This window comes from Streptomyces qinglanensis (assembly GCF_900111245.1).
GTDB lineage: Bacteria > Actinomycetota > Actinomycetes > Streptomycetales > Streptomycetaceae > Streptomyces > Streptomyces qinglanensis.
This window is the reverse complement of record NZ_FOGO01000008.1, coordinates 115,344-171,029: the sequence shown is the minus strand read 5'-3', so window position 1 is coordinate 171,029 and position 55,686 is coordinate 115,344. Positions and strand designations below refer to the sequence as shown.

At 74.3% G+C, this 55,686-nt stretch carries 53 protein-coding genes and 1 pseudogene (2 of these 54 running past the window's edge); 40 read left to right on the top strand and 14 right to left on the bottom strand.

Annotated elements, in window-relative coordinates:
- A protein-coding gene (locus BMX65_RS18515; RefSeq protein WP_075001440.1) for a CoA-acylating methylmalonate-semialdehyde dehydrogenase crosses the window boundary here: on the top strand, positions 1 to 48 show its 3' end. The gene continues 1,449 nt to the left of window position 1, outside the view; 48 of the gene's 1,497 nt are visible here — the last part of the coding sequence; its start codon lies beyond the left edge, outside the window; it ends in the stop codon at positions 46 to 48.
- Between the two features lie 218 nt (positions 49 to 266).
- A complete protein-coding gene (locus tag BMX65_RS18510; protein WP_075001439.1) occupies positions 267 to 2,579 on the top strand; it encodes an FUSC family protein in 2,313 nt (770 codons plus the stop codon).
- A 37-nt stretch (positions 2,580 to 2,616) separates the two neighbouring features.
- Here the strand turns inward: BMX65_RS18510 and BMX65_RS18505 are convergent, their stop codons facing one another.
- Positions 2,617 to 2,814, bottom strand: coding sequence for a hypothetical protein (locus BMX65_RS18505; RefSeq protein WP_019357127.1), 198 nt, complete (start codon positions 2,812 to 2,814; stop codon positions 2,617 to 2,619).
- Positions 2,811 to 3,011, bottom strand: coding sequence for a hypothetical protein (locus BMX65_RS18500; protein ID WP_075001438.1), 201 nt, complete (start codon positions 3,009 to 3,011; stop codon positions 2,811 to 2,813). The genes BMX65_RS18505 and BMX65_RS18500 overlap by 4 nt, the downstream gene beginning before the upstream one ends.
- A gap of 115 nt (positions 3,012 to 3,126) precedes the next feature.
- On the opposite strand from BMX65_RS18500, the gene BMX65_RS18495 reads away from it, so the two are divergent.
- From BMX65_RS18495 to BMX65_RS34160, 3 genes are read left to right on the top strand one after another with little or no spacing between them, the layout of a single operon-like run.
- Positions 3,127 to 4,053 (top strand): helix-turn-helix domain-containing protein, encoded by a 927-nt coding sequence (locus BMX65_RS18495; protein WP_239501827.1) that lies wholly within the window; start codon positions 3,127 to 3,129, stop codon positions 4,051 to 4,053.
- On the top strand, positions 4,016 to 4,132 hold the full coding sequence (locus BMX65_RS33595) for a DUF397 domain-containing protein (protein ID WP_075001436.1): 117 nt from the start codon (positions 4,016 to 4,018) through the stop codon (positions 4,130 to 4,132). Before BMX65_RS18495 ends, BMX65_RS33595 begins: the two co-directional genes overlap by 38 nt.
- Position 4,133: 1 nt before the next feature.
- Entirely contained in the window at positions 4,134 to 4,442 is a 309-nt protein-coding gene (locus tag BMX65_RS34160) for a DUF397 domain-containing protein (protein WP_079171963.1), read from the top strand.
- Here the strand turns inward: BMX65_RS34160 and BMX65_RS18480 are convergent.
- The 5 genes from BMX65_RS18480 to BMX65_RS18460 form a co-directional block, all read right to left on the bottom strand.
- Positions 4,340 to 5,143, bottom strand: a complete 804-nt coding sequence (locus BMX65_RS18480) for a MerR family transcriptional regulator (protein ID WP_177214291.1) — start codon at positions 5,141 to 5,143, stop codon at positions 4,340 to 4,342. The two genes, BMX65_RS34160 and BMX65_RS18480, sit on opposite strands and share 103 nt — an antisense overlap.
- A complete protein-coding gene (locus BMX65_RS18475) occupies positions 5,136 to 5,672 on the bottom strand; it encodes a VOC family protein (protein WP_075001434.1) in 537 nt (178 codons plus the stop codon). The genes BMX65_RS18480 and BMX65_RS18475 overlap by 8 nt, the downstream gene beginning before the upstream one ends.
- A gap of 140 nt (positions 5,673 to 5,812) precedes the next feature.
- On the bottom strand, positions 5,813 to 6,505 hold the full coding sequence (locus BMX65_RS18470) for a hypothetical protein (protein ID WP_075001433.1): 693 nt from the start codon (positions 6,503 to 6,505) through the stop codon (positions 5,813 to 5,815).
- A gap of 188 nt (positions 6,506 to 6,693) precedes the next feature.
- Positions 6,694 to 7,545: an SDR family NAD(P)-dependent oxidoreductase gene (locus BMX65_RS18465; RefSeq protein WP_079171962.1), complete on the bottom strand. Its 852-nt coding sequence runs from the start codon at positions 7,543 to 7,545 to the stop codon at positions 6,694 to 6,696.
- The gene (locus tag BMX65_RS18460) at positions 7,542 to 8,930 is read right to left on the bottom strand and encodes a hypothetical protein (protein ID WP_075001432.1); all 1,389 of its coding nucleotides are present in this window, start codon (positions 8,928 to 8,930) and stop codon (positions 7,542 to 7,544) included. Before BMX65_RS18460 ends, BMX65_RS18465 begins: the two co-directional genes overlap by 4 nt.
- Positions 8,931 to 9,151: 221 nt before the next feature.
- Here BMX65_RS18460 and BMX65_RS18455 point away from each other — a divergent pair, with 221 nt between their 5' ends.
- Entirely contained in the window at positions 9,152 to 9,664 is a 513-nt protein-coding gene (locus tag BMX65_RS18455; RefSeq protein WP_075001574.1) for a GNAT family N-acetyltransferase, read from the top strand.
- A gap of 84 nt (positions 9,665 to 9,748) precedes the next feature.
- Here the strand turns inward: BMX65_RS18455 and nhaA are convergent, their stop codons facing one another.
- Complete coding sequence (gene nhaA / locus BMX65_RS18450) at positions 9,749 to 11,173, bottom strand: Na+/H+ antiporter NhaA (protein WP_075001431.1); 1,425 nt, start codon at positions 11,171 to 11,173, stop codon at positions 9,749 to 9,751.
- 468 nt (positions 11,174 to 11,641) lie between these two features.
- Between nhaA and BMX65_RS18445 the strand changes: the two genes are divergently transcribed.
- The 11 genes from BMX65_RS18445 to BMX65_RS18395 all read left to right on the top strand — a co-directional run bounded on the left by BMX65_RS18445 (position 11,642) and on the right by BMX65_RS18395 (position 24,448).
- Complete coding sequence (locus tag BMX65_RS18445; RefSeq protein WP_075001430.1) at positions 11,642 to 12,391, top strand: hypothetical protein; 750 nt, start codon at positions 11,642 to 11,644, stop codon at positions 12,389 to 12,391.
- 181 nt (positions 12,392 to 12,572) lie between these two features.
- A complete protein-coding gene (locus BMX65_RS18440; RefSeq protein ID WP_075001429.1) occupies positions 12,573 to 14,027 on the top strand; it encodes a hypothetical protein in 1,455 nt (484 codons plus the stop codon).
- Positions 14,024 to 15,337 carry a TadA family conjugal transfer-associated ATPase gene (locus BMX65_RS18435; RefSeq protein ID WP_075001428.1) on the top strand — a complete coding sequence of 438 codons (1,314 nt, stop codon included), beginning with the start codon at positions 14,024 to 14,026 and terminating at the stop codon, positions 15,335 to 15,337. The genes BMX65_RS18440 and BMX65_RS18435 overlap by 4 nt, the downstream gene beginning before the upstream one ends.
- Positions 15,338 to 15,341: 4 nt before the next feature.
- Positions 15,342 to 16,361, top strand: coding sequence for a type II secretion system F family protein (locus BMX65_RS18430; protein ID WP_398758614.1), 1,020 nt, complete (start codon positions 15,342 to 15,344; stop codon positions 16,359 to 16,361).
- Positions 16,358 to 17,287 carry a type II secretion system F family protein gene (locus BMX65_RS18425; protein WP_075001426.1) on the top strand — a complete coding sequence of 310 codons (930 nt, stop codon included), beginning with the start codon at positions 16,358 to 16,360 and terminating at the stop codon, positions 17,285 to 17,287. The genes BMX65_RS18430 and BMX65_RS18425 overlap by 4 nt, the downstream gene beginning before the upstream one ends.
- Before the next feature lie 44 nt (positions 17,288 to 17,331).
- Positions 17,332 to 17,583, top strand: a complete 252-nt coding sequence (locus BMX65_RS18420; protein WP_075001425.1) for a hypothetical protein — start codon at positions 17,332 to 17,334, stop codon at positions 17,581 to 17,583.
- Positions 17,584 to 17,701: 118 nt separating this feature from the next.
- Positions 17,702 to 18,082, top strand: a complete 381-nt coding sequence (locus tag BMX65_RS18415) for a TadE family protein (RefSeq protein ID WP_239501826.1) — start codon at positions 17,702 to 17,704, stop codon at positions 18,080 to 18,082.
- A complete protein-coding gene (locus BMX65_RS18410; protein WP_075001423.1) occupies positions 18,082 to 18,504 on the top strand; it encodes a TadE/TadG family type IV pilus assembly protein in 423 nt (140 codons plus the stop codon). Before BMX65_RS18415 ends, BMX65_RS18410 begins: the two co-directional genes overlap by 1 nt.
- Positions 18,501 to 18,980 carry a pilus assembly protein TadG-related protein gene (locus tag BMX65_RS18405; RefSeq protein WP_075001422.1) on the top strand — a complete coding sequence of 160 codons (480 nt, stop codon included), beginning with the start codon at positions 18,501 to 18,503 and terminating at the stop codon, positions 18,978 to 18,980. Before BMX65_RS18410 ends, BMX65_RS18405 begins: the two co-directional genes overlap by 4 nt.
- A gap of 139 nt (positions 18,981 to 19,119) precedes the next feature.
- Positions 19,120 to 22,779: a hypothetical protein gene (locus BMX65_RS18400; RefSeq protein ID WP_075001421.1), complete on the top strand. Its 3,660-nt coding sequence runs from the start codon at positions 19,120 to 19,122 to the stop codon at positions 22,777 to 22,779.
- A gap of 121 nt (positions 22,780 to 22,900) precedes the next feature.
- Positions 22,901 to 24,448 carry a vWA domain-containing protein gene (locus tag BMX65_RS18395; protein WP_239501825.1) on the top strand — a complete coding sequence of 516 codons (1,548 nt, stop codon included), beginning with the start codon at positions 22,901 to 22,903 and terminating at the stop codon, positions 24,446 to 24,448.
- Positions 24,449 to 24,570: 122 nt separating this feature from the next.
- Here BMX65_RS18395 and BMX65_RS18390 read toward each other — a convergent pair whose 3' ends face one another.
- Positions 24,571 to 24,801 (bottom strand): LysM peptidoglycan-binding domain-containing protein, encoded by a 231-nt coding sequence (locus BMX65_RS18390; protein WP_239501824.1) that lies wholly within the window; start codon positions 24,799 to 24,801, stop codon positions 24,571 to 24,573.
- A gap of 324 nt (positions 24,802 to 25,125) precedes the next feature.
- Positions 25,126 to 25,947, bottom strand: coding sequence for an endonuclease I family protein (locus BMX65_RS18385; RefSeq protein ID WP_075001419.1), 822 nt, complete (start codon positions 25,945 to 25,947; stop codon positions 25,126 to 25,128).
- A gap of 455 nt (positions 25,948 to 26,402) precedes the next feature.
- On the opposite strand from BMX65_RS18385, the gene BMX65_RS18380 reads away from it, so the two are divergent.
- The 3 genes from BMX65_RS18380 to crcB are packed head-to-tail and all read left to right on the top strand — an operon-like array spanning position 26,403 to position 27,540.
- Entirely contained in the window at positions 26,403 to 26,783 is a 381-nt protein-coding gene (locus BMX65_RS18380) for a fluoride efflux transporter FluC (protein WP_420856797.1), read from the top strand.
- On the top strand, positions 26,780 to 27,160 hold the full coding sequence (locus tag BMX65_RS18375; protein WP_075001417.1) for a DUF190 domain-containing protein: 381 nt from the start codon (positions 26,780 to 26,782) through the stop codon (positions 27,158 to 27,160). Before BMX65_RS18380 ends, BMX65_RS18375 begins: the two co-directional genes overlap by 4 nt.
- Positions 27,157 to 27,540 (top strand): fluoride efflux transporter CrcB, encoded by a 384-nt coding sequence (gene crcB, locus BMX65_RS18370; RefSeq protein WP_075001416.1) that lies wholly within the window; start codon positions 27,157 to 27,159, stop codon positions 27,538 to 27,540. Before BMX65_RS18375 ends, crcB begins: the two co-directional genes overlap by 4 nt.
- Positions 27,541 to 27,558: 18 nt before the next feature.
- Here the strand turns inward: crcB and BMX65_RS18365 are convergent, their stop codons facing one another.
- Together BMX65_RS18365 and BMX65_RS18360 are read right to left on the bottom strand one after the other, a co-directional pair.
- Complete coding sequence (locus tag BMX65_RS18365) at positions 27,559 to 27,969, bottom strand: pyridoxamine 5'-phosphate oxidase family protein (protein WP_075001415.1); 411 nt, start codon at positions 27,967 to 27,969, stop codon at positions 27,559 to 27,561.
- A gap of 23 nt (positions 27,970 to 27,992) precedes the next feature.
- Positions 27,993 to 29,060 (bottom strand): PucR family transcriptional regulator, encoded by a 1,068-nt coding sequence (locus BMX65_RS18360; RefSeq protein ID WP_075001414.1) that lies wholly within the window; start codon positions 29,058 to 29,060, stop codon positions 27,993 to 27,995.
- 250 nt (positions 29,061 to 29,310) lie between these two features.
- On the opposite strand from BMX65_RS18360, the gene BMX65_RS18355 reads away from it, so the two are divergent.
- The 5 genes and pseudogenes from BMX65_RS18355 to BMX65_RS18335 form a co-directional block, all read left to right on the top strand.
- Complete coding sequence (locus BMX65_RS18355) at positions 29,311 to 29,925, top strand: hypothetical protein (RefSeq protein ID WP_075001413.1); 615 nt, start codon at positions 29,311 to 29,313, stop codon at positions 29,923 to 29,925.
- 182 nt (positions 29,926 to 30,107) lie between these two features.
- On the top strand, positions 30,108 to 32,180 hold the full coding sequence (locus BMX65_RS18350; protein WP_075001412.1) for a flotillin family protein: 2,073 nt from the start codon (positions 30,108 to 30,110) through the stop codon (positions 32,178 to 32,180).
- A 91-nt stretch (positions 32,181 to 32,271) separates the two neighbouring features.
- Positions 32,272 to 37,233, top strand: a complete 4,962-nt coding sequence (locus tag BMX65_RS18345; RefSeq protein WP_075001411.1) for a DNA repair ATPase — start codon at positions 32,272 to 32,274, stop codon at positions 37,231 to 37,233.
- 277 nt (positions 37,234 to 37,510) lie between these two features.
- Positions 37,511 to 38,593 (top strand): PP2C family protein-serine/threonine phosphatase, encoded by a 1,083-nt coding sequence (locus tag BMX65_RS18340; protein WP_075001410.1) that lies wholly within the window; start codon positions 37,511 to 37,513, stop codon positions 38,591 to 38,593.
- Positions 38,594 to 38,685: 92 nt separating this feature from the next.
- Positions 38,686 to 39,201: pseudogene (locus tag BMX65_RS18335) on the top strand (MarR family winged helix-turn-helix transcriptional regulator); the annotation flags it as partial.
- Between the two features lie 235 nt (positions 39,202 to 39,436).
- On the opposite strand, the gene BMX65_RS18330 reads toward BMX65_RS18335, so the two are convergent.
- Positions 39,437 to 41,146: a chloride channel protein gene (locus tag BMX65_RS18330; RefSeq protein ID WP_075001408.1), complete on the bottom strand. Its 1,710-nt coding sequence runs from the start codon at positions 41,144 to 41,146 to the stop codon at positions 39,437 to 39,439.
- A gap of 206 nt (positions 41,147 to 41,352) precedes the next feature.
- Between BMX65_RS18330 and BMX65_RS18325 the strand changes: the two genes are divergently transcribed.
- Positions 41,353 to 41,781, top strand: a complete 429-nt coding sequence (locus BMX65_RS18325; protein ID WP_075001407.1) for a hypothetical protein — start codon at positions 41,353 to 41,355, stop codon at positions 41,779 to 41,781.
- Positions 41,778 to 42,116 carry a winged helix-turn-helix domain-containing protein gene (locus tag BMX65_RS18320; protein ID WP_075001406.1) on the top strand — a complete coding sequence of 113 codons (339 nt, stop codon included), beginning with the start codon at positions 41,778 to 41,780 and terminating at the stop codon, positions 42,114 to 42,116. The genes BMX65_RS18325 and BMX65_RS18320 overlap by 4 nt, the downstream gene beginning before the upstream one ends.
- A gap of 339 nt (positions 42,117 to 42,455) precedes the next feature.
- Here the strand turns inward: BMX65_RS18320 and BMX65_RS18315 are convergent, their stop codons facing one another.
- Positions 42,456 to 42,773, bottom strand: a complete 318-nt coding sequence (locus tag BMX65_RS18315) for a helix-turn-helix domain-containing protein (RefSeq protein WP_075001405.1) — start codon at positions 42,771 to 42,773, stop codon at positions 42,456 to 42,458.
- A 479-nt stretch (positions 42,774 to 43,252) separates the two neighbouring features.
- On the opposite strand from BMX65_RS18315, the gene BMX65_RS18310 reads away from it, so the two are divergent.
- From BMX65_RS18310 to BMX65_RS18260, 13 genes are all read left to right on the top strand, one after another.
- The gene (locus BMX65_RS18310; protein ID WP_204357553.1) at positions 43,253 to 44,224 is read left to right on the top strand and encodes an ABC transporter ATP-binding protein; all 972 of its coding nucleotides are present in this window, start codon (positions 43,253 to 43,255) and stop codon (positions 44,222 to 44,224) included.
- Entirely contained in the window at positions 44,221 to 45,312 is a 1,092-nt protein-coding gene (locus BMX65_RS18305) for an ABC transporter permease (RefSeq protein WP_075001403.1), read from the top strand. Before BMX65_RS18310 ends, BMX65_RS18305 begins: the two co-directional genes overlap by 4 nt.
- Entirely contained in the window at positions 45,312 to 46,829 is a 1,518-nt protein-coding gene (locus BMX65_RS18300; protein WP_079171959.1) for a YcaO-like family protein, read from the top strand. Before BMX65_RS18305 ends, BMX65_RS18300 begins: the two co-directional genes overlap by 1 nt.
- A gap of 91 nt (positions 46,830 to 46,920) precedes the next feature.
- Positions 46,921 to 47,610: a TOMM precursor leader peptide-binding protein gene (locus BMX65_RS18295; protein WP_075001402.1), complete on the top strand. Its 690-nt coding sequence runs from the start codon at positions 46,921 to 46,923 to the stop codon at positions 47,608 to 47,610.
- A gap of 6 nt (positions 47,611 to 47,616) precedes the next feature.
- Positions 47,617 to 49,329, top strand: a complete 1,713-nt coding sequence (locus BMX65_RS18290) for a hypothetical protein (RefSeq protein ID WP_075001401.1) — start codon at positions 47,617 to 47,619, stop codon at positions 49,327 to 49,329.
- On the top strand, positions 49,326 to 50,090 hold the full coding sequence (locus BMX65_RS32970) for a nitroreductase family protein (protein WP_075001400.1): 765 nt from the start codon (positions 49,326 to 49,328) through the stop codon (positions 50,088 to 50,090). Before BMX65_RS18290 ends, BMX65_RS32970 begins: the two co-directional genes overlap by 4 nt.
- A 100-nt stretch (positions 50,091 to 50,190) precedes the next feature.
- A complete protein-coding gene (locus BMX65_RS32155; protein ID WP_019358890.1) occupies positions 50,191 to 50,358 on the top strand; it encodes a thiocillin family RiPP in 168 nt (55 codons plus the stop codon).
- A 40-nt stretch (positions 50,359 to 50,398) separates the two neighbouring features.
- Positions 50,399 to 50,578, top strand: coding sequence for a thiocillin family RiPP (locus tag BMX65_RS18280; protein WP_075001399.1), 180 nt, complete (start codon positions 50,399 to 50,401; stop codon positions 50,576 to 50,578).
- 60 nt (positions 50,579 to 50,638) lie between these two features.
- On the top strand, positions 50,639 to 50,821 hold the full coding sequence (locus BMX65_RS18275) for a thiocillin family RiPP (RefSeq protein WP_019358888.1): 183 nt from the start codon (positions 50,639 to 50,641) through the stop codon (positions 50,819 to 50,821).
- 73 nt (positions 50,822 to 50,894) lie between these two features.
- Positions 50,895 to 51,071 (top strand): thiocillin family RiPP, encoded by a 177-nt coding sequence (locus tag BMX65_RS32150; protein WP_107437515.1) that lies wholly within the window; start codon positions 50,895 to 50,897, stop codon positions 51,069 to 51,071.
- 184 nt (positions 51,072 to 51,255) lie between these two features.
- Entirely contained in the window at positions 51,256 to 52,365 is a 1,110-nt protein-coding gene (locus BMX65_RS18270; protein ID WP_075001398.1) for a PqqD family peptide modification chaperone, read from the top strand.
- Positions 52,362 to 55,061 carry a hypothetical protein gene (locus BMX65_RS18265; RefSeq protein WP_143081864.1) on the top strand — a complete coding sequence of 900 codons (2,700 nt, stop codon included), beginning with the start codon at positions 52,362 to 52,364 and terminating at the stop codon, positions 55,059 to 55,061. Before BMX65_RS18270 ends, BMX65_RS18265 begins: the two co-directional genes overlap by 4 nt.
- Positions 55,058 to 55,686: the 5' portion of a lantibiotic dehydratase C-terminal domain-containing protein gene (locus BMX65_RS18260; RefSeq protein ID WP_075001396.1), read on the top strand. Its footprint extends 295 nt past the window's final position; the window shows 629 of its 924 coding nt (coding positions 1-629); it begins with the start codon at positions 55,058 to 55,060; the stop codon falls past the right edge of the window. Before BMX65_RS18265 ends, BMX65_RS18260 begins: the two co-directional genes overlap by 4 nt.

Genomic DNA, 55,686 nt, shown 5'->3' with positions numbered 1-55,686 from the left:
CCCGCCGACAGCGGCGGCATCAACCTCGGCTTCCCCAGCAACCACTGACGCCTCCCCGGGCGACCGCTGGGCCCTCGGGCGACCGCTGACGCCCCGGGAGTCCACACAGCCCGCACAGTCCACACCCCCGCCGCACCGGCGGGAGCCCGCGGACACCGGTCCGGCCGCCGCCCGGCGGCCGGACCCGGCACCGCAGCGCCGCGGGCGGGCTTCCCGCCCCGTCCGGCTGCGTCACCAGGACGTTCGCCTTCGGTAGGGTCGATCGCATGCTCGGGTACTTGAAGGCCGCACCACTGCACTGGCTCCGGGCGCTGAAGGACACCGCGCGCTCCGGACTCAGCGTGGAGCGCGCCTCGCTGACACCGCTGACCGCGGTGCGCGGCGCGTGCGGCGTCGGACTGGTGGTCGGACTGGCGCTGCTGATCGGCACCCCGCAACTGGCCGTCTCCAGCGCGTTCGGCGCCTTCGCCTCCGGCATCGCCACCTTCCAGCGGAGCTGGCGGCCCCGGCCCGTACTGGCGCTGGCGGCCTCGACCGGCCTGGCCGTCTCCACCTTCCTCGGCTATCTGCTGATCGGCATGCCCTGGGCGTTCGTGCTGCTGCTGGCACTGTGGGCCTTCCTGGCCGGGATGGCCTGGGGCGTGGGCCCCACCTCCGGCGTGGTGGCCGCCTTCAACATCTCCGTGATGCTGATCACCGTCCACCTGCCCACCAGCACCCTGGGCGCGCTCAACCACGCCGCGCTCATCGCCATGGGCGGCGTGGTGCAGGCCGGACTCATCGTGCTGTTCCCCGTACGGCCCTGGGGCGCACACCGCGACACCCTCGCCGACGCGCTGGCCGCCGTAGCCGACTACGCACGGCGGCTCCGCCACGACCCGATGGCGCCCTTCGACCCCGAACCGCTCATCCAGGCCCGCACCGCTGCCGCCGTCACCCCGCGGCAGGCCCGCCGCAGACCGCGCCAGTTGCACGGCTACCGGGCCATGGCCGAACGCTTCCGCCCCGTGCTGGCCTCCCTCGCCGACCCGGTGGTCGGCGGCGCCCCGATGGTGGGGCCCGAACGGGACCGAGTACGCGAACTCCTGGCCGCCGCCGCGACCGTACTGGACGCCTCCGCGCGCGCCATCCGGCGCGGCGAACGCGTCCGGCTGCCCGACCAGGCCCTGGACGTCCTCCAGGTGCCCAAGAGCGGCCCCGTCCTCAGCGGCCCCGCACGACGCGCTGCCCTGCGCCTCATCGCCCTCACCGACGACGCGGTGGAGGCGGCCCAGGAGCCCGTGGAGGTCACCCGCGGCGGGGTGCTGGCCCGGGTCACCTGGCACGTGGCCGACCGCGAGGGCCGCCGCCGCGGCTTCCCCGACCAGCACCCCGAAGCGGACGCCAGCCTGGACGGCCCCTACGGCCCCGACCCGGACGAGGTGGCCGCCGAGGAGGCCGAGGCCCGGGAGTCCGAGAACGCCCGCCGCAAGGCCGCCGGCGGCAAGCACACCCCCGCCGCCGGGCACGCGCTCGCCCGCCACCGCCATCTGCACATGCCCACCCTCGCCGGGCTGGTGCCGGTCGCGCTGCGCGCCCTGCGCCGCGAATTCCACTGGAAGTCACTGATCCTGCGGCACGCGCTGCGCGTCAGCGCCGTCGTCTCGGTCGGCTTCCTGATCGGCAGAGCCCTGCCGCCCGCACACGGCTACTGGGTGCCGCTGACCGCCGTCATGGTGCTGCGACCGGACTTCTCCCGCACCTACGAACGCGGCATCGGCCGTGCCGTGGGCACCTTCGTCGGCGTCGCCATCGCGGGCACCGTGATGGCGCTGGCCGGACCCGGCCCCTACCTCAGCGCCGGGCTCGCCGTGCTCAGCGTCGGCTTCCTCTACCTGCTGCTGAGCACCGGATACGTCATCGCCTCCGTCTGCACCGGCGCCTACGTGATCTTCCTGCTCGGCATCCTGGGCACCGACTGGTACCAGACCGCCTACGAGCGCGCCGGACTCACCGCGCTCGGCGGGCTGCTCGCCATGCTCAGCTACGCGCTCTTCCCCGCCTGGCACACCCCGCTGCTGCGCGACCGGCTCGCCGACTGGCTGGCCGCCACCGGCCGGTACGCCATCGCCGTGCTCGACGCCTTCGCACAGCCCGCCGCACACGCCCCCCGCCAAGTGCGCGAAGCGCTGCTGGACACCCGGGCGGCCCGGCAGGACTGGGAGCAGACCCTCAGCCGCGCCGAGGCCGAACCCGTCCGCCACCGCGGCCGCCTCTCCCGCCGCTCCGCCAGCGACGCCCAGTCCGCACTGGTCACCATGGGCCGCGCCTGCATGCTGCTGGAGGCCCACCTCCCCGGCCCGGACGCCCGCCCCGACGGCGCCGCCGCCGACTTCTCCGCGGCGGTCGCCACCGACATGTCCGCCGCCGTCACCGCCGTCCGGGAGAGCGAACCCCTGGAGTGGAAGCGCGTCCACCAGGCCCTGGCCCGCTGGTGGGAGGAGGCCGACCAGCCGCCGCCGGTGGCCCTGCGCACGGCCGAACTCCTCACCGACGCACTGGACGACCTCACCCACGCGGCAGCCCCGAAGAAGTCCTGAGCTCCCCGTCCAGGGGCGCGCCCGTCGCGGACCGCCGTCAGGCGGGCCCGGTCCGCACCGGAGCCCGGCGCAACTGGTCGCCGTACCGGTAGATCATGATGGGCGGCCCGCCGGTGTCGTCCTCCTCCACCAGCACCCGGTAGATGAACGGCGCCGGGCCGGTCACCTGCACCACCGTCCCCGGCTTGCCCGTCTTCGCGTCCCGCACCCTGTCGCCCTCGGCCCACACGGTCACACGCTCCGCAGCCCGGGCCCGTCGCCCATCTCGCCCCCGCTGCCGCCGCCGTCGCCGCTTCCGTGTTTGCGGCGCAGATGCGCTGCGAACAGCGCCTCCAGATCGGCACGCGGCTGCGGGTCCCACGCCGCCCGCCTGATCATCGTGCGGAACCATGCACAGTCCTGGCAGTCAGGCACCTGCGGCCCGTCGTTCATGAATCGTCCTCGCGCTGGAATTTCCGGCTCACAGCAACAAGAGTGCGTGACGCGACGTAGTCTCAACAGCACCGACAGCTTTACTCGTTCCGTAATAGCCAGCCGGGGTGAGCCCATGGCCAAAACTCCACTCGACCCGTCATCGAGCATGGCGGCCCTCTACGGTGTCCACCTCAAACGGCTCAGAGAACGGCGCGGCTGGACCCAGCGGGACCTCGCCGCCCGGGTGTTCGTCAGCCCCGGCCGGGTCGCCCAACTGGAATGCGCCTCCGGAGCCCGCCCCACCGCGGAGCTGACCCGCGCCCTGGACGATGCCCTGGAGGCGGGCGGCCTGCTGGTCGACCTGTGGCCGCACGTGTACCGGGAGAGCTTTCCGGACTGGGCACGCAGGTTCATGGAGCTCGCCGCCAGGGCGGTACTCATCCGGGAGTACGCCTCGCAAGCCGTGCCGGGACTTCTCCAGACCGAGGCGTACGCGCGGGAGGTTTTGCGGGTCGGAAAGGGCGTGACAAGTACCCAGGTGCTTGAGGAGCGCGTCTCGTTGCGGATGGCGCGACAGGAACGACTTCAGGGGCCTGACGCCCCCACACACTGTGCAGTGCTCGATGAGGCGGTTCTTGCTCGTCGAGTAGGTGGTGACCTGACGATGCACAAGCAACTGGACCGCGTCCGGCGAGCATGCGAAGGACAGGCGATCCAAGTGCTCCCGTTCGTCTCAGGTGCGCATCCGATGCAAGGGGGATCACTCACCCTGTTGACCATGCCCGATGGGACAGAAGTGGCCTATGCGGAGGGCGCCAATCACGGACAATTGTTTGAAGAGCCCGAAGACGTGGACAGGTTCAATCATGTCTACGATCAACTGCGTGCGGCGTCGCTACCTGAGCCGATGTCTGCGCAGATGATCGCCCAAGCAGCGGAAGGCTACGAGCATGGTCGATCTGAGCGACGCGCGCTGGCGTGCAAGCAGCTACAGCAATCCGGACGGCGGCAACTGCGTCGAGGTGGCGGACGGCTTCCCGGGCGTCGTTCCGGTGCGTGACAGCAAGGACATCGATCGTGCGCCGCTGGTGTTCCCGGAGCGTGCTTGGGCGACGTTCATCGCCGACGTGGGGCGCTGACATGGTGGATCTGAGCGACGCGCGCTGGCGTGCAAGCAGCTACAGCGATCCGGACGGCGGCAACTGCGTCGAGGTGGCGGACAACTTCCCCGGCGTCGTTCCGGTGCGTGACAGCAAGGATCCGGCGCGGGCACCGTTGGTGTTCGCGGCGCACGCCTGGGCGGCGTTCGTCACGCGGCTCGGCGACGGTCGCCCGGCCCTCGTGCGTCACTCCCAGGTCGCCGTGTCGGGGTCGATGCCGTGGGCGCGGGCGTCGGCGTCGACGATGCGGCGGAACCAGGTGGCGAGGCCGGGGCGGAGGGCGTCGTAGTGGGCGGCGAAGCCCGGATCGGCCTCGTATCTGCGGGCGAGGCAGACCTGCATCTGCCGGGTCAGGGGGAAGTACGAGGCGAAGACCTCGCGGTGCCGTTCGACGAGGTGGCTCGCCTCCGGCGTGCCGGGAGTCACCCCGGCGTCCATCGCCTCGGCGAGAGCGCGGTCGAGGTCGGCCACTGATTCGGCGACGGCCTGCCATTCCTCCGGAGTGCGCGAGGCCGAGCGTTCGGCGAACTGCCGCCACTGTGCCGTGTCTCCGTACTCTTTGCGGGCCTGCGCGGTCCAGTCGGGATTCCACTCCGGGCCGAAGAGCGCGGCCTGCTGCTCGGCGGTCAGCAGCAGGCCGTTCTCGTGGGCGTCGATCATCCGGTCCAGTCCGGCGCTCAACCGCTGGAGGCGGGCGATGCGTTCCGCCACCTGGGTGCGCTGCGCGCGCAGCGCGCCGGGCACGTCCGCGGTCGAGTCGTCCAGGACGGCCCGGATCCGGTCCAGGCCGAGACCGATCTCGCGGTAGACGACGATGCGGTGCAGGCGTTCCAGATCTCTGGCGGTGTAGAGCCGGTATCCGGCAGCCGTGCGCAGCGACGGGCGGGCCAGACCGATCTCGTCCCAGTGGTGCAGTGCGCGTACCGTCACGCCCAGCCGGGCCGAGACCTGCCCGACCGTCAGACCCTCGGCATCGGTTCCCTCAGGCATGCTTCCCATTGTCGCCGCCACCGGCATCCGGTGCGGTGATCCCGATGTCCGCCAGGTTGTGCGCCTCCTCGGAGCCCGGATCGAAGGGCTTCGCCGCGGTGAGGACGATCCGGACGTTCTCCGGCGTCGTCACTGTCACGTCCCGGGTGTTCCACGGGGTGTCCCGCGGGCCGTCGACGGAGTCCGGGCGCACCGCACGGCAGGTCTCGGCAAGAGAGTCGAGCTGGCCGAGTACGCAGGCGAAACTGACGCTCATCGCCGGTGCCTGCTCCGGCACGCTCGCCGCCGGGACGAGGAGCACGTCCTGGAAGGCCCAGCGGCGCAGGTGCACCAGCCGGCCGGGAATGCTGAACAGCTCGAAGAACCCGAGCCCCCGTGTCCAGAAGTCCACCGAGGCGGCCAGGTCGTCCGTGGGGATCGTCACGAAGGCGGGCATGCCGTAGATGCCGCGGAAAGGCTCCGGCGGAACCGCGTCCGGGCCGGGCGGGGGGACAGGGCTCATCTCGAACGCGTTGTAGTAGTCGCTCATGGGCCCCACCTTTCAGCCTCACGCAACGTGAGGGTCAAGCCGTGCCCCTGCGGGGTGGTATCCGGTGGGCACACACGGCTGCGGCGGGGGAGCCGCCCCCCGGCGGCTCCCCCGCCGCAGCGGTCAGCGGGTCGTGAGGGTCACGAGTGGGAGGTGATGACGCCGCCGGGGGTGAGCACGATGTACACGCCGTTGGCGCTGGTCCCGGTGGCGCTCTCGTTCGCCTCCAGGGTGCCGTTGACCGCACCGTCGTGGCCCAGGATCTCCGCGCGGTACCGGTTCCGGCCGAGCTTGGTGACCTCGGCCTTCCAGCCGCCCTCCAGGTCGAAGGTGCCCGGACCCTGCTGCTCGCCGCCCGTCCAGGAGTGGACCTTGCCGCCCATGGTGAGCACGAGATACATGCCGTTGAAGTTGGCGCCGTCGTCCGCGTCGTGGGTGCGCAGCGTGCCGTAGCGCTCACCGCCGTTGATGATCTCGGCGCGGTAGTTCTGGTCGCCACTCCGGTAGATCTCGGCGGTGCTGCCGTCCACCAGGGTCTGGGTGCGCACAGGTGAGGCCGCCTTGCTCTCGGTGCTGTCGGCGACGGGTGTGCCGTTGTGCTCGCCCTTCGGGGTCTTGCCCGATGCGGACGAGGAGCCGCCGGACGAGGAGCCGCCGGACGCGGCCTTGTCCTCGCCGGTGGAGTGCGAGGCGGCGGCGGAGTCCTTCTTCTGCGAGCTGCCCGCGGCGTCCTGGTCGGTGCCCTGGCAGGCGGTCAGCGAGAGTGCCGCGGCGGCGGCGAAGGCGACCAGGCCGGTGGTGCGGAGAGTGCGGCGGGTGCGGCGAGCGGTCATGATGGAAATCCCCCATGGGCTGTCAGGATGCGGTGTCGCCGCCCGTCTGCGCGGGCTGCGGCCGCATCGGCTGTGCGCTTGTACCCCATGAGATGGCGCGCGGGCCGAAGTTGTTCACGGGGTTGTGTCCGCATCCGGTAACAGCCCGCCTTCGCCGCAGGGCCCAGCCGCAGGGCCGCCCGTGGGGCTCAGCCGGTGATCCGGCCGCCCGCCACGTCCAGCGTGATGCCCGTGAGATAGCCCGCCGCGTCCGAGGCGAGGAAGAGCGCCGCCGAGGCCACGTCCGCCGGTTCGGCCATCCGGCGGAGCGGGTGGCGCAGCGCGGTCCGGTGCTGCGCCTCCTTGGACATGGTGGCGGCGACCCTCTCGGTGCGGACCGTCGAGGGGGCCAGGCAGTTGACGCGGATGCCCTGGGGACCCAGCTCGGTGGCGAGTTGCCGGGTGAGCACGGTCAGGCCGGCGCCTGCGACGCCGTGGGCCAGGTCGGGCCCGCCGGGTCGGTGGCCTCCGGAGGACGCCGAGGACGCCGGGGTCATGGTGAGGACGCTGCCGCTGAAGCGCTCGACCATGGCCGGGAGGAAGGCGCGGATCGTCAGGAAGGTGGCGGTCAGTCCCGCGTCGAGGACCTGCCGCCAGCGTTCCTCGGTCAGCTCCAGGGCGGGTACGGGGGAGCCCCGGCCGCCCGCGAACGCGGCGAGGATGTCGACCGGGCCCAGCTCCTCCGCCACCCGCTCGGCCACCCGGCGCAGCGCCGCGCTGTCCGTCACGTCGGCGAGGGCGCCGATCGCGGTGCCGCCTTCCTTGCCGATGCCGTCGACGACCTCGAACAGCGCCGGGCGGTCCCGTCCCACCAGGCAGACGGCGACACCCTGGGCGGCCAGCGCCCGTCCCGTCTCGGCGCCGATGCCCCGGGAACCGCCGGTGACCACCGCGACCTTGCCCGCCAGGTCCGGGTAGACGGGGTGGGCGGGGACGGGGCCGCCGAGCGGGGCGGACGGCGCGGGGCCGTCCGGTGCGGCGCCGCTGGGGCTGTGCGTCATCGGGAGGATCCTCCGGTCGGTTCGCTCGTGTGCAGGCCCAGCTCGCTGCGGCGGCGGTGGCCGTAGACCGCGGCGCCGATCGCGCAGCCCACCAGGGCGCCGGTGGTGATGCCCCAGCCGACGACGAAGGCCCCCAGCTCCGTCGGCTCCGAGCGGCTGGGCCGGACCTCACCCCGCGGGTCGGCGACGACCGACAGGGTCTCGCCCACCTCGTCCTCGCTGCAGGGGAGGCGCAGGCCGTCGGTGCGGATTCCGTCCTCGGCGAGCGGGCGCATGTCGCAGGTGGGACCGCCCTTGGCAGGGTGGTGCACTTCCGTCAGCTCCACCCGTGTCCACGTGCCGCGCTGCCCCAGCACCGAGGCGGTGTTGCCGTTTCCGGCAACCACCAGCAGCGCCAGCCCCGCGAGGATGCCGAGCAGCAGATAGCCGGGTCGGGGCCCGTAGTAGGTCAACTCCAGGATCAGCAGGACCAGATAGAGCGCGGTGAACAGCAGCAGCGTCCAGAACAGCGGCTCACCACCGGCATAGGTGGGCAGCACCATGGCGGTGGCGGCCAGCGCGCATCCCACCAGCGTCACGGTCGTCGCCAGCGCGGTGGCGGCAGGGAGGGAGAGCTGCTGGATCCGGGCGTCCAGCCGGGGACTGAGCCGGTGCGGGGCGGCCGGGCGGGCGCCGAGCCGGGTGTAGAGCCCGGCGCCTGGTGCCATGCGGGGGGCCCGCTCGCTGCCGGTGGCGCCGGACGTGCCTGTCGCGAAGGGGCCGTCGGTGCGCGGCCGGTAGCGGCGGGCCCGGGCCATGCCCCCGCAGCCGGCGACGGTCAGGATCACGGCCCACGCCAGCAGCGCTCCGTAGACCGTGGGGTCGGGTTCCTCGTACGGGTCGGAGGAGAACGCCTGCATCAGCCCCGAGAGGAGGAAGACGAAGGCGAGGAGGAGCGCGAGCACGGACAGTGCCGTCCAGCCGGCCCGCCGTCCGCGCAGCGCCTGCCCGGTCTTGCCGCCTGCCGGGCCGCCGTACAGCTCGATCATCCGGTGCCGGTCGCGACTGCGGCCGCGCAGCCGCAGCAGCACCACGAGTGCCCCGGGGACGAGGACCGTGCCGGTGCCCAGCGACAGGTTCGCGGCCAGGCCCTCGGGGCGGCCGACGTGCGTGTAGTCGTAGATGCCGGAGGCCAGCAGGCCGCAGCCCGCGCAGAGCGCCACGACGAGTGCGGCGCGTGCCCACAGCTCGCCGGGCGCGAGTTGGGCGCGGATCAGCGCCGCACTCCACGCGGCGTCGTCCGCGGTGCCGTCCGCGGCGGCTTCCCCGTGCTCGTCCGGGAGCGCGTCCGTGGCCGTGCCGCCGCCGTCCGCCGCCCGCAGGCCGTCCCGGCCCGTCCTCGCCATGTGCCGCCCCCGTTCGCCTCGGACCCCGCCCAGCCTGCACCGAGCCCCGCGCCCCGCACTTTAGGGGGCGCCATGGACAGTGTCGGGGGTCGGGTCCGGTGCGGAGAATCCCTGTGGATAAACCCTCCTCGGAGGAGAGAGAGTGTGCTGTGTCTTCCTCAGCTTCCTCAGCTTCCTCGGTCCCCTCAGCTTCCTCGGCCCCCTCGGCTTCCTCACCCCGCATCCGTCCGGCCGCCCTCGCCGATCTGGCGTCGGTCGCGGACATCTACGCGCACTACGTCACCGACACCGTCGTCACCTTCGACCAGACTCCGCCGTCCGCCGAGGACTGGCGGCACCGCTTTCAGGAGCTGTCCGGGCGGGGGCTGCCCTTCCTGGTGGCGGAGCTCGGCACCGAGATCGCCGGATACGCCTACGCGGGCCCCTGGCGTCCCAAACCGGCCTACCGGTACACGGTCGAGGACTCCGTCTACCTCGCTCCGGGCCGTACCGGCCGGGGACTGGGCTCGGCCCTGCTGGCGCGGCTGCTCCGGGAGTGCCGGCCGGCCGGTGTCCAGCAGGTGGTGGCCGTCATCGCCGACACCGGCAGCGACGCCTCCACGGCGCTGCACCGCAGCCACGGCTTCACCCCGGCGGGGCGGCTCACGGCCGTCGGCCGCAAACACGGCAGGTGGGTCGACACGGTCCTGATGCAGTACTCCCTCGAGGGCGCGCAGGACGTGACGGACGAGTAGCACCGCGTCCCGCGCGCAGGGCACGCAGGACGCGCGGAGCGGTGCGCGGCACCCGGCGCCGAGCGGTCGGCGCCGGGCCGCGCGTCACTGCTCTCCGCGCTCCTGCTCGCGGGCCCGCTGGCGCTCTTGCTCGCGCTCCTGTTCGCGGGCGCGGCGGGCCGCCTCGGCAGGGCGGCGGACCGGGTCCAGCTCCTGGTCGATGTCCGGGATGGAGTCGCGGTCCTCGTCGCGGGTCTCCGCCTCCCACAGGGCCCGGTATTTCGCGTCCCGCAGTTTCAGCAGGAAGCAGGCCACCAGCGCGGAGAGCAGCGAGCCGAGGAGGACGGCGGCCTTGGTGTGCTCGGTGACGGCGGCGCCCTGGAAGGCCAGCTCGGACACCAGCAGCGAGACCGTGAAGCCGATCCCCGCCAGCATGGCGACCCCGGCCACGTCCGCCCAGGCCAGGTCCGAACTGAGGCGCGCTCGGGTGAACCGGGCCGCCAGATAGGTGCCGCCGAAGACGCCGAGGAACTTGCCGGCGAACAGGCCGATCATCACGCCGAGCGCTTCCGGTTGCCGGAAGGTCTCGCTCAGTGCCGAGGCCGAGACGCCGACGCCCGCCGCGAAGAGGGCGAAGACGGGCACGGCGAAGCCGGCCGACAGCGGGCGGACCAGGTGCTCGATGCGCTCGGCGGGGGAGACGCTGTTCGGGTCGTCCGGGTTGTCGGGCTTGACCCGGAGCAGCAGGCCCATCGCGACGCCGGCGATGGTGGCGTGCACGCCGCTGTTGTACATCAGCGCCCAGATCACCACGCCCAGCGGTACGTAGATGTACCAGCCGCGCACCCGCAGGTTGACGTGGAGGATCCGGAAGAGCACCAGCCCGGCGACGGCGCCCGCGAAGGCCGCCCAGTTGAGGGTGGAGGTGTAGAAGACGGCGATGACGAGGATGGCGCCCAGGTCGTCGACGATGGCGAGGGTGAGCAGGAAGGCGCGGATGCCGGAGGGCAGGTTGGTGCCGATCACCGCGAGGACGCCGAGTGCGAAGGCGATGTCGGTGGCCATCGGCACGGCCCAGCCGTTCAGGTCGCCGCCGTCCGCCAGGTTCACCGCGACGTAGCAGAGGGCGGGCACGATCATGCCGCTGGCCGCCGCGACCACGGGGAGCGCTGCTGCCGCGGGGCGGCGCAGTTCGCCGACGGTCAGCTCGCGTTTCAGCTCGATTCCGGCGACGAAGAAGAAGATCGTCAGAATGCCGTCCGAGGCCCAGTGCTCCACGGACAGATCCAGCCCCAGCGCGGGGATGCCGAAGTGGAAAGCCCGCACGCTTTCGTACAGATGCGCGAGCGGGGTGTTCGCCCAGACGAGTGCCACCACGGCGGCGACCAGCAATACCGTCCCACCGACGGTCTCCGTGCGCAGCGCGTCGGACAGCAGCTTGCGCTCGCGGGCCGAGGGGCGTGCGAAGAGCGACGTGTCGCCGCTGCCGCTCTGCTGGTCGCGGCTCTCGTCTGCGGTGGGCGGTGTCATGGGCGGCTCCTGGATCGGCGCGTGCAGAGATACGGGGAGGGTCCCCGTACCGCCGACCAGACTTCCCGGCACACCTGTGACAAACCTGGCGCGATCTTGACGCCTTTCGGACACCGTACTCGAACACAGCGGAACCGCGCCCTCCGGTCTCCTGGCCGATGCCCGGTCGATGCCCGCCCGTAGCCTGGCCGAGCCCGGGATCCCGGCTCCCCCGGAGGCCCGAATTCCACCCGGCCGGGCCCGGGATTCCGCCTCGCCGGGCCCGGAATCACGGCCCCGCCGGGGCGGCGGGATCCGCCTTGAGGGGGTCGGGGGGTGTTGATACTGTGCCCGGGATCTGTAGGGCGTGGCCGCGTGTCGGTACGCGGGGGTATGTCCGCTGTGGGGTATCGCACGGCGGTGCGGGGGCAGGTTTCTCGACGTGGAACGACGTGAGACGCACACAGAACGGAACACGGGGGTGGTGAGGTGAAGACCCAGGAGCGGAGCTCCGCCGGGGTCGGGCGCGGGGCGGCACTCACCCCACCGGCCGGGGACCGGCTGCCCTCCCCGCCACGCGAGCGCAAGCCCGCGCTCGCCGCGCTCGCCGTCCTCCTCGTGCTGCTCGGCGCGCTCGGTGCCACCGTTCTGGTGATGCGCGCCGGCGACCGGGTCGAGGCCGTCGTCCTGACCAAGCGGGTCCAGCAGGGCCAGGCGATCCCCGACTCGGCCATCGAACCGGTGATGGTCGCCGAGGACAGCGACATCAAGTACGTGCGCTGGGACCAGCGCGGCCTGCTCAAGAAGTACCGCTCGACCACCGACCTGGTCGACGGCACCGTGCTGGTGGGCAGCATGCTCACCAAGGAGAAGGGCCTGGAGGCCGGCAAGGCCGTGGTGGGGCTCTCGCTCAAGAGCGGGCAGTACCCGCCGCGCCTGAAGGAGGGCGACACGGTCTCCGCCTACCGGGTGGGCCGCGAGACCTCCTCGGGTGGCAGCGACGACTCCGACAGCGGCACCGGGGACGGCTCCGGTCAGCGGCGCGGCACCTCCGGCAACGCGACGATCGCCGAGGGCGCCAAGGTCCAGTCGATCAAGTCCGGCTCCGGCGACTCCTTCGCCTCCAGCGGCAACCTCCCCGTCTCCGTGGTCGTCGACAAGAGCGACGCCGCCGAGCTGACCGCGGCCGCGTCCAACGGAGAGGTGTCCCTCGTCCTCGACGCCGACGGCGGAAGCTGACACGCACCCGCGCGCGGGCCCACCGCGCCGCGGCCGTGTGGCGGGCTCCCCGCCGCCGGGACGCCGGGCCCGCCCGTGGAACCGTCCGCCGCGCGGTGTCGTCGTCGGCTACGGCAGGACACGACGGCAGGCACCACGGCACGGACGACAGCACACGGACACAAGGAAAGGCGTAGCCGGAATGGCGCTGATCGCACTCGCCGCCGACAAAGGCGCACCGGGGGTCACCACGACCGCCGTCGCCCTCTCGGCGGTGTGGCCGCGCCGCGCGCTGCTGGCCGAGATGGACACCGCGGGCGGTGACCTCGTCTACCGCAGCCCCGCAGCGGACGGGCGTCCGCTGGACCCCAACACCGGACTGCTGTCGCTGGCTGCGACCGCCCGCAGAGGGCTGGCCGCCGAGCAGCTCTGGGACCACACCCAGCGGCTCTCCGGCGGTCTCGAGGTGCTGGTCGGGCTCGGCAGCGCCGAGCAGTCCGCCGGGCTGGCCGGGCAGTGGGACACCGTGGGCCGCGCCTTCGCGCACCTCGCCGAGTCGCCGCACCCGCAACTGGCCGCCGACGTGATCGCCGACTGCGGACGCATCGGTCCGGAGGCCGCCTCGGTCGCACTCCTGCCGCACGCCGCGCTCGTGCTGCTCGTCGCGCGCGACGAGCCGGAGCAGATCGCCCGGGTGCGGGACCGCGCCCTGGCCCTCACCGCACGGCTGCACGGCGCCGGGCACGCCGCCGGCCCGCTGGCCCAACCGCTGCTCGGCGTACTGCTGGTGGCCCGCACCCAGGGCGCCGCCAAGATCGCGGGACAGGTCAACGACATGCTGGTCGCCTCCCGTGCCGGCGCCCGGGTCGTCGGCGTCCTCGCCCACGACACGCCGGGCGCCGAGCAGTTGGCCGGACGCCGCCGCGGCCGCGTCGAACGCTCGCTGCTCGTCCGCTCGGTACGCAAGATCGCCACCGATCTGCATCAGCAGTACGGCGCCAACTGGGAATCGGCCGCGCCGCCGCAGCGGTCCCTCACTCCGCCCGGTCCGGGGCAGCAACCCCCGGGCCCGGCCGGGAACCCGGTGCAGGCCCCCGGCGGGGGCCCGGCCCCGGGCGCCGGAGCGCCCCCGCACCCCGGTCCGGGTCCGGTCGGCGGGCCGGCCCCGAGCGGCCCTGCCGAACCCCTCCCCTCCGGCCCGGCGCCGCACCCGCGGCCCGGTCACCCCGGTGCACCCGGTCACCCCGGCAGCGCGCCCGGGAACCCCGGTGCGGGCCCCGGCCCGGCCCCGGCGCCCGGGAGGTCCGGACACCCCGCGCCCGGCTCGTGGACCCCGGCCGACCAGGGCGCACCCGGCCCGCAGACGTCCGCACCCGGCCCGCAGCCCACCCGGCCCGCTCCACAGGCGGCCCCGCCCGGCCCGCAGGCGTCCCCGCCCCCGCAGGCACCGGGCGCGCTGCCGCCGGTCCAGGCACCCCCGGCGCAACCGGCCGCCGCGCCCGCGCCGGGCGCCGCCGGGCAGGACACCTCCCCGCGCGGGCGCAAGGGGCTGCGGGCGCGGCGCAGGCCGACGGCGCCCGAACCGACACCGCCGGTACCGCTGCCCGGCACCCCCGGGAACGGCGACCCGGCGCGGGACGAGGGAGCCGCCTCATGAGCGCGAGCATGGTCGACCACCAACTGGTGAAGCGATTCCGGCAGGAGGCCGGGGACCGCATCGCCGAACAGCGCCGCATGGACCAGGCGTCCGGCGTGGCGGCGATGTCCGCCGAGGACGAGCGGCAGTTCGCGCGCGCGGTGATCGCGCAGATCCTCGAGGAACACGCGCGCACCGAGATCACCTCCGGCCGCACCCCGCTGGACGCGCAGTCCGAGGAGGCGTACGCGGCAGCCGTGCACGCCGCGCTGTTCGGCGTCGGACGGCTCCAGCCGCTGCTCGACGACCCCGAGGTCGAGAACATCGACGTCAACGGCTACGACCAGGTCTTCGTCGGCTATGCCGACGGCCGCGAGGTGCGGGGCGAGGCGGTCGCCGAGTCGGACGAGGAACTGATCGAACTCATCCAGATACTCGGCGCCTACTCCGGCCTCTCCTCCCGCCCCTTCGACTCCGCCAACCCGCAGTTGGACCTGCGGCTGCCGGACGGTTCCCGGCTCTCCGCCGTCATGGACGTCACCCGGCGGCCCGCACTGTCCATCCGGCGGGCCCGGATGGGCAAGGTCTTCGTCTCCGACCTGGTGGGCAACGGCACCCTCACGCCCGAGCTGGGCAGCTTCCTGACGGCGGCCGTACGAGCCCGCAAGAACGTCATGATCGCGGGAGCGACCAACGCGGGCAAGACGACGCTGCTGCGCGCCCTCGCCAACGAGATCCCCCCGCCCGAGCGGCTGATCACCGTGGAGCGGGCGCTGGAGCTCGGTCTGGACCAGTTCCCCGAACTGCACCCCAACGTGGTCGCGTTCGAGGAGCGGCTGCCCAACTCCGAGGGCCAGGGCACCATCAGCATGGCCGAACTGGTCCGCCGCTCACTGCGGATGAACCCCTCCCGGGTGATCGTCGGCGAGGTGCTCGGCGACGAGATCGTCACCATGCTCAACGCCATGTCCCAGGGCAACGACGGCTCGCTGTCCACCATCCACGCCAACAGCTCCAGCGAGGTCTTCAACCGCATCTCCACCTACGCGCTCCAGGCCACCGAGCGGCTGCCCATCGAGGCCACCCAGATGCTGATCGCCGGGGCCATCAACTTCGTCGTCTTCGTCGAACGCCGCAACGCCTTCGCCAGCGGCGGGCGGCTGTCCCGCTCGGTCACCTCCGTACGGGAGATCAACGGCGTGGACGGCCGGGTGCTCTCCAGCGAGGTGTTCGCCGAGGCCCCGGACGGACGGCTGCTGGCGCACGCGCCGGTCTCCTGCGCCCAGGAGCTGGCCGCACACGGATACCAGCCGACCGGGAACTGGGGGTGAGACCGTGCCTGTGAGCGGCGGTACGGGCGGCATCTTCGCCCTGTCCACCCTCTATGCGCTCCTCTGCGGCGTCGCCGTCGGCGGCGGCATCGCGCTGCTGATCGTCGCGCTGCGCGGGCTGCCGGCCAAGGCGCCGGACGAGCAGCGGGACGCGGGCAGGCGCGCCGCCGAACTGGCCCGGTTCATGAGCCGGCGCGGGTCGATCGCGGTGTGCGCCGCGGTGCTGGTGCTGCTGCTGACCCGCTGGCCGGTCGCGGCGATCGCCACCGGAGTGCTGGTCTTCCTGTGGGACCGGCTCTTCGGCGGTGCGGCCGAGGAGCGCGCCGCGATGAAGCGGGTGGAGGCGCTGGCCGCGTGGACGGAGTCGCTGCGCGACACCATCGCCGGGGCCGTCGGCCTCGAACAGGCCATCCCCGCCTCGGCCCGCGCGGCCGCCCCCTCGCTCCGCCCGCATCTGGACGCGCTCATCGACCGGCTGCGGGCCCGCACCCCGCTGCCCACCGCGCTGCAGAACCTGGCGGACGAGCTGGACGACCCGTCGGCCGACATCGTCGTCGCCGCGCTCATCCTCAACTCCCGGCTGCGCGGCCCCGGTCTGCGCGAGGTACTGGGCGCCCTCGCCAAGTCGGCGCGCGAGGAGGTCGACATGCGGCAGCGGGTGATGGCGCAGCGCGCCTCCACCCGGCGCAGCGTGCAGATCGTCGTCGGGGTCAGCGTGGCCTTCGTCCTGGGCCTCGCCGTCTTCAACCGGGACTTCGTCGCGCCCTACGGCACCCCGCTGGGCCAGGTCGTACTGGCCGCCGTGTGCGCCATGTTCGCCTGCGGCTTCTGGTGGCTGCGCAAGCTGTCGCAGATCGAGACCCCGGAGCGGTTCCTGGTCCGCGCCGACCCGCAGGCGGCCGGACCCCGTACGGGCCGTCCGGGCCAGAGTGCCGGGGCGCCGGGGCCCGGCGCCCCGGGGCCCGGCGGACCGCCCGCCGGGCCGGGCGCCGCCGGCGCCGGAGCGGAGGTACCGGGCCGATGACCCCCTTCACTCTCACCGCACTCACCGGCGCGCTCGTCGGTCTGGGCCTGTTCCTGCTCGTCAGAGCACTGGCCCCCGGCAAGCGGAGCACCGTCGCCTCCGTCGCCGAGATCGACGCGCTGCGCGCCCGCGCCGCCGCACACCAGCAGGGTGCGCAGGGCACTCCGGAAGAGAGCGGACGGGTCGCCGCCCTCCGCGCGCGGATCGGCGCCCGGGTCGCCGAACTGTATCTGCGGCAGGGCTGGGAGCAGCGCAGCCTCCGCTCCGACCTGGAGGTGCTGGAGCGCAGTTGGGAGAAGTTCCTCGCGACGAAGGTGCTGCTGGGTGCCGCGGGGCTGTTCTTCGGGCCGTTCCTGTTCTCGATCGGCTGGCTGATCGGGTTCGGCCGCAGCCCGCTGATCCCGCTGTGGCTCGCGCTGCTCTGCGCGGTGGTGTTCTTCATGCTGCCGGATCTGGAGGTGCGCCGGGACGCCGCGGCCAAGCGCCGCGACCTGCGCCGGGTGGTCGGCGCCTACCTCGACCTGGTGGCCATGAACCTGGCGGGCGGCCGCGGACTCCCCGAGGCGCTGAAGGCGGCCAGCGAGGTCAGCGACGGCTGGGCGCTGCGCCGGATCCGCGACACGCTGGCCGACGCGCGGATCACGGGGCAGAGCCAGTGGGCGGCGCTCGGCGACCTCGGTGCCCGACTGGGGGTCGACGAACTCAAGGACATGTCGGCATCCTTGGCACTGGTCGCCGACGACGGCGCCAAGGTGCGCGCCTCGCTCGCCTCGCGCGCGGAGACGATGCGGCACCGCGAACTGGCCGAGATCGAGGGCAGCGCGGGTGAGAAGTCCCAGTCGATGCTCGTGGCCCAACTGATGCTCTGTGCGGGCTTCCTCGTCTTCCTCATCTATCCAGCGGCCATGCGCGTCTTCCAGATCTGACGCCTCCCGACCCTCACTCGAAGACCAAGAAAGGACTGAGCCCGATGCCGAATCCGCTTCGCTCGATCAGTCACCCCGCCGTCGATTTCCTCGTCACCTTCCTGCGCGGCCGCGTCCAGCGCGCCCGCTCCGGTGAGCTGGACCGCGGTGCCTCCGCTGTGGAGTGGGTGATCATCTCCGCGGTGGTGGTGGCCATCGTCGGCGTGGTCGCCGCCATCATCAACATGGCGCTGAGCGACGGCGCCAACAAGGTCAAGGACTGCATCGACGGCGCCGACGAGAAGGGCACCTGCTAGGAGGAGCGGACCAGGACAGCACCCGCACGTAGGAGTGGCAGCGGTGAGAGCGCAGGAACGGCCGGCCGGATGGGCACGCCGCAGATGGGAGGCTGCCTCCCAGCGCGGCGAGAGCGGCATGACTGCCATCGAGTTCGTGCTCCTGACCCCGGTGCTGTTCTTCCTGATCTTCGCGACGGTGCAGTTCGCGCTGTACTTCTTCGCGGACCACGTGGCGCAGGCGGCGGCCCAGGCCGGAGCGCGCAAGGCCCGGCAGGAGGCCGACGCCGATCCGGGCGGCTGGCGCGCCAAGGCGCGGGAGACCTCCGGCTCCTACATCCAGCAGCTCGGCCCGGAGTTGATCCTCGACCCTGACGTGAAGCTGCTCGGCCCGCGCGACAACACCGTCGGAGTGGAGATCCGGGCCCGGGTGCCCTCGGTCTTCCCCGGCCTGGACATGGACGTGTACGCGATCTCCCAGGGCCCGATGGAGCGGTTCGTGCCGGACGGGGGCGGCTGATGAGACGGAGGACGAACCGCACGTGGAGCAGCGACGCGGGGCTCTCGACGATCGAGGTCGTCGTCCTGGCCCCGGTGATGATCCTGTTCATCCTCGTGCTGGTCGCCTTCGGGCAGCTCGTGGACGGCCGCGGCGCGGTCGACGGCGCCGCCCGGGACGCGGCGCGGGCCGGATCGCTCCAGCACGGCAGCCACGCCGCGGCGATGACTGCCGCGCAGCAGGCCGCAACCGCCACTCTCAAGGGCACCTGCGCGGGGGACGTGACCGTACGCGACGCGGGCAGCGACTACCGCTCCGGCGGGCTGTTCACCGTCGAGGTGAGCTGCCGGGTGCGCGGTCTGGACATGCTCGGGCTGGACATCGCCAAGGACATCTCGGGCCGGTCCAGTTCGCCGATCGACCCCTACCGGAGGACCGGATGAGCCGGCGCGCGGCGACCCGCGAGCGGGCCGCTGCCTGGCTGCGGGCCAGGGAGGCGGCCTGCGACGACCGCGGCTCCGGCGCGGCGGCGGTCATCATGTTCGCGCTGCTGTTCATGGCGCTGGCCGCGTTCGTGGTGGACGGCGGACTGTCCATCTCGCAGCGCGAGCGCGCCGCCGACATCGCCGAACAGGCCGCCCGCTACGCTGCGCAGGACATCGACGAGGAGGCGCTGCGCGCCAGTCAGGGCAACAGCGCCCCCATCAACTACGAGAACTGCGGCGCGCGGGTCCACGAGTTCGCCACCCGCTCCGGCCTCTCGGCGGCCGACGTGGCAGCCTCCGGCTGCGTCTCCGCCAGCGCCCAGCAGGTCCGGGTCCGCATCCGGCTCACCTACCGCCCGGTCCTGACCGGGCTGTTCTACAGCGCACCGCTCACCGTCCACGGCACGGCGACGGCGGAGTCCGTGACCGGGTGACCGGTCCGCGCGACCGCCCCCCTCCTCCACGTCCGCACTTCTCACTCTGGGAGCACACGACATGGCGCGCCGCAGTTCGACACCGGCACCGGCCCCCGGCGGGTCCAGGTCCCGTGCGCGCTCGCGCACGCCTGTCTCCGTGCGCACCCGCCGCACGTTCGGAGACCTGCTCAAGGCGTGCGGCGCGTTCCTCGCGCTGGCCGCGCTGGTGGCCGGGGTGCCCGCGGCGCTGGCGTACTTCATCGGCTGGCCGCTGCCGCACCGGATGCCGACGCTGGACATGCTGCGGGACGAGGTGAGCGCCGGGGTCTTCATCGACGTCCTGACGGTCGTCGTCTGGCTGGCCTGGGCACAGTTCACCGCCTGCGTGCTGGTCGAGGTGAAGGGCGCGCTCTCCGGGGTGGGTCTGCCGGCCCGGGTGCCGGGTGCGGGCCCGAGCCAACTGCTGGCCCGGCAACTGGTCACCGCGGTGCTGCTGCTGGGCTCCAGCACGGCGAGCTTCGCGCCCGGACTGGCCCAGCTCGGCCACACCGTCCAGCCGCACCAGCCCGCGCAGACCGTGGCCAGTGCACAGCTCCTGCCGGGGCAGCAGTCGGCCGGATCCGACGCGCTGACGGGCGGCGGCGGTGCGCACGTCATGGGCGGGAGCGGCGACACGGTGGTGCCGGCGGCCGCCGGGGGGAAGGGCGACGGCGCGGGGCGGCAGTCCGCGGGCGGCTCCTCGGACCGGGCACAGCAGACGAAGTTCTACCGCATCCAGCCGCCGGTGGGCCGGCACCACGACTCGCTGTGGGAGATCGCCGAACGGCATCTGGACGACGGGCGGCGGTACAAGGAGATCTACCGGCTCAACAAGGACCGGGTGCAGCCGGACGGTTCCCGGCTGTCCGAGGCGAGCCTCATCCGGCCCGGCTGGATCATGGAGATGCCCGCCGACGCGCACGGCGGCGAACTGGTCGAGATGCCGGACGACGCGCAGCAACTGGGCGAGCGGGAGCGTGCCCAGTTCGAGCGCTACCAGGGCAGTGGTCCGGGCCGCGACGCGGGCGGCGGCCACGGCGACCGGCGGCAGCAGCCCCCGCAGCAGGACGAGCCCAGCACGCCCGGCGAGTCCGAGAGCGACGAGCCCGGCGGGGAGGGCTCCGACACCGACAAGCCCGGCGATGACGGTCCCGGCAGCGGGGTGCCCGGCGGTGACTCGCCGGTCAGCGACACCCCGGACGGGGACCCCTCCGACGACGGCACGCCCGACCGGGACGCCGACCCGGTGCCGGACTCCTCCGACGACGGCGCCGGGGACGACGACTCCGACCCCGAACTGCAGCCGAGCGTCCCGGAGGACCCGGCGGCCACCAAGCCGGACCAGGAGGTCCCGGAGGACGGCAGCGGCCCGGGCGGACAGCCCCCCGGCGACCGGGACACCCCGGCCGGCCAGGACGCGGACGGCACCGGTGACGGCACGGACGACGCTGCCGACGCCGATGCGGACGACGCCGGGGCACGGCCGGACACCGAGGAGCGGCTGGACGTCCCGCCGGACGCGCACAGCCCCGACCGCCAGGGGCAGTCCGTCCCCGAGACCCCGGCCGAGCGGGAACCGACCCGCACCGACGACCTCGGGGACTCGGCGGACGACGACGGCCTTCCGGGCCCCGGCATCCCCCAGCCCGAGGACATCCGGCCCGGCGGGACCGACTCCGGCTCCTCCCACGACTCCGCGCCCGGCGGCGGCAGCGACCGGCGCGCGGCGGACCGCGACCGCGACGATGCCCGGGACCGCGACGGCGGCTCCCGGGACCGGGACGAGGGCGGCCGTACCGGTACCGGGGACCGCGCGGAGGACGACACCGCCGCCGACCTCGACCACGCCGGCATCCCGGAGGCCGACCGGAGCAACCGGCTCGACTCGTCCGGCCCCGCGCAGGACGAGGCCGGTGCGGACACCGGCGACGGCGTGCTCGGCCCGGTGGGCCTCCCCGAAGCCCTGCTGGGGGCACCGCTGCTGGCGGCGGGCGTGCTGGCGGCGCTGGGGCGCCGGCGGCGGACCGCACTGTGGAAGGCGGTCACCGGCCGGTCCCGGCGCGCGACCGGAGACGACTTCGTACCGCCCTCCGACCCGGCCGCGCTGGCCCGCGACGCGCTCCTCGCCGGAGCGGACCCCGGCGCCGTCCGGTTCCTGGACCGGGCGCTGCGCGGACTGGCCGAGGACCTGGCCGAGGCGGGACGGACGCTGCCCGTCGTCTACGCGGCCTGGCTGACCGGCCAGGATCTGCATCTGCAACTGGCCGAGGAGGCCGGACAGCCGCCGACACCCTGGCGGTTCGGCCAGAGCCCCACCTTCTGGACCATCCAGCGCTCGCAAACCCGCTTCGACGTGGACACCAGCGGCCCGCCGCCCTACCCGGCCCTGGTCAGCCTCGGCCTGCGCGGCGAGGCGCGGCTGCTGCTCAACCTGGAGTCGGTGCCCGGCCTGGTGTCCGTCGCCGGCGAGGAGGAGCGGCGCACCGCCGTCCTGGCCTCCGTCGCCGCCGAACTCGCCACCGGAAGCTGGTCGCAGGGGACCGGAGTCACCCTCGTCGGCTTCGGCGAGGAGCTGCGCGCGCTGGCTCCCGACCGGGTGCGGCACCTGCCCGACGTGGCGGCGCTGCTGCGCGAGCGGGAGGCCGCACGGACCGAGGGACCCGCCGCCTCCGGCGCGCAGCCGGCGGCACCCCAGGTGGTGCTGGTCGCCGCCGAGACCACCGAGGAGGAGGCGCACCGGCTGGCGGCGCTCGCCACCGAACGCGGGGGGCCGCGCGTCGGCTTCGTCGTCGGGGTGGCCGACGGGCGGCTGCCCAGTGCGGTGTGGGAGTTCACGGTCGACGCCGAGGGCACCCTCGCCGCACCCCGGATGGGACTGCGGGTGCGGGCCCAACTGCTGCCCGAGGAACTGCGCACCGCAGTGGTCGAACTGTTCGCCGACGCCGACGGAGAGCGGTCCGAGAGCGGCCGGGGCCCCGGGTTCCGCGTCGACCTGAGCGAGGGCGGTCGCCCGGCCGTCTATGCACGGATCATGGGCAGTTACGACGTCACCGGGATCGAACCGCCCGAGGAGGCGCGCAGCGCGCTGCTGCACGAGGCCCTGGCGCTGCTGCTGCTCAACCGGGACGGGGTGCACCCCCGGGTGCTGGCCTCCGCGCTGTGGCCCAAGGGCGTCACCGACGACGTCCGGGACGCGCTCGTCGAACGGCTGCGTGGCTGGCTGGGCATCGAGACCGACGGCACGCCCCGGCTCTCCACCGACAAGGACGGACGGCTCGCGCTGCGCCCCTCCGTCGTCTCCGACTGGGACGTGCTGCGCACCCTGCACCACGGCTGCACCGGCGAGCGCGGCAGCAGGCTGGCGGCGCAGGTGCGCCGCCAGAAGCTGGCCGAAGCCCTGGATCTCGCCCGCGGACCGCTGCTCGCCGACCGGCCGCAGGGCCGCTACGGGTGGCTCGCCCACGACGCGGTCGAGGCCCAGCACCCGCTGCTCGTCGCCGAGGTCGGGCTGGCACTCTGCGCCGAGCACCTCAGGTTCGGCGAACCCGGCGCCGCGGTCGAGGCGGCGTACGCAGCGCTGCGGAGCGGCTCGGCCGACGAGCGGCTGTGGGACGCGCTGCTGCGGGCCGCGCACGACACGGAGGAGCAGGCCGTCTTCGACGAGGCCGTGCGCTGGGTCACGGAGCGCGCCGCCGCGCTGCACGGCGCGGAGCGGGGCCTCCCCCCGCGCACCCGGGCCCTGCTGGAAGAGCTGGCCCCGGGCGCGTATCCGCGCTGAGCTGCCGCCGGGGGTCGCGAACGGTTCGTCACCGAATCGCGACCTTCCGCACGGGTCCCGGCGGCGCCGTGCCCCGTCACACCGGAGTGAGGCATCCGGACGACGGCGTGAGGGGGACGCGATGAGAAGGGGACGGCTCGCGGGGGTCGCCATGGTGGTGGCCGCGGGGGTGCTGTCGGGATGTACCGGCAGCACCCACGACACGAGGACCGACAGCCGCGAACGGGGCTACGTCGGGGGCGGCGGCCACGCGGGCGATGCCGCCCCACCGGGGAAGGGTGCCGTCCAGCCCGGCGAACCCGCCGACTTCCGCTCGACATTCGCGCTGGACGTCGACACGGCGTCCTACAGCTATGCGCAACGCATGATCCGGGACGGCGCCCGGCCGGCCCCCGGCACGGTGCGTACGGAGGAGTTCGTCAACAGCTTTCCGCAGGGCTACCGGCGGCCGAAGGGTGACGGCTTCTCGGTCTCGGCGGACGGCGCCCGCCTCGGTGCGGGCGACTGGTCGCTGATGCGGGTAGGGCTGGCCACCAGGAAGAGCGACCCGGATGCGCCGCGCCGCCCGGCCGCGCTCACCTTCGTCCTCGACGTCTCGGGCTCGATGGGCGGGCCCGGACGGCTGGACCTGGTCAAGGACGCGCTGCGGACGGCAGCCGGCCGGCTGCGCGCGAGCGACTCCGTCTCGCTGGTGACCTTCAGCAGGGGAGCCGAGACCGTCCTGCCCATGACCCGGCTGGACGACGGAGGCCGCGACCGGCTGCGGGCGGCGGTCGAGGAGCTGAAGGCCCAGTCGAGCACCGACCTGAGCGCAGGGATGAAGGAGGGCTACCGGCAGGCGGCCGAGCACCGGCGCTCCGGCGCCACCAACCGGGTCGTGCTGATGTCCGACGCGCTCGCCAACATGGGGGAGACCGACGCGGACCGGATCCTCGACCACATCGCCCGCCACCGCAAGGAGCAGGGCCTCTCGCTCTTCGGCGTCGGCGTGGGCAGAAACTACGGCGACGCGCTGATGGAGCGCCTCACCAACAAGGGCGACGGCAGCACCGTCTACCTCTCCACCCGGGCGGAGGCCCGCAAGGTCTTCGTCGACCAACTGCCCCGCAACATCACTTTGCGCGCCCGCGACGCCAAGGCCCAGGTCGTCTTCGACGAGGACACGGTGACCGACTTCCGGCTGCTCGGCTACGAGAACCGCAAGGTGGCCGACGACGACTTCCGCGACGACACCGTCGACGGGGGAGAGGTCGGCCCGGGGCACACGGTCACGGCGCTGTACGCGGTCAAGCTCGAACACGGCGCGAAGGGGAGGGCCGCCACCGCGACGGTGCGCTGGCTGGACCCCGACAGCCGGAAGCCGCACGAGGAGCAGCACGAGATCGCCGCCTCGGAACTGGCGGGGGAGAGCCTGTGGAAGGGCGAGGTCTCCCCGTATCTGCGGCTGTCGGCCGTCGCCGCCTACTTCGCCGAGGCGCTGCGTGCCGGAGGGGACGCCGCCTCGCCGGGCCCCGAGCCGAGCCCGGCAGCCGCAGAGGCCGAGCCGCTGCCCGCCGCGCCGTCGCTCGCAAAGCTGCGCTCGGAGGCGGACCGGCTCGCGGAGGAGCCGGGGCTGCCCTCGGCGGCCCGGCTGGCGAAGAACATCAGCCAGGCCCGGGGCATCTCCTGATCCGCGCCGCCCGGCGGAAGACGGCCTGCTGAGCTGCCGGGCCGGGCGGAGAAGGAGCCGTGGCCCGCGCCCTCGGGGGAAGGGGCGCGGGCCACGGCGGTCCGGAGGAAGTGTCGGCCGGCTCAGCCGGCCTGCAGCTTCTGGCCGGGCAGGATCAGGTCCGCGTCGTCACCGACGGTGGACGAGTTGTCCGGGTAGACCCGCTGCCAGGTGGTGCCGTGCGCCTCGGCGATCTCGCCGAGGAGGTCGCCCGGCTCGACGGTGTAGGTGCCGTGGCCGGTCCCGGGGGCCTGCTGCCGCGGCTGGGCACGCTTGCCGGGACGACGATGACGGCCCTTGCCGGAGAACAGCATGGTCTTTCGTTCCTTACGGTCGCGGCTGTCCGCCCTCTGGTGCGGGGCGAACGTGTCGAGCGGGAGCGACCGTAAGCACGTCTGGCCGGATGCTCCAACGAGGGGCGCTGGAGATCGTTGCAGCCGCTTGACACCCAACAGCGGCATCTGTGCTGGTGATGCGCCTGCGCGAAGATCGTCCCAGGTGGGTGTGACATAGCCGTCGGAGACAAGCGTCACAAGCGGGGACGTTCCGCCGGGGTTGCACGGCGGTGGGAAACAGCCGGGACCGGACGGACGCGGGGCCGGGGCGCGTCCGCGCGCCCGGCCCCGCTCCGGTCGTCCTCAGGGCCAGATCGAGTCGGCCCACTCCGGGTGGTCGACGAACGGATTGCGGTTGTGCTGGAACTGGTCGTATATGACGTCGTTCCTGCGCTTCTCGAAGGTGTCCGGCGGGTCCTGCTCGTTCCACTCCTTCAGCACCGAGAGGCGGCCCATGGCGGGCGCCGAGCCGTTGTCCACCTCGTCGTTGGGCTCCAGGTCGGGGAACGCGTCGTCGCCCTCGTAGCGCACGGCCATGTAGAGGACGATGCGGGCCACGTCGCCCTTCACCTCGTCGCGCGGCTCGAAGGAGTCGTCGTCGGTGCGGTTGCCGGGAGCCTGGTCGACCTCCTCGCCGCCCTCGTCGAAGTCCTTGTTGCCGCGGATGCTGTTGACCGAGACATCCGCGGGGCGCAACTGGTGGACGTCGGTGCCGGGACCGGTCGCCGTGCCCAGGTCGCCGTGCGACTTGGCCCAGACGTGCTCCCGGTTCCACTGGTCGGCGCCGCCGCCGTTGTCGTCGGCGCTCTGCGAGCGGCCGCTGTAGAACAGGACGACGGACGAGGAGTCGTCCGGATCCTGGTCGGTCTCCTTGAGCGCGTCCCACACCTGGTCGTAGGAGAGCGCTTCGGAGTCCTCGATGATGCCGTGCAGCGCGGACTTCAGTTCGGAGCCGGTCTTGCCCTCGGCGTCCTGGTAGTAGTCGGCGGGAGCGTCGTAGACGGTGGCCGATCCGGCGGGACCGGTGGGGGTCAGGGGCATGGCCGAGGCCGGTGCCTGCGGGGACAGCACCAGCAGTGCGGCGGTACCCAGGGCGGTGGCCAGAGGAGCGTGAACAGCACGCATGGGGGGTCCTCTCGACGGCACGGGACACCTACGGGAGTCAAGTACCCCGAATGCGCCCCGTGTTGGCATGGAACGGGGGGAGCCTGCCAGATTTTCGAACACACGCAAGGGGGGCGACCCGGTGAGCGAACCCGGTGAGCGGACCCGGTCCGCGGCTCGCCGCGGCTCCCCGGGGCCTTCAGGGCTCTCGGACGGCGCTTCCGCACGCCGCGGGCCCCGCGGGTGCGGAGCCCGCGGGACCGGCGTTAACCTGAGGGCGCGGCGGCCGCCCGGCCCCGCACGGCGGTGGGGCTCGCCGGACACCAACCGCGGCGACGGCGCCGCCAACGGTCCCTGCTTGCGACGACGCGCGCCCACGGGCGCCCGGCGAGTAGGAGACAGGTGTGGAGAGGCTTTCGCGGCGCCCCGCGCGGCCCCCGCGCACGCCCGTGGCGCTGCGCGGCCAGGGCCCCGTCATGGCGGTCGTGGCCCTCGGCGGTGCGCTCGGCGCCTGCGCCCGCTACGGCGCCGGGCTGCTGTGGCCCACCCCGCACGGCGCCTTCCCCTGGACCACCCTCGGGGTCAACGTGGCCGGATGCGCCGTCATCGGCGTGTTCATGGTCCTGATCACCGACGTCTGGGCCGCACACCGACTGGTGCGGCCGTTCCTGGGAACCGGGGTGCTGGGCGGCTTCACCACCTTCTCCACCTACGCGGTGGACATCGAGCGGCTGCTGGAGGCGGACGCGCCCGGCACCGCGCTGGGCTACCTCGCCCTGACGCTGCTGGGCGCGATGGCGGCGGTCGGGCTCGCGGCGGGGACCACCCGCCGGCTGATCTCAGGGAGGCAGGGATGACGGAAGCGGACCCGGCCCGGTACGGGAAGGCGCTGCGGCTGACCGTGCTGCTCGGCGAGAGCGACCAGCACCACCACCGGCCCGTGTACGCCGAGATCGTGCACCGGGCGCACGCGGCCGGGCTGGCCGGTGCCAGCGTCTTCCGCGGCATCGAGGGCTTCGGCGCCTCCTCGATGGTGCACACCACCCGGCTGCTGTCGCTGAGCGAGGACCTGCCGGTGGCCGTCGTCCTCGTCGACGAGGCCGACCGGATCCGGGCCTTCCTCCCCGAACTGGAGGACCTGACCGGGGGGAGCCCGGTGCTGCTCGACGAGGTGCAGACGGTCCGCCTGCCGGGCCGCGGCGCTCCCCGGGAGTCCGGCGGGGCGGGCGCGTGAACTGGCTGTACGTGTGCGTCGGCGCCGCCGTCGGCGCGCCGCTGCGCTATCTGACCGACCGGGCCGTGCAGGCCCGGCACGACGCGCTCTTCCCCTGGGGCACGTTCACCGTGAACGTCGCGGGCTGCCTGCTGCTGGGCCTGCTCACCGGCGCGGCGTCGGCCGGGGCCCCGGTCCTCGCGGCGCCGCAGGCGCAGCTCCTGCTGGCCACCGGGCTGTGCGGCGCGCTGAGCACCTACTCGACGTTCTCCTACGAGACGTTGCGCCTCGCCGAGCAGGGCGCCGCCCGCTACGCGCTGCTCAACGTGGCGGCGAGCCTGGCGGCCGGACTCGGGGCCGCCTTCGCGGGCGTCGCGCTGGCCCGGGCCGCCTGGGGCTGACCGGCCGCGCGGCCCGGCTCACCAGCCCGCCGGCCTGGCGGTGCCCAGCGCCCGGGTGACGGCGATCTCGACGACGACCCGGTCCGGATTGGGCCGGGGCGGCTTGTAGCGCCGGGTGTAGCGCTCCTCGGCGTCGGCCACCGACTCCGGGTCGTCCCGCACCACGGCGGTGCCCTCCAGGGTGCACCAGCGGCGCCCCTCGGCCTGGCTCACCGCGGCGCGCGCCCCCTCGGGTCCGGCGGCCAGCACATTGCGGACCTTCTTGCTGGAGCGGCTGCTGATGACCCGGGCGATCCGGGTCTCCGGATCGTAGGTCACCCCGACCGGGACCAGGTGCGGGGTGCCGTCGGGGCGCGGGGTGGTGAGGAAGCAGATGCGGCGCTCCTCCCAGAAGCCGGGATCCACCCCGGCCGCGGTCTGTGTACTCATGGGCGGAACGCTACCGGCCCCCGTCACGCGCTCAGCGGTGTGCCGGGCCAGCCGAGCAGCCGGGCGCCGATCACCGCGGTCTGCAGCATGTAGCGGTGTGCGGGGTCGGTGGGGCTGGCTCCGGTCAACTGGTGGATCCGCTCCAGCCGGTAGGTGAAGGCACGCACGCTGAGCGAGAGCCGCCGGGCCGCCTCCGCGGCCACACAGCCGGACTCGAAGTAGGCGGTGAGCGTCTCCAGCAGCGGTTCGACTCCGCCCCGGGCCGCGCCCAGCGGACCCAGCGTCGCCTGCACGAGGTCGGCCATGGCCTGCCGGTCGCGGGTCAGCACCGGATAGACCAGCAGATCCGAGGCGTAGAGCACCGGTTCGCGCAGCTCCAGCCGGGCGCCGAGGTCCAGGACGCTGACGGCTTCCTCGTAGGACTGCACCACCCCGCCCGGACCGGGCTGGACGCGCCCGATCGCCACCTGGCCGCCGTCCATCGCGGCGTAGCACTGCTTGGCGAAGTGGGTGAGCACCTCGGGCTGGTCGCCCGGCGCCACGCAGAGCATCCGGCCCTCCTTGGTGGTCAGCAGGATGCCCCGGTCGTGGAAGCGGGCGATCAGCGCGCGTTCGACCCGGCGGGCCACCTGGTGGCTCTCGTCGTAGTCGGCCGGACCGCGCGCCGCGGCCACCGCGTGGGTGTGCGAGAGCCGCAGCCCGAAGCGCTCGGCGCGCTCGGCCAGCCGGCCCAGGTCGCTGCGGCCGTGCAGCAGGTCGTCGATGAACTCCCGCCGGGTGGCCTCCTCCTGGCGGACCGCCTGCCGCTGGGCGCGCTCGTATCCCTCGGCCACCGCGTCGACCACCTGGTGCATCACCGTCAGCAGGCTGTCGGCGTCGCCCGGCAGGGTCGGCCAGGCCGTCCGCGCGGCCGTGAGGTGGGCGCTGACCAGGTCGCGCAGCCCGAACCCGGCGTCGGCCGCGCGTTCCCCCAGCTCGCGCCGGGTCTCCAGCTCGTCCCGTTTCAGCCGGCGGCCCGTCCGGCAGACCTCGTCCAGCAGCGCGACGTAGCCGTCCAGATAGGTCTCCGGTATGCCTGCAGCGTCACTCACCCGTATCTCCGCTCTCCCGGCGCCGCGTTGACGGTTCCTGACGCCGTCCGGCACGCAGACCCTAGAGAACGCTGCCGGGTTCCGGCAATGCGGTGCGGGGTGCTCCGCGACCAGAATGCTTGCCACGGGGGGAACCACGGGGGAATCCGGGGGGAACCGGGGGATGCCTCAGTGCCGCACACCGGCAGGGGGTGCCGTACACCGGCAGGGTGTGGCGCTGAGGCCAACGGGGGCGACGGAGGGGACGGCCATGGGAACTTTCCTGGAAGCGACCACGGCCTTCCCCACCGTCGTGTTCTCCGCCGCCCTGCTCGTGGTCGTCCTGGGCTGGCTGCTCGCCGCCCTCGGCAGCGTCGACCCGGAGGACTTCGCGGCGCCGTTCGGCTCCGCCTTCCACGGACTGGCCGGACTTCCGGCCGCCGTCGGGGTCTCGCTGCTGACGGCGGTCGCCTGGCTGCTGAGCCTGGCGGGCGGGCTGCTGCTGGACCGGGCCGGGCTCGGGCCGGGGCAGCAGGCAGCCGCGGGTGTCGCACTGCTGGCCGCCGCAGTGCCGGCAGGCCGGCCGCTCGTCCGCGCGGCGGCGCGTACGGCGGCCCGGGTGCTGCCGGCCGGAACCGGCCCCTCGCGCCACGACTTCGTCGGCCTGACCTGCACCGTCCGCACCCGGAAGGTGGACGGCGGGTTCGGCCAGGCCGAGGTCACCGCCGAGGACGGCTCCAGCGCGCTCGTCCAGGTCCGGCAGAGCGGGACCGCCCGGCTGACGCGGGGCAGCACCGGCCTGCTGTACGCCTACGACGACGTGGGCGAGTTCTTCTGGGTGGCGCCCTTCGACCCGGCGCTCGACCCGCGCCGCACCTTCGACTGACCCACGGGATCACCGAACCACCGAACCACCGAACCACCGAACCACCGGACCACCGGACCACCGGACCCCCGGACCGCCGCGCCGCCATGCGCGCGCACCGGCCGCCCGGCCGGACCGCGGGCCACCGGACCACCGCCGCACACCGGCTCCCCGAGCCGCTCCTTCTTCGTAGAGGTCGTCACATGGAAACCTTCAACCTGGGCCTCGGCGTGCTCGTCGCCGTCGTCCTGCTGATCGTGCTCGCCGCCCTGCTCGTCGTCTCCCGGCTCTTCCGCAAGGTGGAGCAGGGGCGTGCGCTGATCGTCTCCAAGATGCGCAAGGTCGACGTCACCTTCACCGGGCAGGTCGTGCTGCCCGTCCTGCACAAGGCCGAGGTCATGGACATCTCGGTGAAGACCATCGACATCTCGCGCACCGGCCGGGACGGGCTGATCTGCAAGGACAACATCCGCGCCGACATCCGCATCTCCTTCTTCGTGCGGGTGAACAAGACCGTCGAGGACGTCATCAAGGTGGCGCAGGCCATCGGCACCGAGCGGGCCAGCGACAAGGGCACGCTCCAGGAGCTGTTCAACGCCAAGTTCTCCGAGGCGCTCAAGACCGTCGGCAAGCAACTCGACTTCGCCGACCTGTACACCAAGCGCGACGAACTGCGCGACCGCATCATCCAGGTCATCGGCACCGATCTGAACGGCTACAGCCTCGAGGACGCGGCCATCGACTATCTGGAGCAGACGCCGCTGGCCCAACTGGACGCCGCCAACGTCCTGGACGCGCAGGGCATCCGGAAGATCACCGAGCTGACCGCCGCCGAACACGTGCGCACCAACGAGTTCCAGCGCGGCGAGGAGAAGGAGATCACCCGCCAGAACGTCGACGCGCGCGAGGCGATCCTGGAGCTGGAGCGCCGCCAGGCGGACGCCGAGACCAAGCAGAAGCGCGAGATCGAGACCGTGCGGGCCCGTGAGGAGGCCGAGACGGCCCGGGTCGTGGAGGAGGAGCGGCAGCGCGCCCAGGCCGCGTTCCTGCGCACCGAGGAGCAGCTCGGGGTGCAGCGCGAGAACCAGAACCGCGAGATCGCCGTCGCCCAGAAGAACCGCGAGCGCGTCATCGCCATCGAGAACGAGCGCATCGAGAAGGACCGCCTCCTGGAGGTCATCGCCCGCGACCGGGAGACCGAACTGACCCGCATCTCGGCGGAGAAGGAGGTCGAGGCCCAGCGCCGGGACATCGCCGAGGTGATCCGCGAACGCGTCGCCGTCGACCGGACCGTCGCCGAGCAGGAGGAGTCCATCAAGAAGCTGCGCACGGTCGAGGAGGCCGAGCGCGACCGGCAGGCCCTCGTCATCGCGGCCGAGGCCGAGGCGCAGGAGAAGCTGGTCAAGGACATCAAGGCGGCCGAGGCCGCCGAGCAGGCCGCCACCCACCGGGCCGCCGAGGAACTCACCCTCTCCGAGGCCCGGCTCAAGGCCGCCGACCTGGACGCCAAGGCCAAGGCGCGGCTGGCCGAGGGCGTGCAGGCCGAGAACGCCGCACCGGGGCTCGCCGAGATCCAGGTGCGCGACAAGGAGGCCGAGGTCATCGAGAAGGCCGGCCGGGCCGAGGCCGAGGCCGTCGCGGCCCGGCTGCGCGCCGAGGCCGAGGGCGCCCGCGCCCGGGCGGAGGCGGAGGCCGCCGCGGTCGGCGAGAAGCTCAAGGCCGAGGCCGCGGGCCTGACGGAGAAGGCGGCGGCGATGGCCGCGCTGGACGAGGCGTCCCGCGCCCACGAGGAGTACCGGCTGCGCCTGGAGGCCGACAAGGAGGTGCGGCTGGCCGGCCTGGACACCCAGCGGCAGCTCGCCGAAGCACAGGCCGCCGTGCTGGCCAAGGGGCTGGAGAGCGCCGACATCGACATCGTCGGCGGCGAGTCCGCCTTCTTCGACCGGCTCGTCTCCGCCGTCTCGCTGGGCAAGAGCGTGGACGGCTTCGTCGACAACTCCCGCACCGCGCAGGCCCTGGCCGGACCGTGGCTGGACGGCTCCGCCGACTTCACCCGCGACCTCACCCGGGTGCTGGGCTCCTTCAGCACCGGCGACGTGCAGAACCTGACCGTCTCCGCGCTGCTGACGAAGCTGATGAGCGACGGCGGGCAGCAGTCCGGGCAACTGGGCGAACTGCTGCAGACCGCACGCAAGCTCGGTCTGGCGGACATGCCGCTGGCCGAACTGAACGGGGACGGCCGCACCGCCGCCGCGCACAGCGGCGGCCAGGACTGACCCGCAGCCCGCAACCGGCCTGCCGGGACCGGCGTGTCCCGGCAGGCCGCACCGGCCCCGCACCCACCCGCTCCGAGGAAGGAAGCCCGCGATGGACACCGGTCCGGACACCGGAACGTACGAGGTGCTGCGCGACCGGCTCGCCGCGCAGGCCGCCGAACTCGCCCGCCGCGCCGAGGCGCTCGATGCGCTGCGCACCGAGGAGTTCGGCGCCCGGCGGCTGGGGCTGGCCGGCACCGGACGGCTGCACACCGCACGCCCGAGCCTGCCGCGCGACGTGGTGGCGGTGGGGGACCGGCTGCTGTTCGGCCGCCACGCCGTGGCCCCCGCGGACGGCCGCACCGAACCGGGCGACGTGCTGACCCTCCACGACCGGGAGCTGAACCCGCTGCCCGCCGACGCGGTCCCCGGACTGCTGGACGACGCGGACTTCCGGCACGAGTTCGCCGCGCTCCACCGCTACTACCGGCACGCCAGGCTGCTGCGGCTGCGCCCGGTCGAGGGCAGGCTGCTGGCCGTCTTCCAGACCGGCGAGAGCCCCGCCGACATCCGGGTGCTGCGCTGGGAGATTGCCCCGGACGGCGGCAGCGCCCGGTTCCTGGACGCGCGCGGCGAACGCGACCACACCGCCCCGCCCGAGCCGGACCTGGCGTGGACCGAGGCGACCCGCGAGGACCACGTCTCCGGGCGCCGTCCGTACGTCGCGATCGGCGACGGGATCCAGGTCTCCACGGTCGGCGGCTTCCTCACCGTCGGGGACGGGAACGGCACCGGAACCGGGAACGAGACGGACAGGCCCGGTACCGGGGACGGCCCCGGTGCCGCGGACTCCGGCGAGCTGTACCGCGAGCCCGTCAGCGACGCCCTCCAGTCGCTCGCGGACGCGGAGATCGCCCACGCCGCCGTCGGCCCGCTCGTCCTGCTGCGCGTGCGGCCCTACAAGGAGCAGCAGCGCCGCTACCTGGTCGTCAACCCGCTCACCCGGCAGGTGGTCCGGCTGGACGGGATCGGCGCGGCCTGCCGCCGACTGCCCGGCGACGGCGGCGTCGTCTTCCCCGGCGGCTACTGCCTGGCCTCGGGCGAGTGGAAGACCTTCGACGCGGTGGACACCGCCGGGTTCGGCTTCGAGGCCGCACTGCGGGCCCCCAACGGGGAGGACGTGCTCTTCGCCTTCCACGCGCCCCAGGACGGCGGCCGCGACCTGCTGTTGTCCTACAGCACCCTGCGCCAGGAGTTCGCCGCCCCGCTGGTCTGCAAGGGGCACGCGCTCTTCGGCGACGGCACCCTGGCCGTGCTGCGCGCGGACGGCGACGACGGCGCGGAGCCCGGACGGGTGCACACCGTGCAGACCTGGGCGTCCCCGTACGTGTCCGACGCGTTCGAGGCCGCCTCGGGAGGAGCGGCGGGCGGGGACGCCGGACCGCTGGCCCGGATCGGCAACCGGGACCTGGTCGGCGGCATCTCCGCCTGCCTGGCCGTCGCCCGCTCCGCCGCGCCCGCACACGGTGAGCCGACCGCGGAGCGCTACCGGGCCCTGGCCGCGGCCTGCGAGCGCACCGCGGACAGCCACCCCTGGCTGGGCGCCCCGGAGACGGGGGACCTGCACACCCCGCTCCAGGAGCTGGCGGGCACCGCCGCGCAGGTCCTCGCCGAGTTCGAGACCGTCCGCGACCTCACCCGGCAGGCTGCCGAGGAGCTGGAGGCCGCGGCAGCAGCGCTGGCCGCGGTGGTGCGGCAGGTGCGCGGCGACGAGCCCCGCCCGGCCGCCGCGTGGGTCGAGGGGCTGACCGCGCTGCGCGCCGCCCAGGGCAGACTGCTCGGCTGCGCCGAGACGCGCTACGCCGACACCGCGCGCGCCGCCGAACTGGCGGCCGAAGCCGCATCCGAACTGGCCGCCTTCGGCCTGCGGGCGGTCGAGAGCCTGCGCGAGGAGGACGCGTTCGCGGACCACCACCGCGAAATCGAGGAGCTGATCGCCGCCGCGCGGGACGCCGGCACGGCCGCCGAGGCCGCCGCCGTCGCCGAGCGGATCGGCGCCCTGGACCAAGGGCTGCGCACCGTCACCGAGGTGATCGGCGCACTGGAGGCGGGCGACGCGGCCGTGCGCACCGCCGTCCTGGAGCGCGTCTCGGAGGTGGCCGGCGGGCTCAACCGGGCCCGCGCCACGGCGGAGGCCCGCCGCCGCACCCTGCTCGCGAGCGAGTCCCAGGCCGAGTTCGCCGCGGAGTTCGCGCTGCTGGGCCAGTCCCTGACCGCCGCGCTCGCCGCGGGCGACACCCCGCAGCAGTGCGACACCCAGCACGCCCGGCTGCTGGCGAAGGTCGAGGACCTGGAGCGGCGGTTCGCCGAGTCCCCCGACTTCCTCGCCGACCTCGACGCCAAGCGCGCCGAGCTCAACGACGCCTTCGCCGCCCGCAAGCAGGCGCTGGCCGACGCCAGGGCCCGCCGCACCGAACAGCTCGTCGGCTCCGCCGAGCGCACCCTGGGCACCCTCGCCCGGCGCGCCGCCGAACTGGCCGACAGCCAGGAACTCGCCGCGTTCTTCACCTCCGACCCGATGGCGGACGCCGTGCGGCGCACCGCCGGTGCCCTGCGCGAGTCCGGCGAGTCGGCCCGCGCCCAGGAGTTGGAGGACCGGCTGTCGACCGCGCGCCAGGAGGCGGCGCGTGCCCTGCGGGACCGCGGCGAGCTCTATCTGGACGGCGGCAGCGTGCTGCGCCTGGGCCGCCACCGCTTCGCGGTCAACACCCAGCCGCTGGACCTGACCCTGGTACCCGACGGGGACGGGCTGGCCCTCACCCTGACCGGCACCGACTACCGCACGCCCGTCACCGACCCGGAACTGCTGGCCGACCGCGCGCTGGGCGAGCGGCTGCTCCCGTCCGAGTCGGCGGAGGTCTACCGCGCCGAGCACCTGGCGGCCCGGCTGCTGGACGAGCACGGCCCGCAGGCCCTCGGTGCGGTCGAGGACCTGCCCGGACTGGTCCGGCAGGCCGCCCGGGACGCCTACGACGAGGGCTACGAGCGCGGCGTCCACGACCACGACGCCGTCCTCGTCCTGCGCACGCTGCTGGAGCTGCACGAGGGGGCCGGAGCGCTGCGCCACGAGCCGGGCGCCCGCGCCGCCGCGCAGTTGTTCTGGACCCACGGCACCGCGCCCGGACAGCGGGACGCCTGGACGCGGCGGGCGGTCTCGCTGGCCCGCGCGGGCGAGACCTTCGGCCCGGTGGCGGCCGGCGCCGGACTCCGCGACGAACTGGCCGCCGCGATCGGGGCGTTCGGCCGGGAGCAGCCGGCCACCGCCGGGGCCGGCGGCCGGCCGGAGGCCGCCGCCGATTACCTGCTGCACGAACTGACCGGCAACCCCGCCGGGTTCGTCCTGAGCGGCGCTGCCCGTGCGCTGCTGGAGAAGTTCCGGCACGGCGTCGAACCTGACCTCCACGACGGCTACCTGGCCGACCTCGCCGCGCTGGACACCCTCGCCGAACGGCATCAACTGGCCACCGCCTGGCTGTCCTCCTATGCCCGCTCCACCGGCTCCGGCGCCACCCCCGGCGACCTCGCCGAGGCGGTGGCCGCGCACCTGTGCCCGGAGCTGGAGCGCTACGACGGCGACGCGCCGCTCACCCGCACCGTGAGCGGGCTGCTCGGCGCCCACCCGCGCGTCCGGGACGGCGAACTCACCGTGCGGATCGACGAGTTCCTCGCCCGCACCGCCGCCTTCCGGGCCGAGGCCGTGCCCGCCTTCCGTGCCCACCAGCGGCGCCGCGCCCGGCTGGTCGGGCAGGAGCGGGACCGGCTGCGGCTGGCCGACCACCGGCCGCAGGCCCTGCCCGGGTTCGTCCGCAGCAGGCTCATCGACGAGGTGTGGCTGCCGCTGATCGGCGAGAACCTGGCCAAGCAGCTCGGTACCGACACCGGAGCCGGGGCGCTCGGCGGACTGCTGCTCCTGCTCTCCCCGCCGGGTTACGGCAAGACGACACTGCTGGAGTACGTGGCCGAACGGCTCGGGCTGCTGCTCGTCAAGGTGAACGGCCCGGCCCTCGGCTCCGGGGTGACCTCCCTGGACCCGGCCCAGGCGCCGCACGCGACGGCGCGGCAGGAACTGGAGAAGATCAACCTCGCGCTGAAGGCGGGCAGCAACACCCTGCTGTACGTGGACGACATCCAGCACACCGCACCGGAGTTCCTGGAGAAGTTCATCCCGCTGTGCGACGGCACCCGGCGGGTGGAGGGCGTCTGGGAGGGCGCACCGCACACCTACGACCTGCGCGGCAAGCGCTTCGCCGTCTGCATGGCCGGAAACCCCTACACCGGTTCCGGCAGCCGCTTCCGCATCCCCGACATGCTGGCCAACCGGGCCGACGTGTGGAACCTGGGCGAGGTCCTGACGGGCAAGCAGGACGCCTTCGCGCTCAGCTTCGTGGAGAACGCGCTGACCTCCCACCCGGTGCTGGCGCCGCTCGCTGCCCGCCCCCGGGCGGACGTCGAACTGCTGGTCGCGCTGGCCCGGGGCGCGTCCGAGGCGCGGGCCGACCGGCTCTCCCACCCCTGCCCGCCCGCCGAGCTGGACCGGATCCTGGCCGTGCTGCGCCACGTGCTGGCGGTGCGCGAGACCGTCCTCGCGGTCAACCGGGCCTATATCGCCTCCGCCGGACAGACCGACGCGACCCGCACCGAGCCGCCGTTCCGGCTCCAGGGCTCGTACCGCACCATGAACAAGATCGTGCAGCGGGTGCAGCCGGTCATGAACGACGCGGAGCTGGGCGCCCTGGTCGAGGACCACTTCACCGCCGAGGCGCAGACCCTCACCGCGGACGCCGAGGCCAACCTGCTCAAGCTGGCCGAACTGCGCGGCGTGCTCACCGGCGACCGGGCGGACCGGTGGGCGGAGATCAAGCGCGGCTACGTCCGCACGCAGGCCCTCGGCGACACGGACACCGACCCGATGGCCCGCGCCGTCGCGGCGCTCGGTCTGCTGGCCGACCGGGTGGCCGCCGTGGAGGCGGCCCTGCTCCGGCAGCCGGGCACCCGGGCGCCGGAACGGGGGTGAGCACGTCCCGGCCGCGGCTCCGGCGGGCCCTCCGCGCCCTGCCGCGGACAGCGCACAGGGCGCGGGTCCAGGGCTCCTGAAGGGCGCGGGCCTGTCGGGAACCGCTGCCGCGACGGGCCGCGCGGCAGGTCCGGGCGCCCGCGGCGGGGCGCTGCGATCGGATAACGAGACGGCCGGGGCACCCGTGGCCCGCTGCGGCCGTTGCTTAGGGTGAAGTTCCGAGCGAAAGGGCCGCGGCGGAAGCGGTTCCGCACGCGTGACGTCGCAAGGGAGCACCATGGCTGAGGGGCGCGAGCAGCGTACCTACACCGTGCTGGTACTGCTGCCGGTCCTGGTGATGGCGGTGGTGGCCGGTGTCGACATGCTGGCCGGCCCCGAGGTGGGCTTCCTGCCGCTGGTCTCCCTCGGCCCCGCCTTCGCCGGACTGGTCGGCACCTGGCGGCGCACTCTGGTGGTCGGCGCGCTGGCGATGCTGCTCTGCGTCGGGCTGGGGATCTACGACGACCTCCTGCTGACCCGGCGCGGCTACACGGCCCTGGCGTCCGTCGCCGGGGTCACCGTCGCCGGTGTGGTGGCCGCGATCATGCGGGGCCGGCGCGAGGAGGAACTGGCCAGCGTGCGCTCGATCGCGGAGGTCGCCCAGCGGGTGCTGCTGCGTCCGGTACCGCGCAGCGCGGGCCCGCTGCGGGTGGCGGTCTCCTACACCTCGGCCGTGGCCGAGGCGCGGATCGGCGGCGATCTGTACGAGGTGGCCGCGTCCGCCGACCGGATACGGCTGATCGTCGGCGATGTGCAGGGCAAGGGGCTGGCGGCGGTGGAGACCGCGTCCGTGGTGCTGGGCACCTTCCGGGAGGCCGCCTACGAGGAGCCGGACCTGACGCAGTTGGGCGCCCGGCTGGAGCGCAGCGTGGGCCGCGAGCTGGAGGACGAGAAGTTCGTGACGGCCATCATCGCCGAGGTCCGCCCCAAGGAGCGCACCGTGGTCTTCCTCAACCACGGCCATCCGCCGCCGATGCTGGTCCGCCGGGGCGGCGTCGTGGACTTCCCCCGGCCCGCCAGCTACGCGCTGCCGCTCGGGCTGGCCGCGCACGGCGGCGAGCCGCCCGCCGCGTTCAGCACCGAGTTCGCGCCGGGCGACCAACTCCTCCTCTACACCGACGGGGTGACCGAGGCCCGGAACGGCGAGGGCGACTTCTACCCGCTCAAGGACAAGGGCGGGCTGTTGCGCACTGGCGACGCGCAGGCCGCGCTGGACACGCTGCGGGAGGATGTGGACCGCTACACCGGCGGCGTCCAGGACGACGACGCCGCGATGCTCCTGGTGCGCTACCGCCCGGGGCGCGGCACCGGGCGCGACTGAGGCCCCGTGTGCCCAGGCGGCGAACAGTCCGGCAACCGGCCGGCCCGGGAGACCGCAGGATGCGGAAGAGAAGGAAGCGGTAAAAAGGGGACATGACCGAGAGCGGAGACCCGCTGGAGGGTTTGGACGATGTGGACGCGGTCACCCGCGCCGTACTGACCGCGTCCAGGGTGCTGGTGGCGGTGTCGGCCAGTTCGCTGGCCGAGGTCGAGGACCGGGTGACGCTGCCGCAGTTCCGGATGCTGGTGGCCCTCTCCTCCCGCGGCGCCACCAAGCTCGTCGCGGTCGCCGAGCTGCTGCGGGTGGCGCCCTCGACGGCCATGCGGATGGCGGACCGGCTGATCACGGCCGGGTTCGTGGACCGCCAGACCAACCCGCACAACCGCCGCGAGACCCTCCTCACGCTCACCGGCGAGGGGCGGCGCATCGTGGGCAGCGTCACCTCCCGCCGCCGCCGGGAGCTGGCGGCCGTCGTCGAACGGCTCGCCCCCGACCGGCGCGCCGCGCTCATCGAGGCGCTGACGGACTTCAACCGGGCGGGCGGCGAGCCGCCGGTGCCCCCCACGGACGCCGACGTCCCCTACCCGCTGGGCTGGGGCGACCTGGCCGACCTCGCGGCGCGGCCGGCCACGCCGGACAGCAGCGCGGAGCAGTCCCCGGGAGGTGCCGCGGAGCAGTCCCCGAACGGACCGGGGGAACAGTCCCCGGGCGGCTCCGGCGCACAGCCCGCACCCCGGACCTGGGACCGGCCCTGACCCGGGGCCGCCGCCCGGCAGCCGACCGGGGGCGGCGGCCGACCGGCCCGGCGGGCTTCCGGGGCCGGGGCCGGGGCCGGGGCCGCCGTCAGGCCGGTACCGACTCCGGGGCCGGGGCGGCGGCCGGGGCGTGGAGGGCGCGCAGGGCGCTGCGGTGGCTGAGCCAGCCGACCGGGACGCCCCGCTCGGGGTCCAGCACCGGCATCCCGCTGCCCACCGAGTCCGCGAGCGAGTGCAGCGCCGTGGCCAGCGGCTCGTCCGGCTCGACGACCGGCGGCCGGTGGACCAGGTCGCCCGCCGTGGCGGGGGCGCCGTCCGGCTGCTCGGACAGCGCCTCGGCCACGGCCCGGGTGGTGACCACCCCCGCGTACCGGCCCGCGGTGTCCAGCACCGGGAGCGCCCCGTGCCCGGAGAGGCTCAGCACGTCGGCGGCCTCGGTCAGCGGCGTGCTGGCGCAGAGCGGTTCGGGCAGCGCCTCCATCACGGAGCCGACCGGCTGGCCGCCCAGCGGTGCGCCCTGTGCCGGGCCCTCCAGGTCGATGCCGCGGCGCCGCAGTTTGAGCGTGTAGACGGTGTCCCGGGACAGCAGCCGCCCGGTGGCGGTGGCCAGCGCGATCGCCAGCATCATGGACAGGATGATCGAGTACTCGCCGGTCAGCTCGAAGAGGATGACCACGGCGGTGATCGGCGCCCGGGACGCCCCGGCGAAGACCGCGCCCATCCCCACCAGTGCGTAGGCGCCGACCGCGCCCGCGCTGTTCGGCAGGAGCTGGTGCAGCACCGCACCGTAGGCGGCGCCCAGCATCGCGCCCATGAACAGGCTCGGTGCGAACACGCCGCCGGAGCCGCCGATGCCGATGGTCACGCTGGTCGCCAGGATCTTGCCGACGAGCAGCAGGAGCAGGAAGCCCACCGCGTACTCGCCTTCGGTGGCGTTCTCCAGCACCGGGTAGCCCACTCCGTACATCTGGGGCAGCGCGAGCAGCAGCAGTCCCAGCACCAGCCCACCGGCGGCGGGCCGCAGCCATTCGGGTCCGCGCCACAGCCAGTCGCAGGCGTCCTCGATCGCGTACAGAATGCGCGAGAAGCCCACCCCCACGGCGCCCGCCACCACTCCCAGCACCGCGAAGAGGCCGTACTGGCCCAGGTGGTCGACGTGGAAGGCCGGGAGTTCCAGGAAGGCCACGTCGCCGAACGCGGCCCGGCCGATCACGCTCGCCGTGACGCTGGAGAGCACCGCGGCGCCGAACGCCTCGGCGCTGAAGGTCATCAGGATCAGTTCCATGGCGAAGAACACGCCCGCCAGCGGGGCGTTGAACGTCGCCGCGATACCGCCCGCCGCACCGCAGGCCACCAGCAGCCGCAGCCGCCCCTCGTCGGCCCGCACCAGCCGGCCCATGGTGGCCCCGAGTGCGGAGCCGACCTGCACGATCGGGCCCTCGCGGCCCACCGAACCGCCGGAGCCGATGGTCAGCGCGGAGGCGAGCGTCTTGACGACCGCGACCTTCGGGCTGATCCGCCCGCCGCGCTGCGCCACCGCGAGCATCACCTCCGGCACCCCGTGCCCGCGCGCCTCCTTGGCGAAGCGCTGGACGAGCGGGCCGTACAGCAGTCCGCCCACCACCGGCGCCAGCACCACGAAGAACGGCCCCAGCCAGGACAGGTGGGGGTGTGCCGAGCCGGGGTCGGCGGCGTAGTCCTCGTGTCCGGAGAAGAGCCGGGTGAACTGCTCGATGCACCAGCGGAACACGATCGAGCCGAGGCCCGCGCCTGCTCCGGTGAGGACGGCCAGCAGCATCAGCCCCCATGGTGCGGAGCGCACCCATGCGCTCGTCGTACCTCTGCTGCCACCAGCCCTTATGCCGACCATCACTGCTCCCTTCTTACTTTTGCATTATGCAAAGCTTGTCAAGTGCACGGACAGTGAGCAGAGGACTTGCCAAAGTGGAAAATAGATGCCTAGCCTGAAAGAACGTGAACGGCCGACACCACGGGAGGCAGGTCATGGAGGCAGCGCAGGCACGGGCGGCACTCGCCCGGCGGGACGCGGTGCAGGGGGCCGGACAGCGGGCCCACGCCGACTGGTACGCGCGCTATCTGCTGGGCTTCCTCGGGTTCACCGTGTTGCTGCTCGGCGCCGCCGCGGCGGCCCGGACGGCTCCCGCGGCCGCCGTCACGCTCAACGCGGTCGGGGCCGTCCTCGGCATGGCGGCCATGGGGTACGCGGGCACCCGGCCCGTCGTCACCCGCCGCTTCCGTCGCTTCCACCTCGTCTTCAGCGCGGGCTGGAGCGCGCTGTACGTGGCAGCCGTCGTCATCGGCTCGGTCTGGCCGGGGGGCGTGCCGCTGCTGTGGTGGACTGCCGCACTGGCCGTGCTCGGGGCGTGGACGCTGGGCGCGGCGCTGCTGGCCCGCCGGGCGGGCGCGCGGTGAGCACCGCACGGCACCCGCGCCACCGGCTGGAGCCGCTGCTGCAGTCCCCGGTCCGGTTCTCCGTGCTGGCCGCGCTGGCCGCGGCCGAACGGCTGGAGTTCCGCTTCGTCCGGGACGTGGTGGAGGTCAGCGACTCGGCGCTCTCCAAGCAGTCGGCGGCGCTCGAGGAGGCGGGCCTGGTCGAGGTCGAGAAGGGGTATCTCGGAAAGCGCCCGCGCACCTGGCTCAAGGCCACTCCGAAGGGCAGGCAGGTCTTCCAGGAGCACTGCGAGGGCCTCCAGGCCATCGCCCGGGGTCCGGAGGTGGACCCGCCTCAGGACCCCGGCGAGCGGTAGCCCCTCCCGTCCGGGGTGCCGGGTCCGTGGCGACGCGGAGTGCGCGGCCGGACGGCGAAACCGCCGGGGAAATGCGCCGCGGGAAAGGCGCCGTGGGGAAAGCGTCGAGGGAACGGCGGGGAACGGCGGGGAACGGCGGGGAACGGCGGGGAACGGCGGGGAACGGCGGGGAACGGCGGGGAACGGCGGGGAAGGGGACGGGAAGGGGCTGCGCCGAGCGGAACCCGCACCTGCGAAGGCGGGGAGCGATGCTTCGCCCATCGCTCCCCGCCTTCGCGCGTGCTGCGGCAGGAACTTGTGGATTTTCCTTCGCGAACGCGGTCGTGAATGCCCGCTGAATCAGGCGGTGCGGTGCACGGCGTGCACTTCCCGCAGCGGTGCGGAATGGTGGCCGCGGTGCCGCCTCCCGTGTCCGGGCAATTCCTCGCAGCGGCAGAGCAGATCCATCCGCGAGAGAATGTCGTGGGCCACCGGAACCATGCGCCTACCCGCCTCCGTCAGGCTCATGCCTCCGGGTGTGCGCCGGAACAGCGGCTGCCTGGTGTGGACTTCGAGCTGGCGGATCTGTTCGCTGATGCTGGCGGCCGAGTAGCCCAATGCGCTGGCCGTTCTGGTCACGCTGCCCGTCCGTGCGCAGGTGACGAAGGCGCGAAGCATCCGATCGTTCACTGAGTCTCCCCGTATGGCAAATCATGCAAACTCGGTGCGTTGCGGACATCTGGGCCCGGTCCTGGCCGGTGCCCGAGCAGGGAAGGTCGTCCCGCGGTATCCGCCTGGTCGGACGGCTCACTATTCCCGTAAGTCCCTTGCGGCACAAGGAGACTGACAGGTAGCTCGTGCGCCGGTCGCCTCAAGTCCGCACATCCGTAACCCGGTTCCGGCATTCGGTCTCTCCGAACGCCTCTTGCCGCATGTTCCGGCGGGCGACCAGCATTGCTCGCGATCACGGCCGACCAGGCCGACCTGACGCACAGCGCAGAACGTGTCGACGTATTGCGCGGACGTGGGGGTGCAGCGTCGAAATGTTCAGCATTCAAGAACGCAGTGAAAGTCCGGATACCGGGGCGGCCGAGCCCGGCGACCCGCATGTCCTCGAGGTCGGAGAACTCACGGTCCGGTACGGCGATTTCACGGCCGTGAACAATGTCGGCTTCACCGTCGGACGCGGCGAGATCTTCGGTCTTCTCGGTCGCAACGGGGCGGGCAAGACCAGCACGATCGCAGCGGTCGCCGGGTTGCTGCAGCCCGCCGCCGGACACGTCCGGGTGCTCGGCCGGCAACTGGAGCCCGGGCGGCGCGGCGGCGCCTGGCTGGGCGGCGCGCTCTCCCTCCAGCCGCAGAAGACCAGCCTCTTTCCCCGCCTCCAGGTGGAGGAGACGCTCCGGATGTGGGCGTCGCTCTACCCCGACCCGCGCCCGGTGCCCGCGCTGATCGACGAACTGGGCCTCACCGACAAGGCCCGCACCAGGGCCGCCCGGCTCTCCGGGGGCCAGCAGCAGCGGCTGCTGCTGGCCACGGCGCTGGTGGGCAACACCCCCCTGGTGGTCCTCGACGAACCCACCACCGGGCTCGACCCGCACGCCTCCCGGGACGCCTGGGCCGTCATCAACCGGGCCCGCGCGGGCGGCACCACCTTCCTGCTGAGCACCCATGCCATGGCGGAGGCCGAGGAGAGGTGCGACCGGCTGGCCATCCTGCACGAGGGGCGGCTGCGCACCTCCGGGACCCCGGCACAGATCGTGCGCAGCCTCACCCGCGGCAGCACCGTCACCGTCCGCTCCTCCCAGGAGGGCCTGCTGCGGGCCGCCCGCGCGGAGTTCGGCACCGACGCGGTGCGGGCCGAGCCGGGGGACGGCGGCGGCGCACCGCGCTTCACCGTCGCGACCGAACGGCCCGAGCGGGCTGTGGCCTGGTGCGAGGAACGGTCGCCCGAAGCGGACGTACGCCTCCACCGCCCGACGCTGGAGGACGCGTTCCTGGCCGCGACCGGCACCGCACCGGCCGGGACGGGTACCGCACCGGCCGCGACCGGCACTGGAGCGGCAGCGGCCGACGACGCACCCGCCGCGGCCGGCGGCGCCCGCGCGGGAGGGGGAAGCACGCGGTGAGCACACTCGGGACGAGCCGGACGGCCACCGGCCCGGCGCAGGACGGGGGTCCGGGCGCCGCCCCGCGCGGGGAGTTCGCGGCGCTGGCCAAGGGCATGACCAAGGAGCTGGTCCGCGACCCGATGGCGCTGTTCTTCAGCGTCGTCTTCCCGGTCCTGCTCGCCGGGCTGTTCGTCGCCGTCATGCAGCTCACCTGGGCCGGCGGCCCCTACAGGATCGCGGTGGTGGGCAGCGGCACCCAGGCGGCCCGGCTCAGCGCGGCGCTCGGCGACGGTTCGCAGGTCACCGCGGTCGACGGGCCGCGCGCCGCCCCCGAGGACACCGACGCCGTGGTCGCCCCGTCCGCCGACGGCGAGGCGCTGCGCGTGGTGACCGATCCCGAGAGCCCCTCGGTGGTCTCCGCACTGCGCGACGCGCTGCCCGACACCGGCTGGGACGGGCGCACCCTGGAGGCCGTGGGCACCGACGGCAGTCCGCCGTTCGAACCGATGCCGTTCGTGCTCCCCGGCGTCCTCGTCTTCGCGCTGATGTCGCTCGCCCTGAGCGCCACCGCGGGCACGCTGGTCTCGCTCCGGGCCAACGGCACCCTCCGGCTGCTGCGCACCACACCGGCCAGACCGCAGGCCATCCTCACCTCGCTGCTGCCCGCGCGCGGCGCGCTCGGGCTGGCACTGCTCGCCGTCGCCGGGGCCGTCGCGACCGTGCTGGGGCTGCTGACGCCGCTGTCCGCGCTGAGCATGCTGCTGACCACCGCGCTCGGCATGTGGCTGCTGATGTCGGTGGGCTTCCTGCTGGGCGGCACCCTGCGCTCGCCCGAGCTGACCAACGCGCTCTCCGGACTGCTCACCCCGCTGCTGCTGATGGGCTCCGGCGTGCTCTTCCCGCTGGAGCTGATGCCCGAGGGGCTGGCCGAGGGCCTGTCCTGGAACCCGGTGGCGCTGCTGGGCGACGCGCTCCGGCACGACGTCACCGGCGGTGTCACCCGGCACGCGCAGTGGCTCGACTGGCTGCTGATCGCCGCCACCGCCGCGCTGCTGACCGCCGCGGCCGTCCGCGCCTTCCGCTGGGACACGGAGAAGAAGAACTGATGAACGCCGACGCGACGACCACGCTGCCCCGCCCCGACGACGCGGCCCCCGCCACCGGCGCCGCCGTCCCGGAGACCGCCGCCCAGAACACCGCCGTCCCGGGGACCCCCGGACAGGAGACTCCCGGACAGGAGGCCCCCGGGCGGGAGACCCCTGAGGCGGACGCCGCCACCGCGCCGCCGCCCGCCTCGCTGCGCCGGATGGGCGACCTCGTCTCGCCCTACGGCCTCGTCAGCGGCGCCGTGCGCCTCCCCGGCAGCCCCGGCGACCCGGAGTTCCCCATCTTCACCGCCTCCCTGGGCGATCCCGGCCACGTGCTGACCGGCCACGAGGACTGGGACCTGGGCGCCGAGCACGGCAACTTCGACGGGGCGGGCGGCGATCTGTCCGCCGACCGGGCCGCACTGCTGGCGGTCGCCGAGTCCCTGGAGCGCTACTCCTCCTGCGCCCGGGACACCGGCCGCTGCCGCTGGGCGACGGCCGCCGAACTCGGCGAGGAGGCCGTCCCGCTGGACGCCTGGCCCACACTGTCGGCAGCCGAACTCGCCGCCGGCGGACACGGACTGGTCGGCCCCGACCCGGAGGCGCCCATGCGCTGGGTACGCGGTTGGTCCTTCACCCGGCGGCAGCCGGTCTGGGTGCCCGCCGTGCACGTGTGGCTGAAGAACCCGCCCGAGTCACGCGGGGAGCGCGTCAGCCACCCCGTCTCCACCGGCTGCGCCGTGCACACCGACCCGACGGCCGCCGTCGTCAACGGACTCCTCGAAGTCGTCGAACGCGACTCCATCGCGCTGACCTGGCTGCAGCGGCTGCGGCTGCCCCGGCTGACGGTGGAGACCGAAGCGCTCTCGCCCCGGCAGCGCGCGTTCGTGCGGCGCGCCGCCAACCCGCATGTGCGCACCCGGTTCTTCGACGCCACCACCGACCTGGGCATCCCGGTGGTCTACGGCGTGCAACTCGCCGACGACGACCCCCAACTGGCCCAGGTCGTCGCCGCCACCTGCGACCCCGACCCCGGCGACGCCGTCGCCAAGCTGCACCGCGAGGCCGCGTCGCTGCGGATCGCGTTGCGGCACCACATCACCGACCAGGCACGCGCGGACAGGCCGGGCGACGAGGCGGAGCAACTGGTCGACGTCGTCGGCGGCGCGGCACAGGCCGGACCCCGCTCGGCCCGGGACCGCTTCGCGTTCCTGCTGGAGGGGGAGCGGGAGGAGCGGCCGCTGACCGCCCTGCCCCGCCCCGCCGCCACCGACCCGCGCAGCGTCCTGGACTGGCTGCTGGAACGGCTGCACGCACGCGGCTGCGACGTGATCGCCGTGGACCTGACCACCGACGAGGCCCGGCAGGTCGGCGCCACCGTGGTCCGGGTCGCCGTACCCCAGCTCATGCCGCTCTCCTTCGTGCACCGGGCCCGCTACCTGGGCCACCCGCGGCTGTACGAGGCGCCCCGCGCGATGGGCCATCCGGTGCTGGACGAGGACGAGATCACCCGGCTTCCGCAGCCGTTCGCCTGACACCGCCGCCCCACCCGTCTCCGCCACCCCCGCCCCCCCGTCCCCGCCACCCGTCCACCGCCACCCTCACACCACCCGGGCAGGAGAAGCGATGCACACCGGAACGACCGGCCCCCGCAGACCGCTGTTCCTCATGGCCGGCTCCTTCGGGCACGCCGTCGGCGAGCGGCTGGCCGACGTCCTCACCGGCGCCGTCACCATGGGCGTCGACGAGGGCAGCCACCCCAGCTTCTGGCCGGTCAGCGATCTGCTCGTGCTGATCACCGACCACTCCAGACCGACCCTGGCCGAGGCGGTCGAATCCTCCGCGTACGCCTGGGGCGTGCCCTGGCTCCCGATCGAGCTGGAACCCGCCGAACTGCGCTGCGGACCCGCCGTGCGGCCCGGACACGGTGCCTGCCACCGCTGCTTCGTGCGCCGCCGCGACCAGCACGACCGCTCACCCGTACCGCGCCGGGTACGCGAGCGGCACGGCAGCGGCACCGGCGACGACCACGCGCCGCACCCCGGCCGGGCGCGGGTCACCGGCTACGCGCCGCACCACGTCGGCATGGCCGTCGCACTGGCCCGCGCCGCCGTGCGCGACCTCTTCGCGGCGCCTCCGGAGAGCGAGACCACCGCCACCCGGGTGCGCTCCGTCAACCTCGCCGACGGCAGGACGGCCCGCCACCACGTGGTGGCCGTGGACCAGTGCCCGCGCTGCCGCCCGCCGCGCGGCGGCGAGGACACCTCGTGGCGGACCTTCGAGCGGCTGACCGGCGCCGCACCGGTGGGGGGCTGAGGACCGATGCCGAACGGGGACGTACTCACCGCCGAGCAGACCGGCGCCGCCGCGCTGCGCGACCCGCAGCTCTCGGTACCGGCACTGCCCCGGCTGCGCCGCGGCGTGGCCGTGCAGCAGGTCGAGGAGGGCCTGGCGGTCGAAGGGCTGCCCGCGCCCCAGGTGTTCCGCGGCAAGGCCGCCACCGCACTGCTGCCCCGGCTGCTTCCGCTGCTGGACGGGAGCCGGGACCGTACCGCGCTCGCCGGGGAGCTGGAGCTGACGCAGCGCGCCGTCTTCAAGGCCCTCTCGCTGCTGTGGATGTGCGGAGTCATCGAGGACTCCCCGCCGCCCCGGGGCGGCGCCCTGTCGGATGCCGGGCCGGACGCCGGGTCCGCGCTGCCCGCCGAACTCGCCGACTACCTCTCCCGGATGGGCGACTCCACCGGCGCCAACGGCTACTGGGAGCAGGGCGCGCTGCGGCTCGCCGCGGCGCGGGTGGCCCTGTTCGGCACCGGACCGGCGGCCGCCGCGCTGGCGGCGGAGCTGGCGCCGTCCGCGCACGTGACGCGGGTGACCGGAGCGGGTGCCCTGCCGCCGCCGGACACCACACTGGTCGTGACCGCCGGTCTGCAGCCCGGCGAACTGTCCGCCGTCGCCGCCGCCTGCCGGGACCGGGACATCCCGCTGGTACGGGTGGCCGTCTCCGCCGGGCGGGCCCGGCTGGGGCCGTTCGTCCACCCGCGCTACACGCCGTGCCTGGAGTGCCTGCTGGCGGAGGAGTCCGAGGCCCCGGACTCCTTGGCGGACACCGAGCCGGACGAGGAGGCCGCGGCGCTCACCGCCGCGCTGGCCGCGCACGACCTGTTCGGGTTCCTCTCCCGCGCCGTCCCCTCGCCCTACCCCAACCAGTGGCGCACCGTCGCCCTGGACGACCTCAAACAGCAGCGGCACAGCGGCGCCACCCGCCCCGGCTGCCCCACCTGCTCCGCCGTTCCCGCCGTCGAGCAGGGCGGCGCAGCCGAAGGCCCCGAGCCCGCGCCGCTGGCCGCCCGGTACGAGGCGTTCATCGGGTTCCCGCCGCACGAGTACATGGACCTCAAGGGCCACCAGCAGCACTACAAGCCCTCCAACCTGGCCCTCCAGCGCCAGGAGAAGACCTGGCCCGTCTGCCCCCGTGCGGAACTGCCGGCGCCGGACACCGCACGCCTGGCCGGACAGCCCTACGGGCAGGAGACCGGCCCGGAGGCCGCCGTCGACCGGGACACCCTCTCCCTCGTCCTGGCCACCGTCGCGGGCATCCGCGTCGGCGACCCGGACTTCCTGCGCCGCTGGACACCCAGCGGCGGCAACATCGGCTCCGTCCTCGCCCACCTGGCCGTCCGCGACGCGCCCGGGCTGGAGCCCGGCCTCTACGGCTACGTCCCCGGAGACCACCGCCTCGCGCTCCTCGCGCCCGGCACCGACGCACTCGACGGCGTGCCGGGAGCCGGCCCCGCCACCCTGGTGCTGACCGGCAACCTCGGCAAGGTCGCCAAGAAGTACCACTCCTTCGCACTGCGGGTGACGCTGCTCGACGCGGGCTGCGCCCAGACCACCCTGCGCCGCGTGTGCCGCACCCTGGGCCTGCCGCGCACCCCCGTGCGCCGCTGGGACGAGCGGGCGGTCACCGCGGCACTCGGCGTCGACCCGCGCGTCGAGCCCGTCACCGCCGTCACCGACCTCGGGAGGCCGCTGTGATCGCCCCGGACGACCTCGCACTCCAGCTCGTGGACTCCTTCGCGTCCGCGCCCCCGCGCCCGCACGACCCTCCGGCCGCCCGGCGCGCCGCCCCGCCCGAGCCGCTCGGACCGTCCACGGCCGTGCCCGCACTCGCGGACCGGGACCCCGCCGCCCGGCCCGATCTGCTGGACACCCTGCGCAGCCGCCGCGCCAACCGCCTCTGGTCCCCGGAAGCACTGCCCGCGCCGCTGCTCACCGACGTCGTCGCCGAAGGCGTGGCGGCCGACGTCGAGGAGTGGCCGGACGAACAGCCGCACACCCCGCTGGAGATCACCCTCGTCGCCTTCCGGGTGGCCGGGCTGCGGCCCGCAGTGCACCGCCTCGACGCGCTCACCCGCACCGCCCGCCCGGTGCTGGAGCTGCCGCCGCCCGAGCAGCGCCACACCCTCACCCTGCAGGCCGAGTTCGGCGAAGCCCCGGCGATCGTCTCGGTCGCCGTCGACCTGCACACGGCCGAGGAGCGGGACGGCGGCCACGGCTACCGGACGCTGCTCACCCGGGCCGGCGCCGCCGTCCACACCATGTGGCTGGCCGGGGTCGCGCACGGACTGACCGGTTCGGCGTTCGCCGGGTTCATCCCCGCCTCCGTCCGCGCCCCGCTGCGCTCCGACGGCACCAGCAGGCAGCAGGTGTTCGCGCTCGCGCTCGGCCACCCGCCCGCGGCCCCGCCCGGCGACGGCACCGCGCCGCCCGTCGGAAGCGGACCGGCCGTCCCCTGAACGTCCGGCAGCGCGCCCCGGGGCCGGCAACAGCCCCCCGGCACGCGCAGGCCGGATGCCCCACCGATCCGGACCCGAGTGACGAAAGGAAGTGAACAGCATGGAAGACGTCATCGACCTGTATGCCGTGGCCGAGGACGAGCTGGCCCTCGAAGAGCTGCCCGAGGGCAACGCCCTGGCCAGCTTCTCCACGGCGACCAGCGCCAGTACCGCCTCCTGCCCGGCCACCAGCGCGTCGAGCGCCTCCAGCGTCTCCAGCTACGGCTGACCGGCACCGCAACCCGCAGCACACACGGAGGAGGTCACCCATGGAGTCCATGGACCACCTGGAGCTGGACCTGTACATCGAGGATCAGGAGCTCGCGGTCGAGGAGCTGCCGGACGGCAACGCGCCGGGCGGCTGCTTCGCCTGCGCCGGTTCTGCCTCCACGGCGTCCTGCCCCGGCTCGTCGGCGGCCACCGTCGGCAGCGCGTCCTGCATCGGCTGACACCCGCAGCACGCACGCGCTCTCCGCAGCACCAGCGACGCAGCAGAAGGGAGATGAGAGATGCAGCAGCACACCGGCGACGACCTCGACCTGTTCGTCGAGTCGTTCGACGACGACCTGGCGGTCGAGGAGCTGAGCGAGGGCACCGCGCTGAGCACCTGGGGCAGCGCCACCACGGCGGGATCCGCCTCCTGCCCGTGGAGCACCGCCTCGTCCTCGTCGTCCGCCTCCAGCTTCGGCTGACCGGCACGGACGACACACCGGGCACCACCGGCCACCCGTACGCCACCGAACCGCACGAAAGGAGGTGACACCCATGGACAACACCACCAGCGTCGAACTCGAACTGTGGGCCGAGGACCTCGAAATGGAGGCGCTGCCCGAGTCGGACAGCCCCTTCACCACCTTCGGCTGCGCCGCCACCGCGGGCTGCGGCAGCTGCCCCGCCGCCTGCCTGGGCACGGCGGGCTGCTTCTCCTCCAACGGCAACTGAGCGGCGGTGTCCACCGCTTGCCCAGCGGCCTGGTGACACGCGAACACCGGACCGCGCCGTGAGGTGAGACCCCGGTTCCGGAGCGGGCGAAGCGCCCCGGAACCGGGTGCTCGCGGACGCGACCCGCGAGCACGCTCAGGCTACGACGCGGCCCGCGCGCCGAACCGCCACCAGGGAGTTGTGCATGGAGACCCTCACCCGACCCAAGCTCCGCGAGGGCCTGGAAGTCATCCGCGGGATGGATGACCACCCGCTGCTCTACGACGCGTCCTCCGGCATCTACCACCGGCTCAGCCGCTCGGCCGCCGGCCTCGTCCAGCGCCTCGACGGCTCGCGCTCGCTGGAGGACATCGCCACCATGATGGCGGCCCACGGCACCAAGACCCCCGAGGCGGCCCGCACCGAACTGGACCGCTTCGTCCGGAACCTCTACGACAGCGGCCTGCTGGACGGCGCCCCCACCCCGCAGCGGGCCCGCGACACCGGGCGGCGCGGCAAGCGCAACCAGATGATGCCGCGCTTCGTGGTCAGCCGCACGCTGCTGCCCCGGCTGCTGGAGCCGCTCGCGGTACCGCTGCGCCGCGTACCCGGGCGCGTGACGGCGGGCGTGCACCTGGCCGGCGGGGTGCTGGGCACCGTACTCGCCTGCTGGGCGCTGTTCGCCGGACCGTCCCCCGACCCGCGCCCGGCGCACTGGACGACGCTCCTCGCGCTGGTGCTCTTCCTCTGCCAGATCGTGCTCCACGAGTGCGCGCACGCGATGGTCGCGCAGATCCTGAAAGTGCCCGTCCGAGGCTTCGGCTTCGCGCTGCTCTTCTACTTCATGCCGCTCGCCTACGTGGACCGCACCGACGCCTACCGGCTGCGCTCCCGCGCCAGCAGAGCCGTGCTCGCCCTGGCCGGCCCCGTCAACGACGGCTGGGCCGCCGGGCTCACCGCGCTGGTGGCCGTCACGGCCGACGGCACGGCGGCGTCCGTGGCGGCCACCATGCTGGTGTTCCAGATCTTCAGCCTCATCACCAACCTCAACCCCCTGCTGCCCAGCGACGGCTACGCCGCACTGGAGGCCGGCATGGGCACCGTCGACGCCCGCGGCCGCGCCTTCGGACTGCTCAAACACACCCTGCTGCGCCGCCCGCTGCCCTCCCACCTGGCCGCCATGACGCCCGCGGCCCGCCGGCTGCACCTGGCCTACGGCGCGCTGTGCACGCTGTACGTACTGGTGCTGGCGTACGTCGCGGTGCTGGGCACGGTGTTCTCCTACGGCAGCGTCCAGGGGATGTGGGGCCGGTGACCGCGCCCGGGACCCGGCCGGAGCTGGGCCGCCCCGAACTCACCCGCGTCGCCGGACTGCCCGCCGCGTACTGCCCGCTGCCGTCCGAGCGCACCGCCGAACTCCTGGACCGGCACGCCGGACTGAGCGGCGCGCTGGAGGAACTGCGGCCCCGGGTCGAAGACGTCCTCTACACCCTCGTCCCCCTCCTCGACGGCGCCCGCGACCTGCGGCGCGCCGTACTGGCCGCACGCCGCGCCGCGCACCGCTGCGCCCCGCCGGGCTGGGACGAGCCGACGGCGGCACGGATCGCCGGGTACGCGGACGAGGAGGCGTGCGATGCGCTGGGCCGCTGGCAGGAGTTGACCGCCGCCGCGCAGGCAGTGGCCGAGGAGCTGGACAAGGAGGTCGCCCGCGACCGCGCCGCGGCCGAGGACACCCTGGCAGCCGCCCTGGAGGACCCGGCGTTCGCGCACTCCCTGGCGCTGGCCACCCCCGACTGGGTGCGCTACGGCAGAGCGCGCGGCAGCCGCAAGCGGCAGCGCGCGCTGCGGACCCTGTACTCGTACACCGTCCGCGCCGCCGCCAAGACCAGCCCCTTCGCCCGGCTGACGACGGTCGGCGTCCCCGGCGGCGCCCACGACGGCCGCGCCGTGCAGCAGGTGTCCGCGACGGTCGCCTTCACCGCCCTGTACGCGCTGGCCCGCTCGCCCCGCACCGCGCACCTGCTGCGCTACCGCCCGGCCCCCGTCCGCCCGGCCGCACCCGCGGCGGAGGCGTCCGACGATCCCGCGCTGCTGATGCTCCACCCCGAGTACGTCGCCACCGGCGGGGTCACCTGGCGGCTGGACCAGGTGGTCGAGGCGGGCCCGGCGGCGGACTGGGCCCGGGCGCTGGCGGCCGCCTGCACACCGGCCGCGGACATGTGGGCCGGTGGCGGAGGTGCTTCGGGCCGTGGCGCAGGCACATCGGCCGAGGGTGACCGCACGCCGGTTCCCGGTGACGGCACCCCGGGGCACGCCGAGCGCACGCTGGCGCACGGCGACGCGCTGCGCACCCTCGGTGGGCCGGACCCCTTCCGGCGCTTCCTGCGGATGCTCGACAGCGGCGTCCTGGCGCCGGTCCCCCCGTGGCGGCGCGGCGAGGACGCGCTGGATGCCCTGCTGGCGCTCACCCGGCACCTGCCCGACGCGGAGCCGCCCGGCGCGGCCGAGGCGCTCGTCGCCGGGGACACGGCGGACGGGACCGACGCGGCGGACGGGTTCGCGGCCGTGGGCCGGTTGCGGGCCCTGGCCGCCGAACGGGAGCGGCTGGCCGAGCCCGTCCGGCCGGGTGCCGAGGCCCCCCGGCGGCGCGCCGGAGCCGTGGCGCGCGTGCGCGAGCTGGGCCGGGAGTGGGCCCGCACGGCGGGCTGGGACCGGTTCGAGCCCGCGGAGGTCTGGTACGAGGACGCGGCCACCGGACTGCGGCTGCCGCCGGTCGTGGCGGACGAGCGCACGGCGGAGGACCTGCGGCGGTTGGGCGCCGCGATCCGCCCCCGGCTGTTCCGCTCGCACCTCTACGACACACTGGTGCGCCGCTTCGTCGCCGCCTACGGCAGCGGCGGGAGCTGCGACGACGTCCTCGGCTTCGCCATGCGCTGCGGCGCCGAGAGCGACCGCGACCCGGAACTGGAGCAGGCCGTGCAGCTCGACCTCGCCGCGCGCGAGGACCCGGGGGAACGGGCCTGGCTCCCCGTCGGCCCGAGCAGTGCGCCGCCCACCGCTGCCGTGCTCTTCCAGCAGCTCCGCGGCGGCCCCGGCGCCGCCGCGGACGGCGGCCCGCGACTGGTCGTCAACCAGTTCAACCCCGGCACCGGCGGTCTGCTCACCCGCTTCAAGGAACTGCTCGGCGGCGACTTCGCCGAGGCGCTCCGCGGCCATGTGCGCCGCTGCTGGCCGCATGCCGCGCACCACCGCGAACTGGTGCTGTGGACCGAGTGCAGCACCGCGCAGGCCCAGTCGTGCGGTCTGCTGCCCCCGCTCACCCTGCCCGGGGAACTCGGCGCCGCCGACGCGCTTCCGCTGGACGCCACCCGCCTGGTGCACGACCCCCGGCAGGACACTCTCACCCTGCTGGCACCGGACGGGCTGCCGCTGGCGGCCGCCTACACCGGTCTGGTGCCCACCCATCTGTTCCCCAAGTTCGCCCGGTTCCTGGCCGTGCTGTCCGACCCGTGGATCAACGGATCGCCGCTGTCCGACCACCGGATGCCCTTCCAACTGCCCCGCGACCCTGAGCAGGTGCGCGCGCAGGGCAGGGAGACGCTGGACGGTGCGGGCGCGGTGGTGACGCGGCGGGCCTCCTGGACCGTCCCGGTGGACCGGCTCCCGCTGCCGTCCCCGGACGCGGGATGCGGTGCGGAGGGCGTCGCCGCGATGGACGCCTTCCGCCGCGCGCACGGGATGCCCCGCGAGATGTTCGCCTACCTGCTGCCCGCGAACGGCGGCGGGTTCGGCCCCGACCACGACCGCAAGCCGCTGTGGATCCGGCTGGACTCGGCCGTCTCGCTGGAGGTCCTGGCCCACTGGATCACCCCGGGCACCGGCCATCTGCGGCTGGTCGAGGCGCTGCCCGCACACGACGGGCATCCGCTGCGCGACGCGGACGGCGACCGGCGCGCAGCCGAGCACGCGGCGCTGCTGCACTGGGCCGACACCGGTGAGGAGGAGGGATGACCAGCACCGCTGCCCGCCCCCGCGAGGCGGCCCGCGAGGGTGCCGGAGCCGCGCACGATGCCGGTGGGCCCTGGGACTGGTGGTATCTGCGGGCCTACCCCGGTGGGCCCGCACGGATGGATGCCGGCGTCCGTGCGGTGCTGCCCTGGCTGGCGGCCCGCGCCGCCGAACTGCAGGCACCCGACTGGCACTTCCTGCGCTACTGGGACGCGACCGGCCACCACCTGCGGCTGCGTATCCGCTGCACGCCCGAGCAGGCCGACACGCTGCACAGCCGCACCCCCGAGATGCGGGCGCTGCTGACAGCGCTGCCCGAGGTGCGGCCCGCGGACGGCGGCGGACTGCTGCCCGCCGAACCCACCATGGCCCCCCGGCACCAGCCCGTCGGGGTGAGTCCCGCCCCCTATGCGCCCGAACGCGCCAAGTACGGCGGAACGGCGGGTATCGCGGCGGCCGAGGAGGTCTTCACCGACTGCTGCGCGCTGCTCGCCGAGACGGACCTGGTGGCGCTGCCCGCCGCCTTCGAGCGGGCCGCTGCCGCCGTCGACCTCACCGGCATGCTGGTGGCCGGCTGTCTGGCGCCGGGGGAACGGGACGCGTTCTGGACCGCGCACCGGCGCCGGTG

Bases quoted from the DNA above. Each gene is read 5' to 3' on its own strand.
- BMX65_RS18385 (WP_075001419.1), bottom strand. From the start codon at position 25,947: ATGCGTGCTGTTCACGCTCCTCTGGCCACCGCCCTGGGTACCGCCGCA.
- BMX65_RS18465 (WP_079171962.1), bottom strand. From the start codon at position 7,545: ATGACGCACAGCCCCAGCGGCGCCGCACCGGACGGCCCCGCGCCGTCC.
- BMX65_RS18330 (WP_075001408.1), bottom strand. From the start codon at position 41,146: ATGCTGCTGGCCGTCCTCACCGGAGCAGGCGCGGGCCTCGGCTCGATC.
- BMX65_RS18315 (WP_075001405.1), bottom strand. From the start codon at position 42,773: ATGCTTCGCGCCTTCGTCACCTGCGCACGGACGGGCAGCGTGACCAGA.
- BMX65_RS18510 (WP_075001439.1), top strand. From the start codon at position 267: ATGCTCGGGTACTTGAAGGCCGCACCACTGCACTGGCTCCGGGCGCTG.
- BMX65_RS32155 (WP_019358890.1), top strand. From the start codon at position 50,191: ATGGAAGACGTCATCGACCTGTATGCCGTGGCCGAGGACGAGCTGGCC.
- BMX65_RS18355 (WP_075001413.1), top strand. From the start codon at position 29,311: ATGGGAACTTTCCTGGAAGCGACCACGGCCTTCCCCACCGTCGTGTTC.
- BMX65_RS18375 (WP_075001417.1), top strand. From the start codon at position 26,780: ATGACGGAAGCGGACCCGGCCCGGTACGGGAAGGCGCTGCGGCTGACC.
- BMX65_RS34160 (WP_079171963.1), top strand. From the start codon at position 4,134: ATGGTGGATCTGAGCGACGCGCGCTGGCGTGCAAGCAGCTACAGCGAT.
- nhaA (WP_075001431.1), bottom strand. From the start codon at position 11,173: ATGACACCGCCCACCGCAGACGAGAGCCGCGACCAGCAGAGCGGCAGC.
- BMX65_RS18280 (WP_075001399.1), top strand. From the start codon at position 50,399: ATGGAGTCCATGGACCACCTGGAGCTGGACCTGTACATCGAGGATCAG.
- BMX65_RS18440 (WP_075001429.1), top strand. From the start codon at position 12,573: ATGGCGCTGATCGCACTCGCCGCCGACAAAGGCGCACCGGGGGTCACC.
- BMX65_RS18410 (WP_075001423.1), top strand. From the start codon at position 18,082: ATGAGACGGAGGACGAACCGCACGTGGAGCAGCGACGCGGGGCTCTCG.
- BMX65_RS18380 (WP_420856797.1), top strand. From the start codon at position 26,403: ATGGCGGTCGTGGCCCTCGGCGGTGCGCTCGGCGCCTGCGCCCGCTAC.
- BMX65_RS18275 (WP_019358888.1), top strand. From the start codon at position 50,639: ATGCAGCAGCACACCGGCGACGACCTCGACCTGTTCGTCGAGTCGTTC.
- BMX65_RS18405 (WP_075001422.1), top strand. From the start codon at position 18,501: ATGAGCCGGCGCGCGGCGACCCGCGAGCGGGCCGCTGCCTGGCTGCGG.
- BMX65_RS18470 (WP_075001433.1), bottom strand. From the start codon at position 6,505: ATGACCGCTCGCCGCACCCGCCGCACTCTCCGCACCACCGGCCTGGTC.
- BMX65_RS18435 (WP_075001428.1), top strand. From the start codon at position 14,024: ATGAGCGCGAGCATGGTCGACCACCAACTGGTGAAGCGATTCCGGCAG.
- BMX65_RS18345 (WP_075001411.1), top strand. From the start codon at position 32,272: ATGGACACCGGTCCGGACACCGGAACGTACGAGGTGCTGCGCGACCGG.
- BMX65_RS18495 (WP_239501827.1), top strand. From the start codon at position 3,127: ATGGCCAAAACTCCACTCGACCCGTCATCGAGCATGGCGGCCCTCTAC.
- BMX65_RS18270 (WP_075001398.1), top strand. From the start codon at position 51,256: ATGGAGACCCTCACCCGACCCAAGCTCCGCGAGGGCCTGGAAGTCATC.
- BMX65_RS18365 (WP_075001415.1), bottom strand. From the start codon at position 27,969: ATGAGTACACAGACCGCGGCCGGGGTGGATCCCGGCTTCTGGGAGGAG.
- BMX65_RS18420 (WP_075001425.1), top strand. From the start codon at position 17,332: ATGCCGAATCCGCTTCGCTCGATCAGTCACCCCGCCGTCGATTTCCTC.
- BMX65_RS18475 (WP_075001434.1), bottom strand. From the start codon at position 5,672: ATGAGCGACTACTACAACGCGTTCGAGATGAGCCCTGTCCCCCCGCCC.
- BMX65_RS18295 (WP_075001402.1), top strand. From the start codon at position 46,921: ATGCACACCGGAACGACCGGCCCCCGCAGACCGCTGTTCCTCATGGCC.
- BMX65_RS18415 (WP_239501826.1), top strand. From the start codon at position 17,702: ATGACTGCCATCGAGTTCGTGCTCCTGACCCCGGTGCTGTTCTTCCTG.
- BMX65_RS18340 (WP_075001410.1), top strand. From the start codon at position 37,511: ATGGCTGAGGGGCGCGAGCAGCGTACCTACACCGTGCTGGTACTGCTG.
- BMX65_RS18300 (WP_079171959.1), top strand. From the start codon at position 45,312: ATGAACGCCGACGCGACGACCACGCTGCCCCGCCCCGACGACGCGGCC.
- BMX65_RS18480 (WP_177214291.1), bottom strand. From the start codon at position 5,143: ATGCCTGAGGGAACCGATGCCGAGGGTCTGACGGTCGGGCAGGTCTCG.
- BMX65_RS18290 (WP_075001401.1), top strand. From the start codon at position 47,617: ATGCCGAACGGGGACGTACTCACCGCCGAGCAGACCGGCGCCGCCGCG.
- BMX65_RS18390 (WP_239501824.1), bottom strand. From the start codon at position 24,801: ATGCTGTTCTCCGGCAAGGGCCGTCATCGTCGTCCCGGCAAGCGTGCC.
- BMX65_RS32150 (WP_107437515.1), top strand. From the start codon at position 50,895: ATGGACAACACCACCAGCGTCGAACTCGAACTGTGGGCCGAGGACCTC.
- BMX65_RS18460 (WP_075001432.1), bottom strand. From the start codon at position 8,930: ATGGCGAGGACGGGCCGGGACGGCCTGCGGGCGGCGGACGGCGGCGGC.
- BMX65_RS18325 (WP_075001407.1), top strand. From the start codon at position 41,353: ATGGAGGCAGCGCAGGCACGGGCGGCACTCGCCCGGCGGGACGCGGTG.
- BMX65_RS18500 (WP_075001438.1), bottom strand. From the start codon at position 3,011: ATGAACGACGGGCCGCAGGTGCCTGACTGCCAGGACTGTGCATGGTTC.
- BMX65_RS18350 (WP_075001412.1), top strand. From the start codon at position 30,108: ATGGAAACCTTCAACCTGGGCCTCGGCGTGCTCGTCGCCGTCGTCCTG.
- BMX65_RS18425 (WP_075001426.1), top strand. From the start codon at position 16,358: ATGACCCCCTTCACTCTCACCGCACTCACCGGCGCGCTCGTCGGTCTG.
- BMX65_RS18395 (WP_239501825.1), top strand. From the start codon at position 22,901: ATGAGAAGGGGACGGCTCGCGGGGGTCGCCATGGTGGTGGCCGCGGGG.